This window comes from Actinacidiphila sp. bgisy160, assembly GCF_057707815.1.
Map to the genome: position 1 here is coordinate 1 of NZ_JBYIQW010000014.1, position 57,671 is coordinate 57,671.

42 protein-coding genes and 1 pseudogene (1 of these 43 running past the window's edge) are annotated in these 57,671 nt (G+C 72.2%); 20 read left to right on the forward strand and 23 right to left on the reverse strand.

Translation table 11 applies throughout. The annotated features are described in order from the left end of the window. From AC3EUJ_RS14210 to AC3EUJ_RS14220, 3 genes are all read right to left on the reverse strand, one after another. Positions 1-260 (reverse strand): twin-arginine translocase TatA/TatE family subunit (locus tag AC3EUJ_RS14210; protein WP_488180958.1); only part of this gene is annotated, 260 nt, incomplete at its 3' end. A gap of 58 nt (positions 261-318) precedes the next feature. Next, entirely contained in the window at positions 319-1,434 is a 1,116-nt protein-coding gene (locus AC3EUJ_RS14215) for an alpha/beta fold hydrolase (protein WP_431961663.1), read from the reverse strand. A 106-nt stretch (positions 1,435-1,540) separates the two neighbouring features. Next, the gene (locus AC3EUJ_RS14220; RefSeq protein WP_431961552.1) at positions 1,541-2,014 is read right to left on the reverse strand and encodes a VOC family protein; all 474 of its coding nucleotides are present in this window, start codon (positions 2,012-2,014) and stop codon (positions 1,541-1,543) included. Between the two features lie 320 nt (positions 2,015-2,334). Between AC3EUJ_RS14220 and AC3EUJ_RS14225 the strand changes: the two genes are divergently transcribed. After that, positions 2,335-2,937 carry a CGNR zinc finger domain-containing protein gene (locus tag AC3EUJ_RS14225; RefSeq protein ID WP_431961553.1) on the forward strand — a complete coding sequence of 201 codons (603 nt, stop codon included), beginning with the start codon at positions 2,335-2,337 and terminating at the stop codon, positions 2,935-2,937. Between the two features lie 151 nt (positions 2,938-3,088). Then, positions 3,089-4,444, forward strand: a complete 1,356-nt coding sequence (locus AC3EUJ_RS14230) for a mycothione reductase (RefSeq protein WP_431961554.1) — start codon at positions 3,089-3,091, stop codon at positions 4,442-4,444. A gap of 69 nt (positions 4,445-4,513) precedes the next feature. Here the strand turns inward: AC3EUJ_RS14230 and AC3EUJ_RS14235 are convergent, their stop codons facing one another. Both AC3EUJ_RS14235 and AC3EUJ_RS14240 read right to left on the reverse strand, forming a co-directional pair. Further along, positions 4,514-6,484, reverse strand: coding sequence for a multicopper oxidase family protein (locus AC3EUJ_RS14235; protein WP_431961555.1), 1,971 nt, complete (start codon positions 6,482-6,484; stop codon positions 4,514-4,516). 506 nt (positions 6,485-6,990) lie between these two features. Further along, on the reverse strand, positions 6,991-7,896 hold the full coding sequence (locus AC3EUJ_RS14240; protein ID WP_431961556.1) for an NmrA family NAD(P)-binding protein: 906 nt from the start codon (positions 7,894-7,896) through the stop codon (positions 6,991-6,993). Positions 7,897-8,139: 243 nt separating this feature from the next. Here AC3EUJ_RS14240 and AC3EUJ_RS14245 point away from each other — a divergent pair, with 243 nt between their 5' ends. Further along, positions 8,140-10,386, forward strand: coding sequence for a SpoIIE family protein phosphatase (locus tag AC3EUJ_RS14245; RefSeq protein ID WP_431961557.1), 2,247 nt, complete (start codon positions 8,140-8,142; stop codon positions 10,384-10,386). A 114-nt stretch (positions 10,387-10,500) separates the two neighbouring features. Here AC3EUJ_RS14245 and AC3EUJ_RS14250 read toward each other — a convergent pair. The 3 genes and pseudogenes from AC3EUJ_RS14250 to AC3EUJ_RS14260 all read right to left on the reverse strand — a co-directional run. Further along, positions 10,501-10,770 (reverse strand): annotated as a pseudogene (locus AC3EUJ_RS14250) (nitrile hydratase accessory protein); the annotation flags it as partial. Next, positions 10,767-10,907, reverse strand: coding sequence for a hypothetical protein (locus AC3EUJ_RS14255; RefSeq protein WP_431961558.1), 141 nt, complete (start codon positions 10,905-10,907; stop codon positions 10,767-10,769). The pseudogene AC3EUJ_RS14250 and the gene AC3EUJ_RS14255, both read right to left, overlap by 4 nt. A 120-nt stretch (positions 10,908-11,027) precedes the next feature. Then, positions 11,028-11,855, reverse strand: a complete 828-nt coding sequence (locus AC3EUJ_RS14260; protein WP_431961559.1) for an SDR family oxidoreductase — start codon at positions 11,853-11,855, stop codon at positions 11,028-11,030. Positions 11,856-12,111: 256 nt separating this feature from the next. Between AC3EUJ_RS14260 and helR the strand changes: the two genes are divergently transcribed. Next, positions 12,112-14,262 carry an RNA polymerase recycling motor ATPase HelR gene (helR, locus tag AC3EUJ_RS14265; RefSeq protein WP_431961560.1) on the forward strand — a complete coding sequence of 717 codons (2,151 nt, stop codon included), beginning with the start codon at positions 12,112-12,114 and terminating at the stop codon, positions 14,260-14,262. Here helR and AC3EUJ_RS14270 read toward each other — a convergent pair. The 7 genes from AC3EUJ_RS14270 to AC3EUJ_RS14300 form a co-directional block, all read right to left on the reverse strand. After that, positions 14,249-14,914: a histidine phosphatase family protein gene (locus tag AC3EUJ_RS14270; protein ID WP_431961561.1), complete on the reverse strand. Its 666-nt coding sequence runs from the start codon at positions 14,912-14,914 to the stop codon at positions 14,249-14,251. The genes helR and AC3EUJ_RS14270 overlap by 14 nt on opposite strands. A 137-nt stretch (positions 14,915-15,051) precedes the next feature. After that, positions 15,052-15,939: a phosphogluconate dehydrogenase (NAD(+)-dependent, decarboxylating) gene (gene gnd / locus AC3EUJ_RS14275; protein ID WP_431961562.1), complete on the reverse strand. Its 888-nt coding sequence runs from the start codon at positions 15,937-15,939 to the stop codon at positions 15,052-15,054. 88 nt (positions 15,940-16,027) lie between these two features. Next, positions 16,028-17,677, reverse strand: coding sequence for a glucose-6-phosphate isomerase (gene pgi, locus AC3EUJ_RS14280; RefSeq protein WP_431961563.1), 1,650 nt, complete (start codon positions 17,675-17,677; stop codon positions 16,028-16,030). Beyond that, the gene (gene opcA / locus AC3EUJ_RS14285; RefSeq protein ID WP_431961564.1) at positions 17,670-18,749 is read right to left on the reverse strand and encodes a glucose-6-phosphate dehydrogenase assembly protein OpcA; all 1,080 of its coding nucleotides are present in this window, start codon (positions 18,747-18,749) and stop codon (positions 17,670-17,672) included. Before opcA ends, pgi begins: the two co-directional genes overlap by 8 nt. Then, positions 18,746-20,296, reverse strand: coding sequence for a glucose-6-phosphate dehydrogenase (gene zwf, locus AC3EUJ_RS14290; RefSeq protein ID WP_431961565.1), 1,551 nt, complete (start codon positions 20,294-20,296; stop codon positions 18,746-18,748). The genes opcA and zwf overlap by 4 nt, the downstream gene beginning before the upstream one ends. Further along, positions 20,293-21,441 (reverse strand): transaldolase, encoded by a 1,149-nt coding sequence (tal, locus tag AC3EUJ_RS14295; protein ID WP_431961566.1) that lies wholly within the window; start codon positions 21,439-21,441, stop codon positions 20,293-20,295. Before tal ends, zwf begins: the two co-directional genes overlap by 4 nt. Positions 21,442-21,647: 206 nt before the next feature. Continuing rightward, a complete protein-coding gene (locus tag AC3EUJ_RS14300; RefSeq protein WP_431961567.1) occupies positions 21,648-22,427 on the reverse strand; it encodes an RNA polymerase sigma factor in 780 nt (259 codons plus the stop codon). Between the two features lie 130 nt (positions 22,428-22,557). Here AC3EUJ_RS14300 and AC3EUJ_RS14305 point away from each other — a divergent pair, with 130 nt between their 5' ends. The 7 genes from AC3EUJ_RS14305 to AC3EUJ_RS14335 all read left to right on the forward strand — a co-directional run bounded on the left by AC3EUJ_RS14305 (position 22,558) and on the right by AC3EUJ_RS14335 (position 33,487). Then, on the forward strand, positions 22,558-23,034 hold the full coding sequence (locus tag AC3EUJ_RS14305) for a MarR family winged helix-turn-helix transcriptional regulator (RefSeq protein WP_431961568.1): 477 nt from the start codon (positions 22,558-22,560) through the stop codon (positions 23,032-23,034). A 149-nt stretch (positions 23,035-23,183) separates the two neighbouring features. Then, entirely contained in the window at positions 23,184-24,188 is a 1,005-nt protein-coding gene (locus tag AC3EUJ_RS14310) for a LacI family DNA-binding transcriptional regulator (protein WP_431961569.1), read from the forward strand. 273 nt (positions 24,189-24,461) lie between these two features. After that, complete coding sequence (locus AC3EUJ_RS14315) at positions 24,462-25,799, forward strand: ABC transporter substrate-binding protein (RefSeq protein WP_431961570.1); 1,338 nt, start codon at positions 24,462-24,464, stop codon at positions 25,797-25,799. 7 nt (positions 25,800-25,806) lie between these two features. Beyond that, positions 25,807-26,754, forward strand: coding sequence for a carbohydrate ABC transporter permease (locus AC3EUJ_RS14320; protein WP_431961571.1), 948 nt, complete (start codon positions 25,807-25,809; stop codon positions 26,752-26,754). A gap of 56 nt (positions 26,755-26,810) precedes the next feature. Next, entirely contained in the window at positions 26,811-27,608 is a 798-nt protein-coding gene (locus AC3EUJ_RS14325) for a carbohydrate ABC transporter permease (RefSeq protein WP_431961664.1), read from the forward strand. 76 nt (positions 27,609-27,684) lie between these two features. Continuing rightward, positions 27,685-30,414: a glycoside hydrolase family 38 N-terminal domain-containing protein gene (locus AC3EUJ_RS14330; RefSeq protein ID WP_431961572.1), complete on the forward strand. Its 2,730-nt coding sequence runs from the start codon at positions 27,685-27,687 to the stop codon at positions 30,412-30,414. A gap of 70 nt (positions 30,415-30,484) precedes the next feature. Continuing rightward, entirely contained in the window at positions 30,485-33,487 is a 3,003-nt protein-coding gene (locus AC3EUJ_RS14335; protein WP_431961573.1) for a glycoside hydrolase family 2 TIM barrel-domain containing protein, read from the forward strand. Between the two features lie 135 nt (positions 33,488-33,622). On the opposite strand, the gene AC3EUJ_RS14340 is transcribed toward AC3EUJ_RS14335, so the two are convergent. After that, positions 33,623-34,468 (reverse strand): phosphotransferase, encoded by an 846-nt coding sequence (locus AC3EUJ_RS14340; RefSeq protein WP_431961574.1) that lies wholly within the window; start codon positions 34,466-34,468, stop codon positions 33,623-33,625. A gap of 333 nt (positions 34,469-34,801) precedes the next feature. On the opposite strand from AC3EUJ_RS14340, the gene AC3EUJ_RS14345 reads away from it, so the two are divergent. The 4 genes from AC3EUJ_RS14345 (at position 34,802) to AC3EUJ_RS14360 (ending at position 37,552) form a co-directional block, all read left to right on the forward strand. Continuing rightward, on the forward strand, positions 34,802-35,242 hold the full coding sequence (locus tag AC3EUJ_RS14345; protein ID WP_431961575.1) for a hypothetical protein: 441 nt from the start codon (positions 34,802-34,804) through the stop codon (positions 35,240-35,242). Between the two features lie 24 nt (positions 35,243-35,266). Further along, a complete protein-coding gene (locus AC3EUJ_RS14350; protein WP_431961576.1) occupies positions 35,267-36,088 on the forward strand; it encodes a siderophore-interacting protein in 822 nt (273 codons plus the stop codon). Positions 36,089-36,296: 208 nt separating this feature from the next. After that, complete coding sequence (locus tag AC3EUJ_RS14355; RefSeq protein WP_431961577.1) at positions 36,297-37,016, forward strand: FAD binding domain-containing protein; 720 nt, start codon at positions 36,297-36,299, stop codon at positions 37,014-37,016. 143 nt (positions 37,017-37,159) lie between these two features. Further along, positions 37,160-37,552, forward strand: coding sequence for a hypothetical protein (locus AC3EUJ_RS14360; RefSeq protein WP_431961578.1), 393 nt, complete (start codon positions 37,160-37,162; stop codon positions 37,550-37,552). A gap of 388 nt (positions 37,553-37,940) precedes the next feature. On the opposite strand, the gene AC3EUJ_RS14365 is transcribed toward AC3EUJ_RS14360, so the two are convergent. Then, a complete protein-coding gene (locus tag AC3EUJ_RS14365) occupies positions 37,941-38,825 on the reverse strand; it encodes a hypothetical protein (RefSeq protein ID WP_431961579.1) in 885 nt (294 codons plus the stop codon). A gap of 288 nt (positions 38,826-39,113) precedes the next feature. On the opposite strand from AC3EUJ_RS14365, the gene AC3EUJ_RS14370 reads away from it, so the two are divergent. Further along, a complete protein-coding gene (locus tag AC3EUJ_RS14370; protein WP_431961580.1) occupies positions 39,114-41,150 on the forward strand; it encodes a S9 family peptidase in 2,037 nt (678 codons plus the stop codon). A gap of 300 nt (positions 41,151-41,450) precedes the next feature. After that, the gene (locus AC3EUJ_RS14375) at positions 41,451-45,257 is read left to right on the forward strand and encodes a GH92 family glycosyl hydrolase (RefSeq protein ID WP_431961581.1); all 3,807 of its coding nucleotides are present in this window, start codon (positions 41,451-41,453) and stop codon (positions 45,255-45,257) included. Between the two features lie 56 nt (positions 45,258-45,313). Here AC3EUJ_RS14375 and AC3EUJ_RS14380 read toward each other — a convergent pair whose 3' ends face one another. Together AC3EUJ_RS14380 and AC3EUJ_RS14385 are read right to left on the reverse strand one after the other, a co-directional pair. After that, a complete protein-coding gene (locus tag AC3EUJ_RS14380) occupies positions 45,314-47,539 on the reverse strand; it encodes a TIGR03767 family metallophosphoesterase (RefSeq protein ID WP_431961582.1) in 2,226 nt (741 codons plus the stop codon). 302 nt (positions 47,540-47,841) lie between these two features. Continuing rightward, positions 47,842-48,636, reverse strand: coding sequence for an SGNH/GDSL hydrolase family protein (locus AC3EUJ_RS14385; RefSeq protein ID WP_431961583.1), 795 nt, complete (start codon positions 48,634-48,636; stop codon positions 47,842-47,844). Between the two features lie 219 nt (positions 48,637-48,855). Here AC3EUJ_RS14385 and AC3EUJ_RS14390 point away from each other — a divergent pair, with 219 nt between their 5' ends. Together AC3EUJ_RS14390 and gap are read left to right on the forward strand one after the other, a co-directional pair. After that, a complete protein-coding gene (locus tag AC3EUJ_RS14390; RefSeq protein WP_431961584.1) occupies positions 48,856-49,806 on the forward strand; it encodes a GlxA family transcriptional regulator in 951 nt (316 codons plus the stop codon). A 125-nt stretch (positions 49,807-49,931) separates the two neighbouring features. After that, positions 49,932-50,930 (forward strand): type I glyceraldehyde-3-phosphate dehydrogenase, encoded by a 999-nt coding sequence (gap, locus tag AC3EUJ_RS14395; protein WP_431961585.1) that lies wholly within the window; start codon positions 49,932-49,934, stop codon positions 50,928-50,930. A 254-nt stretch (positions 50,931-51,184) separates the two neighbouring features. On the opposite strand, the gene AC3EUJ_RS14400 is transcribed toward gap, so the two are convergent. Continuing rightward, entirely contained in the window at positions 51,185-52,555 is a 1,371-nt protein-coding gene (locus AC3EUJ_RS14400; protein ID WP_431961586.1) for an alpha/beta fold hydrolase, read from the reverse strand. Between the two features lie 211 nt (positions 52,556-52,766). Between AC3EUJ_RS14400 and AC3EUJ_RS14405 the strand changes: the two genes are divergently transcribed. After that, positions 52,767-53,753 (forward strand): ArsR/SmtB family transcription factor, encoded by a 987-nt coding sequence (locus AC3EUJ_RS14405; protein WP_431961587.1) that lies wholly within the window; start codon positions 52,767-52,769, stop codon positions 53,751-53,753. A 65-nt stretch (positions 53,754-53,818) separates the two neighbouring features. On the opposite strand, the gene AC3EUJ_RS14410 is transcribed toward AC3EUJ_RS14405, so the two are convergent. The 3 genes from AC3EUJ_RS14410 to AC3EUJ_RS14420 all read right to left on the reverse strand — a co-directional run. Continuing rightward, positions 53,819-55,552, reverse strand: coding sequence for an MFS transporter (locus AC3EUJ_RS14410; RefSeq protein WP_431961588.1), 1,734 nt, complete (start codon positions 55,550-55,552; stop codon positions 53,819-53,821). A gap of 484 nt (positions 55,553-56,036) precedes the next feature. Beyond that, positions 56,037-56,894, reverse strand: coding sequence for a hypothetical protein (locus AC3EUJ_RS14415; RefSeq protein ID WP_431961589.1), 858 nt, complete (start codon positions 56,892-56,894; stop codon positions 56,037-56,039). A gap of 48 nt (positions 56,895-56,942) precedes the next feature. Next, on the reverse strand, positions 56,943-57,671 hold the 3' portion of the coding sequence (locus AC3EUJ_RS14420; protein WP_431961590.1) for an SGNH hydrolase domain-containing protein. Its footprint extends 48 nt past the window's final position; only the last 729 of its 777 coding nucleotides appear in the window; the start codon falls outside the window, past its right edge; its stop codon occupies positions 56,943-56,945.

The following is a 57,671-nucleotide window of genomic DNA, read 5'->3' on the forward strand; positions in this document are numbered from 1 at the left end:
GGCGAGCGGCTCTGGAAGGGCCGGCGGCCGCGGCCGCCGGCGGGCGGATCGCGCGGGTCGAGGTCCGCGAGGTCCAGGTCCTGCAGCTCGGGCGGGAGTTGGTCCCGCAGGTCCGCCCGGGCGCCCTGCGCGAGCTCACGGAGCCCGCGCAGGGCACGCACGGTGTCGGAGACCAGCCCGGGGAGCTTGTCGGGTCCGACGAGGACGACCGCCACCACGAGCAGCGTCAGGACTTCCAGCGGGCCGATGTCGGAGAACACCGCGCCTCCCGTCTGTGGGTGGGGTTCGCCCGGGACGGGCCCGGCCGGGGGTTACGGGTTAACGGGCCGGCGCACCGGCGGCACGGCGGTACGGGGCGAGGAAGGTGCCGAGTTCCGCCAGCATCTCCTCCGGCGCCTGCTCGGCGACCCAGTGGCCGGCGCCCTGGATCACCACGCCCCGTACGTCCTCCGCGAGGGGCTCCATCGCGCCCGCGACGGCGCCGCCCCAGCTCTCGGACCCGCCGATCGCCAGGACCGGCATCGTCAGCTTCTTCCGCGCGCGCTCCTCGTTCTGCGCGGAGGTGGCGTCCCACGCGCGGTAGAGCCCGAAGCTGCCGCGCAGCGTGCCGGGGTCGGAGAAGAGGCGGAAGTAGTACTCCCGGGCGTACCGGGGCAGCTTCTCCCCGCCCTGGATGTCGAACTCGTAGCCGTAGAAGTCCGCTTCGCGACCCCTGACCAGCCTTTCGGTCAGCTCGTGGTCGACCCGGTTGAACGGGATGTGCCAGAGCCTGTTGTTGTCCCGCTCGTCCAGGAACAGGATCGGCGAGGCGGACTGGCGCGGGGGTCCGGGGACCTCGGCGAGGGCCACGCGGGCGACCCGCTCCGGGTGGTCGGCCGCCAGCGCGTAGCTGATGATCATTCCGGTGTCGTGGCCGACGACGGCGAACCGCTCGTGGCCCAGGGCGTCCATCAGGGCGACCAGGTCGCCCGCCAGGGTGCGGGTGTCGTAGCCGTCGTGGGGGTTGTCGGTCAGTCCCATGCCGCGCTGGTCGACGGCGACGACGGTGTGGTGCCGGGCCAGTTCCGGCATCAGCATGCGCCAGGCGTACCAGTTCTGCGGCCAGCCGTGCACCAGCAGCAGCGGCGGCCCGTCGCCTCCGACGACGACGTGCTGACGCAGCCCGCCGGCCCGCACGAAGCGGCTGCTGAAGGTGTCGGCGAACCCGGCCGGCAGCCGGGGCGCCGAAGAGACCGAGCCGAAGCCGCGCGGCGTCCGCAGGGGCGGGGTGGCGGAGGCCGACGGCAGTCCGCCCGCCAGCGAGAGACCGGCGACGGTGACGGCGGAGGCGGCCGCACCGCCGACGAAGGCGCGTCGTGACAGTCCGCGCGGGGCACGGTGCGACGTCGGCCTCCGGCCGGGGTCGTCCTGCCCGGACGGCTCCACGGGTGGCATGTTCACGGGAATTCCTTTCGCGTATGTACGAGCATATACTCGTATTGGGGTGCAGGAGGGGCCGTGCCCGCACGGCCCCGTACGCCCTGCGGTGTCGAAGGCGGTGTCAGCGGCCGGGGAAGCGCTGCTGGATCTCCTGGAGCACCCAGCCGTTGCCGTCCGGGTCGCTGAAGGTGGCGAACGAGCCGTACGAGGCACGGTCCGGGTGCAGGCCGGCGAGCCGCGCCTGCCCCTCCAGCCGGTGGGTGACCTCTCCGCCCTCATGGCCGTGGTAGAGCAGCCCGCCGGCGTCGTGGAACACCTCGCTCACCTCGACGCCACGGGCGACCAGCTCCGCACGGGCCCCCTCGATGTCGGGGACGATCAGGTACAGACCCTGGACGGAGCCCGGCTCGGCGGAGGTGAGCCCCCGGCCGAACATCACCGAGCACTCCGAACCCGGCGGGGTGAGGTGCACCGCGCGCCAGCCCTCGCTGACGTCCTTGTCCAGATCCAGGCGGAATCCCGCCGCCTCGTAGAACGCCTTGGCCCGGTCGACGTCGGACACGGGCAGCACGACCAGTTCCAGCTTCATGTTCATGGGGGGTCCTTCTTCATTGACGGCGGTGCGCCGCACACGGGCGGGTCACCGCTTCGGGATGAACGAGGACGGCGGAGCCGCACCGGCGCCACACGCCGTCACCGGCCGGGTCGCCGAAGGCTTCGAGTCGTAGTCCAGAGCGGCTCGGCCTGTCTTCGTGGTGACGACCGTAGGCCATTAGCTCGTAACGTGCAAAGCCGGATGGTCCCTTTTCTCACCATCGTGATGCACCTCACCGCACGGGAAGCGGACGAGGACCTTAGCGATTTCACACCTAACAAGGAGCGATCTAGACTGACCGGGAGAGGAGGCCACGGACGATGCCCGCACCCACGACCGAGCGCAGTCCGCTGAACCAGCCGGCGGCCGCCGACGCACTCCTGCGATTCCTCAACACGCACGCCTCGGGACCCCGGCAGCTCCCCGAGCGCTTCACGGACGCCCGCGCCATGCACGCATGGCTTCTGGAGCACGGCCTGGACGCCGGGATCACCTTCGTCACCGAGGCCGACGCGGCCGGCGCACGCGAACTGCGCGACGCCCTGATCACCGTGCTGCTGGCGCACGCGGGCGACAAGAACACCACGCCCGAGGCACTCGCCCGGGCGGAGGAGCACCTGCGCGGCATCGCGACCCGCTATCCCCTCGCCTCGGTCGTCACCGCCACGGGGGCCGGCCTGGTCAGCACGCAGACCGGCGTCCCCGGGCTGTTCGGGACCGTCCTCGCGAGCGTCACCGAACTCGCCCACGCGGGCCTGTGGGACCGGCTGCGGGCGTGCCGCCACGAGCCGTGCCACTTCTGCTTCTTCGACCGGACGCGCAACAGCTCGGCCGGTTACTGCGGTCCGAGGTGCGCTTCCCGCGCGTCCATGCGGGCCTACCGGCAGCGCAGGAAGGAACAGGCCACCGGGACGGCGGGCTGACCCTCCGGTTGTGTCGCACCGGCGGTGCGACCCCGGTCACCTGTGCTCGTGATATGAACCTTCGAAGGACTGAACAGGCACAAATCGGGCGGCAGTCCCGCGGAAGGGCCATGCGCCGCAGCCCGGACATCCGACCGGAAGGTGGGCAGACATGCCGCATTACGATCTCGTGGTCCTCGGCGCGGGAAGCGGCAACATGCTGTTCGGGGACGAGTTCGCGCACCTGCGCCGCGCCATCGTCGAGCCGGGCCGCTTCGGCGGTACCTGCCTGAACCGGGGCTGCATCCCGAGCAAGATGTTCGTCGTGGCCGCCGACGCGGCGGAGAACGCGCGGGCCGCGGCGCGGCTCGGCGTCCGCGCCACCGTGGAGCCGGTGGACTGGAAGACCGTCCGCGACCGGGTGTTCCACCGGATCGACCCGCTCCACGACAGCGCGCTGGACTACCGCCGGGACAACGGCATCGACGTCTACACCGACGAGGCGCGCTTCGTCGAGCCCAAGGTGCTGCAGGTGGGCGAGGAGCGGATCACCGCCGACACCTTCGTCGTCTCGGTCGGCTCACGGCCCGACGTGCCGGACATCCCCGGACTGGGCACCGTGCCCTTCCACACCTCCGACACCATCATGCGGATCGAGGACGCCCCCGCCTCCCTGGTGGTCATCGGCGGCGGTTTCATCTCGGCCGAGTTCGGCCACGTCTTCAGCGCGTTCGGGACGGACGTGACGATCATCCAGCGGGGTCCGCGCCTGCTGATGGCGGAGGACGAGCAGGTGTCCCAGCGCTTCACCGAACTCGCGTCCCGGCGGCACCACCTGCTCCTCGGCGCCACCGTCGCCTCCGTCGAGCGGCGCTCCGGCGGAGTCGAGGTGAGCCTGACCTGCCCCGACGGCGACCACGTCGTCCAGGCCGAGATGCTGCTGGTGTGCACCGGCCGCCGGCCCAACAGCGACCGGCTGGACGCCGCCGCCGGCGGGCTGGAACTCGACGAGCACGGTCACATCGTGACCGACAGCAGCTACCGCACGTCGGTTCCGGGGGTCTGGGCCCTCGGCGACGTCGTGAACCACTTCCAGCTCAAGCACATGGCCAACGCCGAGTCCCGGGTCGTACGGCACAACCTGCTGCACCCGGACGACCCGCACACCCTGTCCAACAGGATCGCCCCGCACGCGGTCTTCACCAGTCCGCAGATCGCGAGCGTCGGGCTGACCGAGCAGGAGGCGCGTCGCCGCGGCGTCGAGTGCCTGGTCAGCGTCCGCGACTACGCGGGCACCGCCTACGGATGGGCCCTCGAGGACACCACGAGCTTCGTGAAGGTCCTGGCGAACCCCCACGACCGCACGATCCTGGGCGCGCACATCATCGGTCCCCAGGCCGCGACGCTCATCCAGCCTCTGATCCAGGCCATGGCGCTGGGGCAGACCGCCGACCAGGTCGGCCGGGACGTGCTGTACATCCACCCCGCGCTCACCGAGGCCGTCGAGCAGGCCCTGCTGGAGCTGTAGCCCCGGTCCGCCCGGAGCGGTCCCGCCCGAGACGGGACCGCTCCGGGTCATCCAGAGGCAGCGGTGGGGTTACATCTTCATGCCGCTCCTCAGGTGCTTCATGTCGTGCGCGTCCATGCCCCGGCCCATGTCCATCAGCATCCGGTGGATGTCGTGGACCGGCGACGGCATGACGACGAAGGGCCGCATCATGCCCTCGTCCTCGTGGTCGAGCAGGTGGCAGTGGTACATCACCTTGCCGGTCTGGTCGGCGAGGCGGCCGGCGACGGTGACGAGGGTGTTGGCGTTGACGGTGATGGTGTCCTTCCAGCCGGACTCCTCGGGGGCGACCGGAACCGGCGCTCCGAGGGTGATGGGCTTCCTGGTCTGCGCCGTGGCGAAGTCCAGGCCGGAGGCGTCGACGGTCCGCCGGTCGACGACCTGGAAGTTCATCAGGTGGATGTGCATGGGGTGGTAGATGGGCACGCCCTCGGGGGCGGCGCTGATGAAGTGCCACTTCTCCCAGGTGCCGGCGGCGGCGAAGAAGGTGGTGGTGTCCTCGAACATGGTGCCCGTGCGGCGCAGCGTGACGGTACCGCCCGGCATGTCGACGGTGACGACGCCGGTGCCCGGTGCCGTGCCGGCCGGGACCTGCTCCATCTCCCAGATCTGGGGCATGGCGCCGGTCGTGTCGAAGCTCAGCAGGACGAAGCGCTCGGTGGCGTCCTTGGGCACATCGGCGAGGCTGAGCCTGCGGAACGACGTCGACAACGTTGTCGGAAGTGGGTGCGGCGCGCGGCGCCGCTTCTCGACGCAAAACTGCATGACCTCGGCGAAGGGGATCAGGAAGTCCGGCAGGGCCGCTCCGGGGGTCTGGCCCGGGATCGCGTTGACGAGCTTGAGCTTCCTGCCGGGGAAGGCCGCGAAGTCGATGACGACGTCGGCGCGTTCCGCGGGTGACAGCGAGAGCGCCTCGTCGATGGTCTGCGGCTTGCCGAGCAGGCCCATGTCGGTGCCGATGAGCTTCATGGCGCCGTGTACGACCTTGCCGGTCTCCTCGTCCACGACGACCAGGCGGTAGACGCGGGCGCCGGAGACGTTCAGCAGCCGGAAGCGGTAGGCGCGGGCCTGGACGTCCAGGTACGGCCACACCACGCCGTTGACCATGGTGAACGGGGCCAGGCTCGCCAGGGCGGGCGGGATGGTGCCCGGCATCGGCATCGAGCCGGGGCCCACGATCCGCTTCGCGAGGACCTGGCCGGTGAGCCGTCCCTGGGCGTCGGTGTCGAAGTTCACGTCCTGGATCGTCAGCGGGATCTCGTGCTCGCCGCGGGGCAGGCCGAGCCGGTCCTCCTCCGCGTCGCGCACCAGGTAGTTGCCGACCAGGCCGGACTGCACGTTGAGCGAGGTCACCGACATGGCGTGGTCGTGGTAGAAGAGGTGCGTGGCCGCCTGGTCGTTGGCGTACTCGCCCAACTGGCCGTTCCCGGCGGTGACTCCGAACTCCGCGGCGCCGTCGCTCAGGGCGTTCTGGTGGCCGCCGTGGACGTGAACGGTGGTCCAGGCGGTGAGCCGCTCGACCTCGGGGCGGGCGGGTGCGCCCTCGGCGCCGGGCCGGTTGTAGGGCAGCAGGCCGGGGCCGGGGCCCTCGGCGTTCACCCACACGGCCTTGAGCGGCGTCGTGCCCTTGAGCCTGTTGTTCCAGGCGATGCGGACGCGCTCCCCGCTGCGGACCTCGATGGTCGGGCCGGGGAAGTGGCCGGCGTAGGTCCACATCCGGCTCGGCGGCATCTGGGAGTGCAGCCGGACCCGGGACTCCACCATGTCGATCTCGGTGATCCCGTGGCTCTTGGGGCGCAGCTTCGGCGGGACGCGCAGCGGGTCGCGGAACGGCTTCAGCGTCGTGAACGTGGGCTCGTTCACGCCGTTGAGCGCGTCGGCCGCCTCCGCGGTGCCCTGGAAGACGCCGGTGGAGCCGAGGACCCCGGTACCGGCCACGGCGACGGCCGCGGCGGTGACCCCGGCCATGCCGAGAACGGTCCGCCTGCTGGTGGTTGGCATGTAAGTGTTCATCCTGTTCTGGGTGGTACGAGTGCGGGAGGTGGAGCCTCGGAGGGACGCGCCCGCGCTCCCCTGGGTCCGGGGAGCGTCGTTCCGCACGCCTCAGGACGGCGACGCCGAGCGGACGACCGGCGGCCTGAGGGGGGGTTTCCGGCGCGGACGGACGCCGTCGGAGCTGTCGGCCACCTGGCATCCCGCGTCAGGGCAGACACGACGGCCTGCCGGCCGGCCCCGACATGGGTCCTGTCGGTCCGGCGTTCCCGGAGCGCGCATCCTCATGGTGGGTTCGCCACCTCGGTGCGGCACTCGTACCCGGGCAATCCCCCCAGCCTGCGCTGAGCCCCCGCGCACTACTTGCTCGGTCAAACAAGTAGAAGATTCGACTACTTGTACGCGCAAGTAGCTTGATTCGTCATCAAACGGAACCCGGAACGAGGGGCCCGGCAGGCGCGCCGAGCCCCTCCGTCCGGCGCCCCCCGTGGGACGCCGAAGCCGCCTGCGAGGGCTCAGCCCAAGTAGAAGTCCCGGCGGGCGGCGACGAACTGCTCGACGGTCCGGGCGGGCACGCCCGTCACGCGCTCGACGTCGTCCGACGCCCGGTCGTAACGGTTCTCCCGGTGCAGCCGGCCCATCGTGGCGATGTGGGCCTCGATGTGCTGCGGCAGACCGACCTGACCGAGCACCTCGGCCTGCCACCGTTCCGGGGGCACGTCGACGTACGTCACCTGACGTCCCAGCGCCCGCGAGAACTCCTCGGCCATCTCCGTCATGTCGACCGTGCGCGGGCCGGTCAGTTCGTAGACCCGGCCGACGTGCGGGGCCGGATCGCGCAGGACCGTGGCGACCGCCCGGGCGACGTCCTCCACGGCCACCGGCGAGGTGCGCCCGGCGCCGAACGGCAGCGCGATCGTCCCGCTCTCCCGGATCGACCGTGCCGCCAGCGCGGTGAACAGCGGATTGTCCAGGAAGGACGTCGGGCGGATGTGCACCACCGGCAGACCCGACCAGTTCAGCACCTGCTCCGCCAGCCAGTGCAGCCGCTGCTGGTGGGACTCCCCCGTGCTGGTCCCGGTCATCTGCGACACCGTCATCTGCGACATGCCCACCAGCGCGTCCAGCCGTCCGTACTCGCGGGCGACGCTCGCCACCACGGTCGCCGCGAGCAGGTGGTCGGGCGAGACGGGCATGGCGAAGTACATCCGCCGCGCCCCCTCAAGCGCCGCCGCGACGGTCTCGGGCCGGGTGAGATCGCCGGTGACGACCTCCGCGCCGAGCGCGCGCAGCGCGTCCGCCCGTTCGTCGTCGCGGCGGACCATCGCGCGCACCGGTACGCCCTGCTCACGCAGGAGTTCGAGGACGGCACGGCCCACGCCGCCGACCCCGGTGACGAGGACAAGATTGCCGGCAGCCATCGGTCGGTCTCCTTCTGGGTTGGCTGAGTTTCCGGTGACAGGTGTGGCCACGGACGCCCTCGGCGTACGAGGTGCCGACGGGACCGCGCCCACCCCTGAACCATTACGAGCATATGCTCCTATCTCGCGGGCGGCAACCGCGCCCGCCCCGCACGGCCCGGGGCCCGCGCCCGCAGGGGCGGCGTCCCGCCCATGAGCGAGCGGTCACCCGCGCACCTATACTCGCCAAGAGGGAGTCGTTCGATGACGAGCAACAGCGCGGTCGGAGAACACCGCCGCGACGGCGGGCCCGCACGGATCCAGGCCACGGATCTCGAGGAGGTCCTGCACGGCGCCGTCCGTGAGGCCCTGTTCCGGATGGACGCCGTGTCCGCGGCGGTCTACCTGCTGCACGGGGACGATGCCGAACTGCACGCGGCGATGATCGCCGGCAGCCCGCCCTCCTGCTTCACGATGCCCTGCACGATCGATATCGACATGCCCCGCGCCTCGTCCCGTGCCGTCGCCACGGGAAGGACGGCGGTCCTCCCCGATCCCGATCCGGCCGGCGCGGACCAGACGTACGCCCTGCCCTATCCCTACGCGGCCCTGGCGGCCCCGGTCACCGCGGACGGGCACCGCTTCGGCGCGCTCACCGTCCTGCGCCTGGAGAGCCACGGCGACTACGGCCCCGCGGACCACAAGGTGCTGCGGGAGATCGCGGACACACTGGCCGCGGCTCTCGCCGGGCTCGCACGCCACGGCACCACCGTCAGGGCCGGCCCCACACCCGCCGTCGTGCCGGTGCTCCACTCGAGCGTCCACACCCCGGGCTGGGGAGTGCGCGGCGTCCCCGGCTCGGCCGGCGCCAGCCTGATGTACCCCCTACGGCATCTCGCCGAACGGCTGAACCAGGCCACCACCATGGACCACGTCATCGCGGCGGCACGTGACTCCATCATGACCCCCCTCGGTGCCCGCGTCCTGGTGCTCGCCTCGGTGAGTGCGGGCCGGCTGTGGGTCCTTGGGCACAGCGGGCCCTCCTCCGCCATGGTCCGCACCCTCCACGGCGCCCGACTCGGTGCGCGAACCCCGGCGGCGGAGGCGGTCGGCGGGCACGCGCTGTTCCTGTCCGGCGGGCCACCGCGGGACGAGGGCTCCGAATGGGAGGATGCCGGGCCGCGGGCCGCGGCCTATCTGCCGCTCGCCATCGGGAGCAGGCTCGTCGCTGAGGCACCCGCGCGGAACACACACGTCGTCGGCGTGTGCTGCCTGGAGTTCGCCGGGCCCCGCGAGTTCCCGCCCGAGGAGCGGACGGTGCTCGGCATGATGGCCGGGATGCTGGGGGCGACGGTCGAACGCGTCGAACTGGATGCCAGACAACGCGAGGTCGCCGAACACCTGCAGCGCAGGCTCCTGCCGTCCGCCCTCGCCGAGGTACCGGGGCTGGCGACCACCGCGCGCTACCGGCCCGCCGTGACCACGGTGCAGGTGGGCGGCGACTGGTACGACGTGATCAAAGTGGCGGACGACAGGATGGTGCTGGTCGTCGGTGACGTGGAGGGCCACGACCTGGACAGCGCCGCCGTCATGGGCCAGGCGCGCACCGCGCTGATCTCGTACGCCACCGAGGGTCACTGCCCGGCCGTGGTGATCGACCGGACGGACCGGCTGCTCGCCGAACTCGGCACCGAGCAGCTCGTGACGTGCTGCGTGGTCGCCCTGGACACCGGCGACGGAACGGCCGAGGTGGCCCTGGCCGGGCACCCGGCGCCGATCGTACGGCGGCCCGACGGGAGCGTCGACGTCCTCGAAGCCCCACCGAACCTCCCGCTGGGCGTCACCGCCGGGCACCCCTACCGGAGTTGGGAGCACACGCTGTCGCCGGGGTCCGTGCTGATGCTGTACTCCAACGGTCTGACGGACTCCGCCACCCGCGATCCCGGCACGTGCGCTCAGGACCTGCTCCACAAGGGCGGCCGGCAGGCCGGGACCGACCTGGAGCGACTCGCCGACCGCCTGGTCGCCCAGGTCTCCGGCCCCAGGTGGCGCCGCGACGACGCGGTGCTGCTCCTGGCCAGGTACGAGGGCGCCGTGGGCAAGGGGGCGCCACGGACGGCGAGCCTGCACGTGCAGCGCCGCGATCTGCACGGGGTCAAGGCGACCCGGGCGTTCGTCGACGAGCAACTGCGCTCGTGGTCGCTGGCGGGCATGTCGGACGCCCTGCAGCTGATCGCGTCCGAGGTCGTGACGAACGCCCTCATCCACGCGGGCAGCGATGTCGACGTCCGGCTGCGGGCCTTCGACGACCGCGTGCGGCTGGAGGTACGGGACTCCTGCGGCAATCCGCCCGTCCCCTCGCCGCTCGCCCTGGACGAGGAGGAGAACGCCGAGGCCGAGCACGGCCGGGGCCTGCTCATCGTGGAGGCCCTGGCCGGGCAGTGGAACACCTCGCCCAACGGCCGCGGCAAGACCGTCTCGCTGGATCTGCCCATCCCCACGGAGGCCTGACGGCGCCTGCCTGGACCGGTGGCCCCGCGGTCGGTGTGGATGTGTGTGTTCGTGGTCGTGGGGCCCACGGGGCGTCCGGCCAGGGTCCGGGGCGCGCGCGGTGACCTCGTCCGCACCCAGCACGTCCCGTTCGGTGAGCACGTCCTCCAGGGCGGCCGGCCAGAGCCGGTGGTGGTCCCAGGGGTCGTCCGCCGCGGGACCCTTCTCCCAGGCCCGGATCCGGGCGATGAGCGCGGACTGGAACCGCGGCCGGCCGAAGGCACCGGACTCGTGGAGGCCGGCGGCCAAGCCGAAGGCGCGGCTCTCCCACGGCTCGGCGAAGACCAGCTCGCCGTTGGAGCGGGGCGGGGCGGCCGGCCCGTCGACGTCCAGGGGAGCGGTCACGGCGCCGCCACCTTCGCCACGCCGACCCCTGCGTCCCGGGTCACCAGCGGCACGAGTTCCTCCTCGGTCAAGTGCTCGGTGCCGGCGGGTCGTTCGCCCCATCCTGGCGTGCCCCCCAAGTCGGCGATGCCCTCCATGGCGCGCTCTTTCCTGTGCCGGGATCACCGCACACCAGCTTGGCCCCCGGGCGGCCGGTGTCCCCGCGACACGGCCCGCCCGCCTCCCGGTTCCCTCCGACGGGCCGTCAGGCCGCCGCCCTACCGGGAGGCGAGGAACTCCCGGGCCCCGCGCAGGCGGGTCCGTATGAGCCTTTGGGTGGCACTGCTGTCGAGGCGGACGTCGAGGGCCCCGGGTACGGGGCCGCCGGCACGGCGCCCGGCGGGCAGCGCGGTGGCGTCGAGGCCGTCGCGGCGGGCGATGAGCGCGCCGAGTCGGTGGCGGCTGAGGGCGTCCGTCCCGGCGAGGTGGAACATCCCGGACGCGTCGGACACCGCGAGTTCCCACAGGGCGGAGGCGAGGTCCCCGACGTGCACCGGGCAGCGGACTTCGCCGGTGAACAGGACGCCGTCGCGCACTCCGGCCGCCAGGTCGTGGACCAGGCGCTCGTGCACGGACCCGCCGTCGCCGATGATCAAGGAGGTGCGCGCGACCACGGCGGCGGGCACCAGGAGCCGCACCGCGGTCTCGGCGGCGGCCTTCGCCGCGCCGTACGGGGTGACGGGGTCGGGACGGCAGGACTCGTCGTAGCGGACCCGGGCCCCGGAGAAGACGGCGTCGCTGGAGACGTGGACCAGGCGGCAGCCGTGTTCCGCCGCGGCCATCGCCACGCGGACCGAGCCGTCGGCGGTGACCTCCCAGTCGCTGTAGCCGCTGGTGACGTTGACGACGGCGTCGGGGGCGGCCTCGGCCAGCACCGTGCCGAGGTGCCCGGGGGCACGGAGGTCGAGGTGGTGCCACGGGATACCGGGAACCCCGCCGGGATGGCGGGAGCGGTACGTCGCCGCCGTCCAGAGACCCGCGGCCACGGCCTGTCGTACGAGTTCCCTGCCCAGGAAACCGCTGCCGCCGACGATGAGGACCTTCACGGACTTCACCGTAGGGCAGCCGCAAGGGCGGTGGGCTCGTCCGCCGCGGAAAACGACGAAGGCAAGGGAGGAAACCCTTCCCTTGCCACTCTCAACATATAGCGCACAGGGGGCCTTGCGGCAAGGCCCCCCTCGTACCGCAGAATCGCTGACCTGAGCCGGAACCTGGGGAATTGGAAGTTCTGATACGTGTGTTGTCATTTGTTCGTCGACGGGTCGAGCAGCGCGGGAGCGGCCGCGGATCGGAGCCGCTGACGTGGAGCCCCTGACCACCGGCGCGTTCGCCCTTCCCGCCCGGCTCGCCGCCAAGGCCGCCCCGGCGCTCGTCGCAGGCGACGAGCGGCACTTCGCCGCCATCGCGGAGAGCCTCGACCGGGCCATCGCCGAGCTGTCAGAACGCCTCGCCGCCGAGCGCAGGGCGCCCGGCGGCGTGGGCCGTCAGGCGATGGACCGGGACGCGGAGATCCACCGGCTGACCGCCCGGCTGCGCGCGCTGCGCCGCTTCGGCCTGGACCTGTGCCTCGGGCACATCGTGCGCGCCGACGACCCCGAGCCGGTGTACATCGGGCGGCTCGGCCTCACCGACAGCGCGGGGCGCCGGCTGCTGATCGACTGGCGCTCCCCCGCCGCCGAGCCGTTCTTCGCGGCGACCCACGCCGACCCGATGGGGCTGGTGAGCCGCCGCAGGTACCGCTGGAGCGGCGGCCGGGTCAGCGACTACTGGGACGAGGTGTTCACCGCCGACGGACTCGAGGGGCGCGCCGCGCTCGACGACCAGTCGGCGTTCATCGCGAGCCTGGGCGGTAGCCGGTCGCCCCGGATGCGGGACGTGCTCGCCACCATCCAGGCCGACCAGGACGCCGTGATCCGGGCGGGGTCACGGGGCGCCCTCGTCGTCGACGGGGGTCCGGGGACGGGGAAGACCGTCGTCGCCCTGCACCGCTCCGCCTACCTCCTCTACTCCGACCCGCGCCTCGGTCGTCGCCGGGGCGGCGTGCTGTTCGTCGGCCCGCACCAGCCCTACCTGGCCTATGTCGCCGATGTCCTCCCGAGCCTCGGCGAGGAGGGTGTGCGGACCTGCACCCTGCGGGACCTGGTCGCCGAGGGGGCCACGGCGACGGCCGAGACCGACCCGGACGTGGCCCGCCTGAAGTCGTCGGCGGACATGGTGCGGGCCGTGGAGAAGGCCGTCAGGTTCTACGAGGAGCCGCCGTCGGCGGGGATGACGGTGTCGACCGACTGGGGCGACGTCCGGCTGACCGCCGACGACTGGGCCGAGGCCTTCGACGCGCCGGGGCCGGCCACCCCGCACAACGAGGCGCGCGACCTGATCTGGGAGGAGCTGACCGCCGTCCTCCTGGACAGGCTCGGTGACGAGGACGTCCCGCCGGAGATGTTCCGCAGGTCGTTGCTGCACGACGGGGAACTGGTCACGACCCTCAACCGCGCATGGCCGTTGATCGACGCGGCCGACCTCGTCGGGGACCTGTGGTCGGTCCCCGCCTACCTGCGGCTGTGTGCTCCGTGGCTCGCCCCCGAGGACGTCCGCAGGCTGCAGCGGGCGGACCCGCAGGCATGGACGGTGTCCGACCTGCCGATCCTGGACGCGGCACGGCAGCGGCTCGGCGATCCGCTCGCGGCGCGCCGCGAGCACCGGCGTGAGGCCGCCGTCGCGGCCGAGCGCGCACGCATGGCCGACGTCATCGACAACGTGCTGGCGGCCGACGACGACGGCGAGGGCGCGGTGACGATGCTGCTCGGACAGGACCTGCGGGACAGCCTGGTCGACGACACCGCTCTGCCCGGCGACGACCCGGAACCCCTGGCGGGACCGTTCGCCCACATCGTGGTGGACGAGGCCCAGGAACTGACCGACGCGCAGTGGCAGATGCTGCTGCTGCGCTGCCCGTCCCGCAGCTTCACCGTCGTCGGGGACCGGGCACAGGCACGGCACGGGTTCGCGGAGTCGTGGCAGGAGCGGCTGCGGCGGGTGGGCCTCGACCGGGTGACCGTGGCCTCGCTGGGCATCAACTACCGGACGCCGCGGGAGGTCATGGCGGAAGCCGAGCCGGTCATCCGGGCCGTGCTGCCGGACGCCAATGTGCCCGCCTCCGTCCGCAGCGGCGGTGTGCCCGTCGTGCACGGACGGGTCACGGATCTCGACACGGTCCTCGGCACCTGGCTCGCGTCGCACGACGACGGCGTCGCCTGTGTCATCGGCCATCCGTCGTTCCGCGCGACGCCCCGCGTGCGGTCCCTGACCCCGGAGCTGTCCAAGGGGCTGGAGTTCGACCTGGTCGTCCTCGTCGACCCGGAGGCGTTCGGCGAGGGTGTGGAGGGAGCGGTCGACCGCTACGTCGCGATGACCCGCGCGACCCGGCAACTCGTCGTGCTCAGGAGTTCCTGACGGGGCGCCTTGGCCGGGGAACGGCGCCGGACAGGGAGACGGCGCCGGACGCCGGGGCACCCGTGGTGTTCCAGGCCTTGATGACGGGGCGGCCGTGCTCGGTGCCGAGGCGGCTGACGGTGCCGGTGTCCAGGGCGAACAGCGAACCGGCGGAGGGCGGCAGACCGAGACGGCGGGCGGTGAGGACGCGCAGGATGTGGCCGTGGGCGACAAGCAGGACGTCGCCCACGGCCGGGTCGCGCAGCAGCGGCTCGACGCGCGCGAGCACGCGGTCGGCCCGGCGGCCGACGTCCTCGGGGCTCTCGCCGGGATGGTCCGCCGGGCCGGTGGCCACGCCGTCGGTCCACAGGTTCCACGTCGGGCGGGTGCGGTGGATCTCCGCGGTGGTGACGCCCTCGTAGCCCCCGTAGTCCCATTCGCTCAGGTCCGGGTCGATCTCGGGGCCGCTCACCCCGGCCAGCTCGGCCGTGCGCACGGCGCGGCGCAGCGGGCTGCTCAGGGCGAGGGCGATGTCGTGGCCGCGCAGCACGGCGGCGACGCGGGCGGCCTCGTCCTCGCCGTGCGGGGTCAGGGGGAGGTCGGTGTGGCTGGTGTGCTGCCGGGACAGGGTCCACGCGGTTTCGCCGTGGCGGAGCAGGAGCAGGTCACCCATGATCGTTCATCCACTTTCGGCAATGGAGGAGGGGGTGGTGTGTGCGGTGCGGTGGTGAGGTGTCTTTGCGGTGGTGGTGGGGGCAGTGCGGTGGTGCCCGCGCCGGCCGGACCGGCCGGCGCGGGTCACTGCGGTGGCTAGCGGGCGGTGTCCGCGGAGGTGACGGCGTGGCCGCCGAACTGGTTGCGGAGGGCGGCGATCATCTTCATCTGCGGGGAGTCGTCCTGGCGGGACGCGAAGCGGGCGAAGAGCGACGCGGTGATCGCGGGGAGCGGCACGGCGTTGTCGATGGCCGCCTCGACCGTCCAGCGGCCCTCGCCGGAGTCCTCCGCGAAGCCCTTGAGCTGCTCGAGGTGCTCGTCCTCGTCGAGGGCGTTCACGGCCAGGTCCAGCAGCCAGGAGCGGATGACGGTGCCCTCCTGCCAGGAGCGGAACACCTCGCGCACGTCGGTGACCGAGTGCACCTTCTCCAGCAGCTCCCAGCCCTCGGCGTAGGCCTGCATCATGGCGTACTCGATGCCGTTGTGGACCATCTTGGCGAAGTGGCCGGCGCCGACCTTGCCCGCGTGGACGAAACCGAAGTCGCCCTCGGGCTTGAGGGCGTCGAAGACCGGCCGCACCCGCTCGACGTGCTCGGCCTGCCCGCCGACCATGAGGGCGTAGCCGTTCTCCAGGCCCCAGACACCGCCGGAGACGCCGGCGTCGACGAAGCCGATCCCCTTGGCGGCCAGCTCCTGGGCGTGCTTCTCGTCGTCCGTCCAGCGGGAGTTGCCGCCGTCAACAACGATGTCGCCCGGCTCGAGGAGGCCGCCGAGCTCATCGACCACGGACTGGGTCGCGGCGCCGGCCGGCACCATGACCCAGACCACGCGCGGTGCGTCGAGCTTGTCGACCAGTTCGGTGAGGCTGCCGACGTCGGCCAGTTCGGGGTCCCGGTCGTAGCCGACGACGGTGTGGCCCGCGCGGCGGATCCGCTCGCGCATGTTGCCGCCCATCTTGCCGAGGCCGACGAGTCCGAGTTGCATGTCAGGTGCTCCTTCTGTGTGTCGTGGGTGTGGTCGGCGGGCGGCGCCCGCCCGGGGCCGGGTGGCGCCGCCGTGGGGGTTCCCGGGGTCAGTTCCCCCGCAGGGAGCGGTACGCGGCCACGAGGGCGGCGGTGGAGGGGTCGAGGCCGGGGACGTCTGCGTCGCCGGTCAGGGCGGGTTCGACGCGCTTGGCGAGGACCTTGCCGAGTTCGACACCCCACTGGTCGAAGGAGTCGATGTTCCACAGCGCGCCCTGGACGAAGACCTTGTGCTCGTAGAGCGCGATGAGCTGGCCGAGGACCGAGGGCGTCAGTTCGGTCGCCAGGACGGTGGTCGTCGGGTGGTCGCCGCGGAAGGTCCGGTGCGGGACCTGCTCCTCGGGCACGCCCTCGGCGCGGACTTCCTCGGCCGTCTTGCCGAAGGCGAGCGCCTGTCCCTGGGCGAAGAGATTGGCCATCAGCAGGTCGTGCTGGGCGGTGAGTTCGGCGCTCAGTTCGCCGGCCGGCCGGGCGAAGCCGATGAGGTCCGCCGGGATCAGCTTCGTGCCCTGGTGGATCAGCTGGTAGTAGGCGTGCTGCCCGTTGGTGCCGGGCGTGCCCCACACGACCGGGCCGGTCTCCCACTCCACCCGCTGCCCCTCGCGGTCCACGGACTTGCCGTTGGACTCCATGTCCAGTTGCTGCAGGTAGGCGGTGAACTTGGACAGGTAGTGGGAGTACGGGAGGACGGCGTGCGACTGGGCGCCGAAGAAGTTGCCGTACCAGACGCCGAGCAGGCCGAGGATGAGCGGGGCGTTGGCCTCGGCGGGCGCGGTGCGGAAGTGCTCGTCGACGGTGCGGAACCCGTCGAGCATCTCGCGGAACCGCCGCGGGCCGATGGCGATCATCAGGGAGAGGCCGATCGCCGAGTCGTATGAGTAGCGGCCGCCCACCCAGTCCCAGAACTCGAACATGTTGTCCGGGTCGATGCCGAACTCCGCGACCTTGCCGGTGTTGGTGGACAGGGCGACGAAGTGCCGGGCGACGGCCTTCTCGTCCCCGTCGAGCCCGGCCAGCAGCCAGCTGCGCGCCGACGTTGCGTTGGTGATGGTCTCGATGGTGGTGAAGGTCTTGGACGCGACGACGAACAGCGTCTCGGCGGGGTCGAGGCCCTGCAGGGCCTCGTGGAGGTCCGCGCCGTCGACGTTGGAGACGAAGCGGAACGTCAGCGAGCGGTCGGTGTAGGGGCGCAGCGCCTCGTAGGCCATGGCGGGTCCGAGGTCGGAGCCGCCGATGCCGATGTTGACGACGTTCCTGATCCGCTTGCCGGTGTGGCCGGTCCACTCCCCGGAGCGCACCCGGTCGGCGAAGGCGGACATCTTGTCGAGCACGGCGTGGATCCGAGGCACGACGTTCTCGCCGTCCACCTCGATGACCGCGTCCCGGGGCGCGCGCAGGGCGGTGTGGAGGACGGCCCTGCGCTCGGTCACGTTGATCTTCTCGCCGCGGAACATGGCGTCGCGCAGCTCGAACACGCCGGTGGCGGCCGCCAGTTCGCGCAGCAGAGCGAGGGTCTCGTCCGTGACCAGGTTCTTGGAGTAGTCGATGCGCAGGTCGCCGACCTCCACCGTGTAGCGCCGCGCGCGTGCGGGGTCCGCGGCGAACAGTTCGCGCAGGTGCGGCCCCGGCCGGTTGACGGCACGGTGCTCCGCCAGTGCGGCCCACTGCGGGCGGTGGCTCGGCTTGGGTGTGTCAGACATCGTCCTTCTCCTGGTTCTCGTGCTGGTGCGCGCGCTGCGGCGGCACCGGGCCGGCCTTCGCGGAGCGGGCCTTCGCGGCGGCGGCCTTCGCGGTGGGGGCCTTCGCGGTGGGGGCCTTCGCGGTGGGGGCCTTCGCCGGGACGGCCTTGGCGCGGGGCGCCTTGACCTCGGCCCGGAGCGCGGCGGCATAGGCCTCGTCGGGGTCGAGACGGCGGAGCTCCTCCGCGATGAGCTCCGCGGTGGTGCGGACCTTCAGTGCGAGGACACGGGTGGGCTGTCCGGGGATGGACAGCCGGGCCACGGCACCCTCGGGGCGGTCGATGAGGATGTCGCCTTCCGGGGTGCGCAGCCGGACCGCGGTCACGACGGGTCCGTCGGTGACGACCCGTTCGACGGGCACGCGCAGCCGGTCGGCGAACCAGCGGGCCAGCAGCTCCGCACTGGGGTTGTCGGCCTCGCTCTCCACGACCGCGGAGGTGACCCTGGCCCGGGCCTGGTCGAGCGCGGCGGCGAGCATGGACCGCCACGGCGTCAGCCGGGTCCACGCGAGGTCGGTGTCGCCCGGCGCGTACGAGCCGGCCCGGGTCGCCAGTCGCTCCAGCGGGCGGTCGACGGCGTACGCGTCGGTGATGCGGCGCTGGGCGAGCGCGCCCAGCGGGTCCTTCGCCGGCACGTCGGGCGCGTCCGCGGGCCACCACACCACGACGGGGGCGTCGGGGAGCAGCAGCGGCAGGACCACGGAGTCGGCGTGCTCGGCCGCTTCGCCGAACAGCCGCAGCAGCACCGCCTCTCCGGATCCGGCGTCCGAGCCGACGCGGACCTCGGCGTCGACGCGGGAGGTAGTGCGCCGGCGGGTGGTGCGCGACGGCCGCTTGATGACGACGAGCGTGCGCGAGGGGTGCTCCTGCGCCGCCTGCTCCGCCGCCTTCAGGGCGTCGTGGGCGTTCTCCTCGTCGGTCACGATGACCATGGTCAGGACCATGCCGACGGCGGGGGAGCCGATGGCGCGGCGGCCCTGCACCAGGGCCTTGTTGATGTGGCTTGCCGTGGTGTCTGTCAGGTCGATCCTCATGGCCTGCGCCAGCTCCGTCCGTCTCGTGCGAGCATCTCGTCGGCCTCCGCGGGGCCCCAACTGCCCGCGGTGTACTGCGCGGGCCGTGCGTGCGTGTCCCAGTACCGCTCGATCGGGTCGAGGATCTTCCAGGACTCCTCGACCTCCTGGTGGCGGGGGAAGAGGTTGGCGTCGCCGAGCAGCACGTCGAGGATGAGCCGCTCGTACGCCTCCGGGCTGGACTCGGTGAAGGACTCGCCGTAGGCGAAGTCCATCGTCACGTCCCGGATCTCCATCGACGTCCCCGGCACCTTCGAGCCGAAGCGCACCGTGATGCCCTCGTCGGGCTGGACGCGGATGACGATCGCGTTCTGGCCGAGTTCCTGCGTGGCCTCCGGGTCGAACGGGGAGTGCGGGGCGCGCTGGAAGACGACCGCGATCTCGGTGACGCGGCGGCCCAGGCGCTTGCCGGCCCGGAGGTAGAAGGGGACGCCCGCCCAGCGGCGGTTGTCTATCTCCAGCTTGATCGCTGCGTAGGTGTCGGTCCTGGACTCGGGGTCGATGCCGTCCTCCTCCAGGTAGCCGGACACCTCCTGGCCGCCCTGCCAGCCGTGCGCGTACTGGCCGCGCACCGTGTGGGCGCCGAGGTCGCGGGGGAGCCGTACCGCGCGCAGCACGTTCAGCTTCTCGGTGAGGAGGGATTCGGCGTCGAAGGAGGCGGGCTCCTCCATCGCGGTCAGCGCGAGCAGCTGCAGCAGGTGGTTCTGGATGACGTCGCGTGCGGCGCCGATCCCGTCGTAGTAGCCCGCGCGGCCGCCGATGCCGATGTCCTCGGCCATCGTGATCTGCACGTGGTCCACGTAGGAGCGGTTCCACAGCGGCTCGAACATCGTGTTCGCGAAGCGCAGCGCCAGGATGTTCTGGACCGTCTCCTTGCCCAGGTAGTGGTCGATCCGGAAGACCTGCTCCGGGGCGAACACCTCGTGGACGAGCGCGTTCAGTTCACGGGCGCTGGCCAGGTCGTGGCCGAAGGGCTTCTCGATGACGGCCCGCCGCCAGGAGCCCTCGGGGGCGTCGGCGAGCCCGTGCTTCTTCAGCTGCCGGACGACCTTGGGGAAGAACTTGGGCGGCACCGACAGGTAGAACGCGTAGTTGCCGCTGGTTCCCCGGGCGGCGTCCAGCTCGTCGACGGTGACGGCCAGTTGCTTGAACGCGACGTCGTCGTCGAAGTCGCCGGGGATGAAGCGCATGCCCTCGGCGAGCTGCTGCCAGACCTCCTCGCGGAACGGCGTGCGGGCGTACTCGCGCACCGAGTCGTGGACGACCTGGGCGAAGTCCTGGTCGGCCCAGTCGCGGCGGGCGAAGCCGACGAGCGAGAAGCCCGGCGGGAGCAGTCCGCGGTTGGCCAGGTCGTACACGGCGGGCATCAGCTTCTTGCGGGACAGGTCGCCCGTGACACCGAAGATCACCAGGCCGGACGGGCCCGCGATGCGCGGCAGCCGCCGGTCGGACGGGTCGCGCAGGGGGTTGGACCACGGGGTGTCGGATGTGGTCAGGTCCTTGCTCATCGCGCGTCGGCTCCCTTGCCGTTCAGTGCGGTTCCGATGGCCTGCAGCAACTCGGCCCAGGCCGCCTCGAACTTCGCCACGCCCTCGTCCTCCAGCCGCCGGACGACCTCGTCGTAGGAGATCCCCAGCCGTTCCAGGGCCGTCAGGTCGGCGCGGGACCGGTCGTGGCGGCCGGTGACGGTGTCACCGTCGAGGCGGCCGTGGTCGGCGACGGCGTCGAGCGTCGCCTCGGGCACGGTGGTGACCGTCCCCGGCGCGACGAGTTCCTCGACGTATCGGGTGTCCCGGTACGCCGGGTCCTTCACCCCGGTGGAGGCCCACAGAGGCCGCTGCTCGTGAGCGCCCGCCGCGGCGAGCGCGGCCCAGCGGTCGCCGGTGAAGAACTCCCGCTGCGCCCGGTACGCCAGCCGGGCGTTGGCGAGCGCCGCCCGGCCCTTCAGGGCCGCCGCCTCGTCCGTGCCCAGTTCCGTCAGCCGCCGGTCGACCTCCGTGTCGACGCGGGAGACGAAGAACGAGGCGACGGAGTGCACGGTGGACAGGTCGATCCCCGCCGCGCGGGCCCTCTCCAGGCCGGACACGTAGGCCTCCATGACCTCGCGGTAGCGGTCCAGGGAGAAGATCAGCGTCACGTTCACGCTGATCCCGAGGCCGGTGACCTCCGTGATGGCCGGCAGGCCCTCCGAGGTCGCCGGAATCTTGATCATCACGTTGGGGCGGTCGACGAGCCAGGCGAGCTGACGGGCCTCGGCGACGGTCGCCTCCGTGCGGTGGGCGAGGCGGGGGTCGACCTCGATCGACACCCGGCCGTCGCGGCCACCGGTCGCCTCGTACACCGGCCGCAGGACGTCGGCCGCGGCTCGGACGTCGGCGGCGGTCATCATGCGGACGGCCTCGTCCGGGGTGACATCACGCGCGGCCAGGTCCGCGAGTTGTTCCCGGTAGTCCTCCCCCGAGCCGATGGCGGCCCGGAAGATGGACGGATTCGTGGTGACGCCCACCACACGCCCCGCGGCGACCAGTTCGGTCAGGTCACCGGAGGCGATGCGTCTGCGTGACAGGTCGTCGAGCCAGACCGAGACTCCCTCGGCGGCCAGTCGCCGCAATGGTTCCGCGCTTGCGGTTGCTTCTTCGTTCACTGTGATCATCTTCCTTCTGCGATCGCGTCAACCGTGGCGGACCCCAAAGGATTCCCGGCCGCCGGGGGCGGCGTTTTTGCAGGTGACGGAGGTATCCCACCCCGCGGGCATGACAGTGTGGACCCCTTGGATGTGACGAGGCGACGAAGATCACACCTTGCGGATGACGCACCGGCCCCTCGGCCCTCCCCGCGACCGCCCCCGACGACGCGGCGTCAGCCGGGTACGGCCTGCCCGGCACCGACGAGGCCGCCGGAAAGGTCCGCCTCCTCGGACGCCGCCACGCGCGAACCCTCGGCCGCCCACAGCCGCAGCCGTGCGTCGTGCAGCCAATACGCGGCGATTACTGGCGAGACATCCATGATGTCCGCTATCTCCTGAGAGCCGAGGCCCTCGACAGCCGCGAGGTACACGGCGAACCGCTGCTCCTTCGGCAGCGCGAGGAGCGCGGCCCGCGCCTCCGGCTCAGGCAGCAGCACGAACTCGTCCAGCGCGGACACCCGCAGCCCCTCCGGGAACCGCGACTCCGGCGGCAGCACGCACACGTCGGGGTGCGGGCCGATGAACGCGCCGGCCAGGAGGTCGTAGAGCCAGACCCGGTGGTCGATGCCGTCGAGGAGGCGCGGGAACGCGGCGTACGCCCGGGTGAACACCTCCAGGACGAGCTCCTCCGCCTCGGCCGGGTCACCCGTGACGCCCGAGGCGGCCCGGTACACGACGTCGAGGTGGGTCAGCACGTCACGCTCGAAACGGGCCTCGTGCCCGATCGGGCCGCTCGCGGAGCCAGCGGCCGGGGGCACCGGGCCGCCGGCGGCCGACCGGGTCTGCGGCGCGCGGGCGGTCCTGCGATGACGGCCGCCCCCGAGGACCGCGCCGCTCCCCCGCCCGTACGCGTCACCGTCGGCGCGCCCGCCCCGGTGCCGGCCACTGCCCGGGCCGGACACCGCGTACCGGGCCGCGGTGGAGGACTGGGCGTTCGTCAGCGACTGATGCATGTGCGTCTCTTTCCGTGAGGGCTTGCGGGTCGGTCCGTCGTGCGGGCGGGGTCGCCACACCGCATCGCGGCCCTGCTATTTGCTTCGCGCAGCAAATATATATCCTTCGCGAAGCAAGTAAACTGGGGGCATGCAAGATGCCGCACACCGCCCGGAAACCGCCTCGGAGCTGCCCCCTCCCCTCAATGCGGACGAGGAAGTCCTCATGCGGTCCCTCAGCCGCGTCATCTACGCCCTGCCCCGCGCGCTGGACGCCGACATGGCCCGCGAGCAACGGCTCCCGCTCATCGAGTACCAGGCGCTGATGAACCTCTCGGAGGCTCCGGGCCGGCAGTCACGGATGAGCGACCTCGCCACCGCCTGCGAGATGTCGCTCAGCGGCATGACGAGCGTGGTGCAGCGGCTGGAAGGCCAGGGATTCGTACGGCGGGTCAAGTGCCCGCGGGACGGCCGGGCCTGGAACGCCGTCCTCACCGACGCCGGGCTGGCCCGCCTGGAGGAGGCCTGGCCGACCCACCTGGCCTCCATCCGCCGCCACTTCCTGGACCACCTCGCGGGTCTCGACCTCCATGCGCTCGGCGTCGCGCTGCGCGACGTCGCCACCTGACCCCGCCTCTTTCCCGTGGTCAGGGCCGCCCCGACGGGCCCGTGCCACCGCGATCGCACGGCGGGCCCGATCTCGCGCCGTCCCGTCGCGGACGTGCATACTCTGGCCCTGCGGGCGCGCCGGCACCCGCGAGGACCGGGAGGTACGCGATGGTGTCGACGTCGGGGACGGAATCCCGGAGGGTCACGATCCATGACGTCGCCCGGTCCGCCGGAGTGTCCCGGCAGACCGTGTCGCGGGCGCTCAACGACAAGGACGAGATCGACGGCGCCACCAAGCAGCGGGTGCTCGACGCCGCCCGCGAGCTCGGTTACCGGCCGAGCCGCTTCGCCCGCGGCCTGGTCCGGCAGGACACCACGACGATCGGGTTGGTCATCCCCGACCTGCTCAACCCGTTCTTCACCGAGGTCGCCGCGGCCGCGCTCGAGGCGGCGCGGGCGCGCGGCTGGCACGTCGTCGTCTACGACACCGCGGACAGGGCCGAGGAGGAGTTCGGCACACTACAGGTGATCGCCTCGCAAGTGGACGCGGTCGTCGGCTACTTCAGCTGCTCCGAGCACGACCTCGAACGCTTCACCCGCGGACTGCCCGTGGTGCTCATCGGCCGCGAGCACCACACGGGGCGGTTCAGCTCGATCCGCATCGACGGCGAGCAGGGCGTGCGCGCCGCGGTGGCACACCTGGTCGCCGTCGGCCACCGGCACATCGGCATGCTCGACCACGACCGCCGCGCCGAGCCGAGCGTCCGGCGCGAGTGGTTCGCGGCGGCCGCGGCGGCCCACGGCGTCGACGCGGGCCAGGTGGTGGGGGCCGCCCAGTCGGCCGACGGCGGCGGGACGGCGCTCAGGAAGTTGCTCGCCGCCCATCCCGACGTCACCGCGGTCTTCACCTTCAACGACATCATCGCGATCGGCGCCCTGCGCGAGGCCCGCCGGCTGGGCAGGAGCGTCCCCGAGGACCTCGCCGTGGTCGGCTTCGACGGACTGCAGCTCGGCACGCTCCTGGAGCCCCCGCTGTCCAGTGTCGCGCTCGACACGCGCCGGCTCGGCGCGCTCGCCATCGACCAGGTCGCACGGCTGCTGACCGGTCTCGAACCGCTGGGTGCCGACGACCTGGTCGTGCGGGCCGAGCTGCGGCTGAGCGGCTCCGCTTAGCCTGCCGGACTCGTGTGCCCGCGAAGTCTTGACACTTGAAGGCACCGGAGCGCACACTTCCGAACAATTCCCAATGCCCCGTGAGCGTTCACGTGAACGCTCACGTGAACGCTCACGGGGGCGGAACAAGTGGGTTTGCCCTCCCTTGCGACGGCGTTCGGCGCACCCGCCGGGACCGTCAACTCCCCGTCCCTTCTCACCAGCACGTCCCGCCTGAGGTGTCAACGTCGACCCGCCTAGCGACCTCGCTAGTCGTCCTCCGGAACGGAAACCATGAGCAGCACAGTCACGCGCATCCGCCTCGCCGCCGTCGCCGCGGCAGCCAGCATCGCCGTACTCGCCGGATGCTCATCGCCGGCTCCTTCGGGTAACAGCGCGTCAGCGGACTCCTGCGCGCCCGCGAAGGGCAAAGTCACCCTCCAGTACTGGAACACCGTTCCCGGCATGGACGAAGTCGTCGCGCTGTGGAACAAGAAGAACCCGAACATCCAGGTCGAGACGAAGAACATCTCCAACGACCAGTACGGCACCATCGGCAACGCCCTCAAGGCGGGCAAGGCGCCGGACCTCGCCCAGGTCGGCTACGACGAGCTGCCCAACCTGCGCAGCCAGGACGCCTTCGCGGACGCCTCGGCCTGCAAGGCGGCCACCGGCGCCAAGTCGGCCTTCGTGCCGTGGACCTGGTCGCAGGCCAGCTTCGGCGGCACCGGGGTGTTCGCCATCCCGCAGGACACCGGCCCGATGGCCCTGTACGTGCGCAGCGACATCTTCCGGAAGCACGGCCTGGAGGTCCCCAGGACCTGGGACGAGTACGCGACCGAGGCGCAGAAGCTGCACGACGCGGACCCCAAGCTCAGCATGACCTTCTTCGACCCGAACAACGCCGAGTGGTTCAACGGGCTCCTCTGGCAGAACAACGCCCAGATGTACTCCTACTCCGGTGACAAGTGGCACGTCACCGTCGAGTCCGAGCAGAGCAAGCAGGTCGCCCAGTACTGGCAGAAGCTGATCGACGCCAAGCTGGTGCGGACCGACCTCGCCCACGGCTCGACCCAGATGTACACGGCCTACCAGAAGGACCAGATCGCCACGTACGTCGGCGCCGCCTGGGGCTACAGCATGTTCCGCGACAACCTGCCCAAGCAGGCCGGCAAGTGGTCGATCGTGCCGATGCCGACCTGGGGTTCGAGCGCCGCGTCCGGTGACTGGGGCGGCTCCACCGTCGCCTTCATGAAGGGCGGCAAGCACCTGTACGAGTCGGTGAAGTTCAACACCTGGCTGAACACCGACCCGGAGGCCCTCGCGCTGGAGAACAAGCTGGGCGGCCTGTACCCGGCGGCCACCGCCGGTCTGGCGCTCCCCGCGCTCTCGCAGGGTGTGCCGTACTACGACAACGAGAAGATCTTCGACGTCTTCGCGGACTCGTCCAAGAACATCGACACCGGTTTCACCTGGGGCCCGACCCAGAAGACGGTGAACCTGGCGCTCCAGGACGCGATGGCCAAGGCGACCGCCGGTGACGGAACCGTCGCCGGCGCGCTGACCGCCGCCCAGGACGCCGCGCTGAAGTCCATGAGGGACCAGGCGATCCCGGCCACGGCGGGCAAGTGACCGCGGCATGACCGACCTCGCGACCCGCGCGCCGCGCGTGGTGGCGACCACCGGGGGCCGCCGTCGCCATAACGGCGGCGGCCCCCGGGCGGGCACCATCGCCGCGTTCGTGACCCCGTTCTTCCTGCCGTTCGTCCTCTTCTACCTCGTGCCGATCGGCTACGCCCTCTGGCAGAGCCTGCTCGTCGTGCGCCGCACCGGCGGCCAGTACGGCACGTCGTACACGACCTTCGGCGGTCTGGAGCAGTACACACAGGTCTTCCAGAACGCCGAGTTCTGGGGCAGCATCGGGCGCATCGGGCTGTTCGGCATCGTGCAGGTGCCGGTGATGCTCTTCGTCGCGCTCGTCATGGCACTGCTGCTCGACACCCCCCTGCTGAGGCTCAAGTCGTTCTTCCGCATCGCGGCGTTCATGCCGTACGCCGTGCCCGGGGTCATCGCCGCGATCATGTGGTCGTACCTCTACTCGCCGCAGCTCAGCCCGGTCGTCGACCTGCTCAAGGGCGTCGGCCTCCAGCCCGACTTCCTCGGCCCGGGCGCCGTGCTGTGGTCGACGGCGAACGTGTCGACCTGGCTCTGGACCGGCTACAACATGCTGATCATGTTCTCGGCACTGCAGTCGATCCCCCAGGAGCTCTACGAGGCGGCCAAGCTCGACGGCGCAGGCAACTGGACCATCGCCTGGCGGATCAAGGTGCCGATCATCGCCCCGTCGGTCGTCCTGACCACGGTCTTCTCCATCATCGGCACCCTGCAGCTGTACGCCGAGCCGGCGGTGCTGCGGCAGATCTCCTCGAACATCTCGAGCACCTTCACCCCGAACATGCTCGCGTACACGGTGGCCTCCGGGAACAACTACCAGCAGGCGGCGGCGATCTCCGTGGTCATCGCCGTCATCACCTTCGTCTTGAGCTTCGGGTTCATGCGACTGACCTCGAAGAAGGCGGGACTGTGAGCGACCGAGCCCCCGTCCGCGAGAGCCGGATCAGCCGCACCGCCGCCACGGCCCTGATGTTCCTGCTGGCGGTCTACTTCCTGCTGCCGGTCTACTTCCTGGTCGTCGCGGCGACCAAGCCGCAGGGCGACCTCGCCTCCACCAACGGCCTGGCGTTCTCGCACTTCGACCTGTTCGGCAACCTCGGCACCCTCTTCACGCGCAGCGACGGCATCTTCGGGCGCTGGGCGCTGAACAGCGTGCTGTACGCCGTCCTGGGCGCGGCCGTCGGCACCCTGATCTCGGCGCTGTGCGGCTACGCGCTCGCCAAGTTCGCCTTCCGGGGACGGGAGTTCCTCTTCTCCGTCATCCTCGGCGGCATCCTCGTACCCACCACCGCGCTCGCGCTGCCGCTGTTCCTGCTGTTCTCGGCGACCGGGCTCGTCAACACCTACCTCGCGGTGTTCCTGCCCAGCATCGTCAGCCCGTTCGGCGTCTACCTGGCCCGGATCTTCGCCGCGTCCGCCGTCCCCCAGGAGATCCTGGAGTCGGCGCGGCTGGACGGGGCCGGGGAGTTCCGGACGTTCTTCTCGGTGGCGTTCAAGCTGATGACGCCGTCGCTGGTGACGATCTTCCTGTTCCAGTTCGTCGCCATCTGGAACAACTTCTTCCTGCCGATGGTGATGCTGCAGAAGGAGTCGCTCTTCCCGATCACCCTCGGCCTGTACCAGTGGAACGGCCAGACCGCCCGCGCCCCACTCCTCCAGGAGTCGGTGGTCACCGGTTCGCTGGTCTCGATCGTGCCCGTGATCATCGTGTTCATCCTCCTGCAGCGGTTCTGGCGCACCGGACTGGCCGCCGGCTCGCTGCGCTAGCCCCGCCCACCGCGCCCCGCTTCCCCCTTCTCCCTCCCCCCCCGCCGCCCCGTCCCGCACAGAAGGTCCCGTTCCCATGCCCGATTCCGCTGTCTTCGTGCCCCACTTCCACTGGGACCGGGAATGGTACGAGCCCTTCCAGGTGTTCCGGCACCGGCTCGTCACCGCCCTGGACACCGTGCTGGAGACGGCCGAGACGAACCCGGACTTCCGTTTCACCGTCGACGGGCAGATGGCCGCGGTCGAGGACTACCTGCAGATGCGGCCGGAGAACCGCGAGCGCGTCACGACACTGGTCGCCGAGGGCCGGCTCGCGATCGGGCCGTGGCTGATCCTGCTCGACGAGTTCCTCTGCTCGGGCGAGACCATCGTCCGCAACCTGCGGATGGGGTGGGCGGCCGCGGCGGAACTGGGCGGCTCGATGCCCATCGGCTACCTCCCGGACATGTTCGGCCACGTCGCCCAGATGCCGCAGATCCTGGCCCGCGCCGGCATCGAGCACGCGGCGCTGTGGCGCGGGGTGCCCGGCTCCGTCGAGGGCCACGCCTTCCGCTGGCGCGCCCCGGACGGCTCCGAGGTGCGCACCGAGTTCCTCTTCGACGGCTACGACAACGGCCTGGACGTGCTGCTGGTGCCCGACCAGATCGAGCGCGCGCTGGGCGAGTACGCGCAGATGACGGCCGGGCGCTGGGGCGACGACCCGGTGCTCGCGATGGCGGGCACCGACCACAGCGCGCCCGACCCGCGGCTCGCCGAGTGGCTGCGGCAGGCCTCGGGCGAGCAGCGCCCCATCACCATCGCCACGCTCGACGAGTACATCAGGAAACACGTGCGCGACGAGGTCCAGGCGGTCGTCACCGGCGAACTGCGCAGCCATGTGCGCGGCAACATCCTCCCTGGCGTGCTCTCGGTACGGCGCGGGCTCAAGCGCCGGATGGCCGTCGCCGAGCGCACCGTCGACCACGCCGAGCGGATGAACGCGCTGTGGTCGGGACGGGACGAGTCGCCGTTCCTCTCGCTCGCGTGGCACAAGATCATCGAGTCGAGCGCCCACGACTCGGTCGTCGGCTCCGGTACGGACGAGACCGCCGACCAGGTCGAGGCGCGGCTCGCCGAGGCCGCGCACGCCGCGCGCGCGGTGCGGGACGCGGCCCTGGCCGGACCCGCCGCCCGCGTGCCGAGCGACGGCCATCTGGTCGCCAACCCGCTGGCGGTCCCTCGCACGACGCTGGTGGAGGTCGACGTCGTCGCCCCGCCCGCGGGGACCGTCCTGGTCGCCACCGCGGCCGACGGCTCGGCGCACCCCGTACAGCTGGTCGCGCAGGCGCCGACCGTGCTCAGCGACGAGCGCATGGACGCCTCGCAGCTCGAGCGTGTGCTGCGCCGCATCCACCGGCGCGAGCTGTTCGGCCGTCAGATCGACCACTACGAGCTCACGGCGGGGTCGCTCGTCTTCCACCTCGCCGAGGTGCCCTCCAGCGGGCCGTTCGACCTGCTGATCCTGCGCCGCGAGGTGGCCGCCGCGGCCGCCGCGCACCCGGGTGAGTGGCGGGTCCTGACCCTGGAGGAGGCCCGGGCCACCGCGCTGGTGCCCGTCGCCGTCCCCGCCTCCGGTCTCGCGAGCTTCAAGGTGGCGCCTGCCGGGCGGGCGGCCGCGCCGGGGACCGCCTTCACTCCGGCGACGGCGACGGCCGGGACGCTGTCGAACGGACTGGTCGAGGTCGTGGTCGGCGCCGACGGCACCCTGGAGCTGACCGGGGCGGACGGCACCGTGCTGCGCGGGGTCGGCCGTCTCGTCGACGGCGGTGACCGCGGCGACAGTTACAACTACGGCCCTCCGGCCCGCGATCTGCTCGTCTCGGAGCCGGTCGAGGTCACCGTCGAGCTCCTCGAGAACGGCCCGCTGCGGTCGAGGGTGCGCATCACCCGTGTGTACGCGTGGCCGGCCGCGCTCTCCCCCGACCGCGACGTGCGCGACGGCCGGACCGTGCCGACGCCGGTGGAGACCCTGGTGGAACTGCGCGCGGGCGAGCCGTTCGCGCGCGTCACGACGTCGTTCCTGAACCAGGCCGCCGACCACCGGCTGCGCTTCCACGTCCCGCTCCCCCGGCCGGCGGCCGTTTCGGCGTCGGCCGGGCAGTTCGCCGTCACCGAGCGCGGGCTGACCGCCGAGGGCGGCTGGGGCGAGTACCCGATCCCGACCTTCCCCGCGAGCACCTTCGTGTCGGCCGGCGCGGCCACCGTGCTGCTCGACCACGCCACCGAATACGAACTCACCGGCGAGGGCGCCGAACTCGCCGTGACCCTCCTGCGCGCGATCGGCTCGATCAGCGTCAACATCCACCCGCTCCGCGACGAGCCGGCGGCGAGCGAGATCCCGGCGCCGGGGGCGCAGGACCTCGGGGTGCGCGTCGAGAACCGGTTCGCGATCGTGCCCTCGGCGACCGGCTGGCAGGCCGCGGACGCGGTCGCCCTCGCCGAGGAGTTCCGCAACGACGTGCTGGTCATCCGGGGTACCGCGCCCGCCGGCGGTCAGCTGCCCCCCGACACCGCCGGCGTGCGGGTCGACGGCACGGACGTCTTCGTCTCGGCCGTCCGCCGCGTCACCGGTGACGACCTCGCGGGCGGCACCGAGGTGCGGCTGGTGGCGATGAGCGACACCGGCGTGACCGCCCGCGTCACCGGCGCGTTCACCCAGGTGACCACGGTCGACCTGCTCGGCCGGCCGCTGGCCGCCGAACCCTCGGAGGGCGGACTCGAACTCGCCCTCGGCCCCTGGGAGATCCGGACGATCGTGCTCCGCTAGCCGCGATCGCGGCCGCGAGCGTGACCGCATCCCGGATCCCCCTTCGCTACCAAGAAAGAGTCGTGACCTCTTGCCCTCCGAGCTCTCCGCGTATGTTTCGGACACCATCCCAGGGCGTGGCGCGCTGCGCCCGGCGCGCTCGTGGCTGCACTCCGACGCCCCTTCCCGCACGCTCGACGGACAGTGGCGGTTCCGTCTGTCGCCGACCGCGACGGCGGCGGAGGACTTCGCGGCCGAAGAATTCGACGACGGCGGCTGGGACAGCATCCCCGTGCCCTCCCACTGGGTGCTCCAGGGGGACGGGGTCTACGGCCGCCCGATCTACACCAACATCCAGTACCCCTTCCCCATCGACCCGCCTCATGTGCCGGACGAGAACCCGACCGGCGACTACCGACGCCACTTCGAGCTGCCCGCCGGGTGGACGGAGGCCGAGCGCGTCGTGCTGCGGTTCGACGGGGTCGAGTCGCTCTTCAAGGTCTGGGTGAACGGCGACGAGATCGGCAGCGCCTCCGGCAGCAGGCTCGCCCACGAGTTCGACGTGACCACTTCCGTGCGCCCGGGCGACAACGTGGTCGCCGTACGGGTGCACCAGTGGTCGGCTGCGAGCTACCTCGAGGACCAGGACCAGTGGTGGCTGCCGGGCATCTTCCGCGACGTCACCCTGATCGCGCGGCCGGCCGGCGGCATCGACGACGTCTGGCTGCGCAGCGGGTTCGAGAACGGGCGCGGGCGGATCGACCCGGAGATCACCGCGGAGCCGGCGGCCTTCCCTGTCACCCTCCGCATGCCCGAACTCGGCGTCGAACGGGTCTGGGCCTCCCCCGCCGAGGTGGCCCCGTTCGAGGTCGACGGCGTGCAGCCCTGGTCGGCCGAGGTCCCGCGGCTGTACGAGGTCACGGTGGCGTCGGCCGCGGAGACCGTCACGGTGCGGACCGGCTTCCGCACCGTCGAGATCCGCGGCGACCGCTTCCTGGTCAACGGCCGCCGTGTCGTCTTCCACGGGATGAACCGCCACGAGACCCATCCCGAGCGCGGCCGTGTCTTCGACGAGGCGCACGCGCGCGAGGACCTGGCCCTGATGAAGCGGTTCAACGTCAACGCGATCCGCACCAGCCACTACCCGCCGCACCCGCGGCTGCTCGACCTCGCCGACGAACTCGGTTTCTGGGTCGTGCTCGAGTGCGACCTGGAGACGCACGGCTTCGACAAGGACGGCAGCTGGGCCGGCAACCCCAGCGACGACCCGGCGTGGCGCGATGCGTACCTGGACCGTGTCCGCCGCACCGTCGAACGGGACAAGAACCACCCCAGCGTCGTGCTCTGGTCGCTCGGCAACGAGGCGGGCACCGGCGCCAACCTCGCCGCGATGTCCGCCTGGGTCCACGCCCGCGACGCGGGACGCCCCGTGCACTACGAGGGCGACCACACCGGCGAGTACACGGACGTCTACTCGCGCATGTACGCGTCGGTGCCGGAGACCGAGCAGATCGGAACCGACGGCTCGCGCGCTCCCCTGATGAACTGCACCCCCGCGCAGGGCGCACGGCAGCGCACCAAACCGTTCCTGCTGTGCGAGTACGCCCACGCGATGGGCAACGGGCCCGGCGCCCTCGACCAGTACGAGGAGCTGGTGCACCGGCACCCGCGGCTGCACGGCGGCTTCGTCTGGGAATGGCGCGACCACGGCATCCGGGCGACGGCCCCGGACGGCACCCCCTACTACGCCTACGGCGGCGACTTCGGGGAGACCGTGCACGACGGCAATTTCGTGATGGACGGCATGGTGCTCAGCGACGGCGTCCCGACCCCCGGCCTCCACGAGTTCAAGGCGGTCGTACAACCGCTCCGCTTCACCTTCGACGAAGCCGGCGGCGGGAGCGGCGCCGGCGGCACCGTGGAGATCACCAATCTGCGGCACTCGGCGGACACCTCCGACCTGCGCTTCCGCTGGCGCGTCGAGCACGACGGGTCTCCGGTGGACTCCGGGGACCTGGAGGTGCCCGTCGTCGCGGCCGGCGGCTCGGCGCGTGTGCCGCTGCCGCGGATCACGGTGTCGCCGGAGTCGGAGACGTGGCTGACCCTGGACGCGGTCCTGGCGTCCGGCACCGCGTGGGCGGGCGAGGGCCATGTGGTCGCGACCGCCCAGCTGGACCGTTCCAGCCGACGTGCCGTGCCCGCCGTACGGCTTCCCGCCGACTGGCGGCGGAGCGACGGGACGCTGACGCTCGGCATCGCCGAGTTCGCCGGCGGGGCGCTGGTGCGTCTCGCCGGGCGCGCCGTGGCGGGACCACGGCTGGAGCTCTTCCGTGCCCCGACCGACAACGACGAGGGCACCTCGGGGGTGGCCGAGGAGAGCGACGCGCACGTCCCCGGGGTCTCCAACGCCGAGCTGTGGCGGCGCGACGGCCTGGACCGGCTGACCTCACGGCTGCTGTCGGTGGAGACCGCCGCGGACGCCCTGCGGACCGTCGCCAGGGTCTCCGCCGCCGACTCCGCTTCCTCGGTGACCATGGAGACGGTCTGGTCCCTGCAGGGGGGCGAACTCGAACTGCGGGTGGAGATCCAGCCGTCGGGCGGCTGGACGACGGTGTGGCCGCGGATCGGCATCCGTTTCGACCTGCCCGACGGCGGCGCCCCCGTCGACGGCGCGAAGTGGTTCGGCCTCGGCCCGCACGAGTCCTACCCCGACAGCCTGCGCGCGGCGCGCACGGGCCGCTTCTCCGCGAGCGTCGACGACCTCTGCGTCGACTACGCGCGCCCCCAGGAGACCGGGCACCGCTCCGGACTGCGACGGCTGGAACTGACCAGTGGCAAAGCCGGTGTGCTGCGTTTCGTGACCGTCCCGGACGGGCGGGGCCGCCTCCCCGGCTTCACGCTCAGCCGTCACACACCGCAGCAGGTCGCCCGGGCGGCGCACCCCTTCGAGCTCCCGGAGTCGGCGACGAGTCACCTCTTCGTCGACGCGGCCCAGCACGGCCTCGGCTCCCGGGCGTGCGGACCCGACGTGTGGCCCGACTTCGCGCTGCGCCCGCAGGCCCGGACGATCAGGCTCCGCATCTCGGCGGGCTGAAGTGCCCCGGCAGAAGACCGCGGTGAGCGGTAGGTGCGACCCGTCCATGGCTCGTTCGGCATGGACGGAAGCCGCCCGGACGGCGCCCTGGGCGCGGCAGGCGTGAGGCGGGGTTCGCCTCCGTCTCGGGCAGGTTCAGGCCGGTCCGCAGCGATCAAGTGCGGCGCGAAGCTGCCGGAGCCCTTCCGCTCTCCAGTGGTCCCGGTCCGGCATCAGGTCGTCCCGGCGCCAGCGCCAGGCCGAGAACATCGCCCAGTTCAGGGCGCGACACCGGTGGATCAGTTCGTGGTCCGCCCCCGCGTAGCGCTCTCCCACTCCTTCGGGGGCATGGGCGAGATCGAACTCGACCGGCCCGCGGCAGCACGTGGCGAGGTCCACGAACAGCGGACCTCTCCGCGTGCCGAGGACATTGCCCGGATGCGGCTCGCCATGCAGCAGCTGCTCGCCCGCCCTGCCGGCGCCGACCGCGGCGCCCAGACCGGCCAGTGTGTCGCGCAGGAGTACCCGGTCGGCACCGGGCAGCTCAGGGGATCGCTCCCGGTCGTTCACTTCTCCCAGCGCCACGACCACTCGATCGGTGACGTGCGGTGCGTCCAGGTCGATCCGGCGCAGGGCAGCATGGAGCCGCATGAACGCGTCCGTGTAGTCGGCCGGCGCGATCTGCGATCCCACTGGCTCGTAGTACGTCCAGAGCGAGATGGCGAAGCCATCACGCACACGGACGCGGGGGTCGACGACCCTGGGGTCCAGCTCGGCCACCGGAGCGTCGACGTCGGCGAGGAGTCGGGCGACCGTCACTTCGAACTCCGAGTCGGCCAGATGCCCCGGGGGCGCGACCCTGGCCAGAACACCGCAAGGGACGAGGTGCAGCGCGACCCGGTCCGAGTCGTGGATGACGACCACGTCCTCGACCCGCAGGCCCAGTTCCGAAGCGGTCGCCCGCGCCGCCTCCACTGCGCGGCGGAGTTGCGATGGCTCCATGACGTCCTTTCTCGTTGCCGGGCACACATACGCCCGGGAGCCGTCGAGCGGTCCGGAGAAGGGCCCCTCGCGTCTCGACAGGAGATCCTTCTCCACTTCGGCAAGCCCGGGCAACGTCTTTGTACCGGCCTTGAGCGTGGGGCGCCGGGTGCAGGCGGCCGGCCGACGGCGAGGAGGTCGACCTGCCGAGGGCGGAACTCGCGACGCAGCCGGCCTTCCGGGACAGCACGGCGCGCGGCTTGTCCGTACGGTGGCTCCGGCAGCCTGCCCAATCGGCTCAGCGCCTCCCGCAGCGCCGGGCCGGAACGCGCGCCCTCACCTACCTCCTCGGGAGTGAGTTCCCGGGCCGGCACCTTCGCGGCACGCTCGCCCGGCCCCTCCGCCAGGCTCCGGGCCAGCACCAGCGGGCTCGTCGCCGTCCCGCTGCCGACGAGGAACCGCTCGCCCGCGGCGGCCGGTTCGGTCATGGCCCGCAGATGGGCCTGCGCCACGTCCCGCACGTCGGCCACGTCGAAGGACTGCGGCAGGTATTGCTGCGGCGCGCCCCTCGGCGACCACCCCATCGGGTTCGCCGACGCGGTCGAGGCCCTCACCGGCGCGGGTGACCCCGGAACGCTGCTGGTCGTACGGGAGTTGCGGCTGCCGCGCGTCGGGTGCGAGCAGCAGGTGCAGGAAGTACGGCGTGCCGATGACGGCGCTCATGAGGCCCGCGCCGAGGCTGGGCGGGGGGCGATGGCGGTACGCCACAGGAGGTCCGCGGCGCCCTCACCTTAGGCAAGGTTAGGCTAACCTTCCTTAATGGCCAAGACTCCGCGGCTCATGCCGCAGAACCCCAGGATGTTCCGCGCCGAGGTCGTCAGGACCGATCGGGTCACCCGCTCCCTGCACCGAGTGACCGTCACGGGCCCGGACCTCGCCGATTTCCCATGGATGGGCTACGACCACTGGTTCCGCCTCTTCATGCAGCTCCCCCACCAGGACACCCTGCGGCTGCCGGAGTTCTCCGGGGGGCGGTGGTGGCAGGCCTACCTCGCCATCCCCACGGCCGAGCGCCCGCACTGCTCGAACTACACCGTCGCCGCGTTCCGCCCCGAACCGGCCGAAATGGACATCGAGTTCGTCGTGCACCGCTCCCCGGACGGCGAACTCGAGGGCCGCGCCGCGCGATGGGCCTGCGGCGCCCGGCCCGGCGAGGCGCTGGCGCTCCTCGACCAGGGCGTGATGTTCGACTGCCCGGAGGACGCCTCCGAGGTCCTCGTCGTGGCCGACGAGAGCGGGATGCCCGCCGCCACGGGCATCCTGCGGTCCCTCCCCCGCGACACCGTGGGCCGGCTGATCCAGGAGATCCCCACCCCCGACGACCGGCGCGAGCTCGCCGCCCCCGCCGGGATGGCCGTCACCTGGGTCGTGCGCGACGATCCGCACGCCGTCCCCGGCTCCGCCGCGCTCGCCGAACTGCGCGGCCACACCCCGGCGGACGCCTCCGGATACGCCTTCGTCGTCGGCGAGCAGAGCCTCGCCACCAAGGGGCGCCGGCACCTGCACCGCGCCGGCCTCCCCAAGGACCGCATCACCTTCTCCGGCTTCTGGCGGCACGAGGCACGCCACGACGACGCCTGACCGCCGGCGCGGTACGGGCGGCGCGGCACGGGCGGCACCGCCTCGGACCCACCAGCGAGGGGCAGTTCACGCACGGACGGCGCACAAAGCCGGCCATTGAGCCCTGTACGCGCTCCCGGCCCTACGGGGAGAATTCCCAGCACAAGCGATCATGCGACCGGCACGCTCGCCGTCCGGCCGCCCACTCCCGGAAGGCGGGTCGACTGCCGTGCTGCTGCATCTGCCCACGTCCGTGCCCGAAGCACAGGGGTTCATGGCCCAGGGAGCGGTGCCCGTCGGAGGGGCGACGCTCGTGTGGGCCACCTGGCAGCGCGACGGGTTCCCCGCCCTGGCCATGTCGCTGCGCCACCTGCCGGAGGCCAACGCGATCGAACGCGAGGCGCTGGGCGCCGCGGTGGTGCTGAACCGGATCGACGACCGGGTCCCGGAGGTGCTGCGACGGGCGGCGGCCGGCGTGGGCACCGGCGCCGTGCGGCGGACGGCCACCGTCGGCGGCAACCTCGTCGGCAGCACCCTGCGCTGCCTGCTGCCCGCCGCGCTCGTCCTCGATTCCCGCGCGATCACGCTGGCGCCGGACCGGACCCACGAGACCGATCTGGCCGAGGCCGTGGCCAAGCAGCACCTCCTGCTCGGCATCCGCTGGCGGGTGCCGCTGGTGAGCGCGTACGAGAAGCTGCCCGGCGAGGCGGGCGGGCCGCCACCCCTCGTCGTCGCCGCCGCGGTGCACGCCGCCGACGGCGGACGCCGCCTGCGCGTGGCCGTCCGCGACGGCTACGAAGTGCTGCGCGGGACCGTTTCGTTCGACGAAGGCACCGGGGCGGTCCTACGCGCGCTGGAGGAGACGGACCTCGCCGCGCTCGCCCCCACGGCCTGGGACGTGGTGCGCAGGCACGTCACCGGACTCGCCGGACGCCTCCCCGGTTCCTGAGCCAGCTCGGCCGACGCGAACTGCCCCGCCGCATCGGGTATGCCCGGGCGTCCCCGGTTGTTGATGTGTGCGAGGGCTCGTGCCGCACCCCCCGGCGCGAGGTCTCGCCCATCCCCACAGGATCGGAAGAGGCGAGAGAAGAGATGGCTGACACGCCGGAAGAGCAGCGGCGCGGGACCCCGTTCGGCCAGGTCCGGAGCGGTCCGGAACCGGCGCGGATGTGCCTGATCACGCCCGACGGCGTCACCACGGTCGAGTTCGCCCTGGAGCCCTCGATCGGCCTCCGGTGCGCCCGCGCGGAAGGCGCCGCGGCGCTGGCGCTGAACCGGTGGCTCCATGACTCGGATCACGCACGGTACTGCGAACTCCAGGTCGCGTTCCTGCAGTTCGAGTACAACCCCGGTCACGAGTCCTTCGCCGCCGACGAGGTCCGGGCGCTGCGCGCCCTGCTCGGGGAACAGCGGGGCACCGCACGGTGGAACGACGCCCTGGCGAGCCTGCTCGCCAGGCTGGAGGCCTGCGAGGCGGAGCTTTGACCGCCGGAGGGTGAGGCCGGCCGGCAGGCACGGTCACCCGGCGGCCGCCACGACCGCCTCGCGGTGCCGCTCCCGCCGGCCGCTTCGTCGCCCCTCCCCGGATTGCGGATGCTCGCGGGCGTGATGACCCACGCCTGCCTCGGGGCGTTCGAAGGGCTTCCACCGGGTCAGCTTGATGAGGTCCCGGGTCGTCCATGAGAACGTCGCACAGCGCGTCGCGTATCGCCGCTGCCCGGCGCGCGGGGTCAGGGCCGGATCAGGTCCATGCGTCCCTGGATCGAGAGGGCCGGCCTCACCCGCCCGCTGACGAAGTCGCTTTCCGGCGTGTCCCGGCCCCGCGATACCGGTCGGTCGATGCGGAAGAGCTCGAGTGGCCGTGCGTGGGTTGTCATGTGTGCCTCGTGGGTGCGTCACGCCGGTGGAGAGCGAGGGTCCAGGTGTGGACGGTGTACGTGGTGGGGCGGCCCGGCCCGGGTTCGGCGACGACCGCGGTGAGACGGTCGCCGTCGAGGCGCAGCTCGCTGATGAGGCCCGACGTGTTGTCGGCGGCGACCGGCAGCAGTTCGGCGAGGACGGTGCCGGCCAGGCTGCGGTCGACGGCGCGGAGCACCCCGGCGTCGAGCACCAGGATCGTGCCGTCCTCCAGCACCACCGGACGCGGCACCACCGGGTGGGTGAGCCGCGGACCCCGCTCGATCACGCCCCCGGGCAGCAGCCGGACGACGCGGCTCCCGGTGGGGTGCCTCCGGTCGGCCTCGACGACACGGACGCCGGTGCCGACCACGTAGTGGCCGTAGCTGCGCCAGGAGTCCACGGTGGCGCCGTCGCGGTCGTACTCCCAGGTGTCGAAGAAGTCGTAGCCCTCCAGGCCGAGCAGGAAGCGTCCGCCGCGCAGCGCGGCGCCGCGCTCCCCGCGCAGTTCCGCGATCAGGGTGCCGTCCGCCAGGTCGAGCAGGAGGGCCGGGCCGAGGAACCCCCAGGGCGTGTACTGCAGGGAGTCCGTGGTGACCAGCACCCTGCCCCCGGAGACGTGGGCGGCGTTGGGACGGCCGTCGAAGGCGTGGGTCCAGCGCGTCCGGCCCGAGGCGTCGGCGCAGCTGATCTCCCCGGTCGCCCCCTGGATGCGCAGGTCGTCCCGGCGCGCCAGCGGCCGCCCATCGGGCCGCTGCGGGTACGGCGGCCGGCCCACCGCACTGTGACGGTCCACCACGGCGACGCGCCACGGGCCGGGGTCCGCCCCCTCGGCGCGCCCGTTTCCCTCGGGTATCGGCATGGGCGTGATGCTAGCCGCTGCGCGGCGCCCGCCGGCCGACGGGATCACCCGCGTCCTCCGGGAGCCTCGCGCGCCTCACGTGCGGGACCGGCAACGCACGGTGTTCGTCATCCGCAGGACACGTGACGCCGGTCCAGGGTTGCAGGGGCCCTACGGGCCGCATCCCGGCGCAGGGCGGCCACGGTGCGGCGCACCCGGCCGGCGGGCAGCCGCTGCCTGCGTCTTTGACCGCGATTTGCCGCCGGGGGCACTGGTGCGGGACCACTCCGGGGATTCAGGATGATCCTCATGCCCGACTCCACTGCATTCCACGACCTGGCGGCGTTCCTCGCGCTGCCCCGCGTCTCCTCGCTCGCGCTGTCGCCCGACGGGACCCGCCTGGTGACGGCGATTCAGGAACTGTCCGCCGACCGCACCCGGTTCATCGGTGCCCTGTGGGAGGTGGACCCGGCCGGGGAGCGCCCGGCCCGGCGGCTCACCCGCTCGGGGCGCGGCGAGTCCGCACCCCGGTTCCTGCCCGACGGCACCTTGCTCTTCCTGTCCTCGCGTCCGGTGGCCGACCCCGCTGAGGGCGAGGACGACCGGCAGGAGGCGGCGCTGTGGAGCCTGCCGGCGGGCGGCGGGGAGGCCGCGCGACTGCTGGCCAGGGCCGGCGGGATCGACGAGTACACCACGGCCACCGGATCCTCCCGGATCGCCTTCGGAGCCTCCCTGCTGCCCGGCGCGGCGGACGCGGAGCAGGACGAGCGGCTGCGCGAGGCCCGCCGGAAGGCCAAGGTCTCGGCGATCCTGCACGAGTCGGTGCCGGTGCGGTACTGGGACCACGACCTGGGCCCAGGGGTCCCGCACATGTTCACCGTCGCGGACGCCGCCGCGCAGGAGCCCGCTGCCGTGGACTGCGGCGCGCGCCGCGCCGCCTTCGCCGAGGGTGTCGCCCTCTCCCCCGACGGCTCGCTGGTCGCGTACGCGACAGCCGTGGGCACGCTCCCCGACGAGCTCCGCGGCGTGGTCGTCGTCGCGGACGCCGAGACGGGCAAACCGCTGCGGATGCTGGAGGACCCCGACGCGGAGTTCGGCGCCCCGGCGTTCACCCCGGACGGCCGGGACGTGGTGTGCGCCCGCCGGCGGCGGGTCACCTGGGACGCCCCCGGTGACGTCACTTTGTGGCTGGCGAGCGCAACGGACGACCGGGACGCGGGGCGCGACCTGCTGCCCGGTTTCGACCAGTGGCCGGGCGCACCGGTCGTCTCCCCGGTACCCGGTCAGGACGGGGCCCCGGTGGTGTACTTCGCCGCCGACGAGGGCGGCCACGGACCGGTCTTCCGGCTCTCCACCGGCAGCGGTGAGCTGGTCGCGCTGACCGCGTCCGGTACGTACTCGGACGTGGTGGTGAGCCCGGACGGCGGCACCGTGTACGCGTTGCGCTCCGCGGTGGACAGCCCTCCGCTCCCGGTGCGCCTCGACGCCGCGACGGCCGGGCAGCAGCCCGTTTCCCTGCCCTGTCCCGGGCAGGACACGGCTCTGCCGGGCAGCCTCACCGAGGTGCACACCACCGCTGAGGACGGGACGGCGCTGCGGGCGTGGCTGGTGCTGCCGGACGGCGCGGGCGCCGACACCCCGGCGCCCCTGCTGCTGTGGGTCCACGGCGGCCCACAGACCAGCTGGAACGCCTGGCACTGGCGCTGGAGCCCGTGGGTCGCGGCCGCCGCCGGTTACGCGGTCCTGCTTCCGGACCCGGCGCTGTCCACCGGCTACGGCCGGCACATGCACGAGCGCGGCTGGGCGCACTGGGGCGGCGCGCCGTACGACGATGTGATGGCGCTGACCGACGCCGCGCTGCTGCGGGACGACCTGGACGGCGATCGCACCGCGATGATGGGCGGCTCCTACGGCGGCTACATGGCCAACTGGATCGCCACCCGCACGGACCGCTTCAAGGCGATCGTCACCCACGCGAGCCTGTGGAACATGTACAGCTTCGCGCAGGTCACCGACTTCCCGGCCTACTGGATGCGGCGGCAGGGCGACCCGCTGGTCAGCACCGAGCGGTACGAGCGCGAGTCCCCGCACCTGCGGGCCGCCAAGATCACCACGCCGATGCTGGTGATCCACGGCGACAAGGACTACCGGGTGCCGATCGGCGAGGGCCTCGCGCTCTGGAACGACCTGGTGCGGTTCGAGGTCCCGGCGAAGTTCCTGTACTTCCCCGACGAGGGGCACTGGATCCTCAAGCCCAACAACGTCCGCCTGTGGTACGCCACGGTGCTGGGCTTCCTGGCGCACCATGTGCGGGGCGAGGAGTGGCGGCGTCCCGACCTGGTCTGACGCCGCCTGATCCCACCCGCGCCGCCGGGGCCGGTCCGGACCGTGCCCCGGCGGCGCGGGTGGGACCGCCGGCTCGGGCCGCCGCGTCCCCGCGCGACCGCCCCTGACGTGACGGCCTCTCCGCCGCGGGTTTGACGTGCCTTCACGCCCGCCGCACCGGGTTGCGGCGGGCATCCGCGAACCCAGCCGGCCCGAAAGTCACACCAACACCCTTGACACCAACAGTGCTTTGACCCCCTACTAGCCCTTGCAAAGCGAACTTGACAACGTTGTCCAGGCGCAGAAGGGGTGCTCGCGCATATGCAGCAGAGAGCTGCCCGGCACAGATGGAGTTCCTCGGCGGTCGTGTTGGCGACCGCCTTCGCTCTGGCCGCGGCCACACAGCAAGCGGCGGTCGCCGTGCCCGAACCCGAGCCGCGCGTCGACGCCTTCGCGTCGTCGTTCGAGTCGGGTGATCCCGCGCCCGACTGGCGCAACACGGTGGACACCGCGGCGGACGGTTCCAAGCGGGCGTCGGATGTGGACGGTGGCTACAGCACCGGCATACCCGGCAACCTCAACGACCACGTCACGGACATCCGCGCCAACGGCGAGTACACGGACTCGGGCGAGGTGAAGGAGAACCTCGTCGACGCCGAGCCCGGGACCAAGTGGCTGGTCTTCCAGCCCACCGGCTGGGTGGAGTTCGACCTCGACGCCCCCGCGAAGGTCGTCACCTACGCGCTGACCTCCGCCAACGACGCCGCGGAACGCGACCCGCGGGACTGGACCCTGCAGGGCTCCACCGACGGCAAGGACTGGAAGACCCTGGACACCCGCTCCGGCGAGTCCTTCCCCGAACGGTTCCAGACGAAGTCGTACGACCTCGCGGAGCCCGCCGAGTACCAGCACTTCCGGATCGACATCACGAAGAACAACGGCGCCTCGGGCATCACCCAGCTCGCCGACCTGCAGTTGTCGACGGGCAGCACCGGCGACCCCGTACCGCAGGACATGCTCTCGCTCGTCGACCGCGGCCCGAGCGGCTCGCCGACGGCGAAGTCGGGCGCCGGCTTCACCGGCACGCGGGCGCTGCGCTACGCGGGCCGGCACACCGGCGACGGCCGGGCGTACTCGTACAACAAGATCTTCGACGTCGACGTGCCCGTCCGCCAGGACACCGCGCTGTCGTACCGGATCTACCCGTCGATGGCGGACGGCGACCGCGACTACGACGCCACCAACGTCTCGCTGGACCTGGTCTTCACCGACGGCACCTCCCTCAGCCGCCTGGGCGCCACCGACCAGCACGGCTTCGCCCTCACCCCGCAGGGGCAGGGCGCGGCCAAGGTGCTCTACGTCAACCAGTGGAACGATGTCGTGTCGCGGATCGGGTCGGTCGCGGCCGGCAAGACCGTCGACCGCATCGTGGTGGCGTACGACTCCCCCAAGGGCCCGGCGAAGTTCCGCGGCTGGCTGGACGACGTGGCGCTGAGGCCCCTCGCGCCGCAGAAGCCGAAGAAGCACCTGTCGGACTACGCGCTGACGACCCGCGGCACCAACTCCAGCGGCAGCTTCTCGCGCGGCAACACCTTCCCGGCGACGGCCGTGCCGCACGGCTTCAACTTCTGGACGCCGGTGACCAACGCGGGCACCCTCAACTGGCTGTACGACTACGCCAAGGCCAACAACTCCGACAACCTGCCCACGATCCAGGCGTTCAGCGCGAGCCACGAGCCCAGCCCCTGGATGGGTGACCGGCAGACCTTCCAGGTGATGCCGTCCACCGCCTCCGGCACCCCGGACACGGCGCGCCGCGCGCGGGCGCTGCCCTTCCGGCACGAGAACGAGACCGCCCGCCCGTACTACTACGGGGTGAGGTTCGAGAACGGCCTGAAGACGGAGATGGCACCGACCGACCACGCGGCGGTGCTGCGCTTCACCTACCCCGGCGACGACGCGAGCGTGCTCTTCGACAACGTCACCGAGCAGGCGGGCCTGACGCTCGACAAGGAGACCGGCACCTTCACCGGGTACTCCGACGTGAAGTCCGGGCTGTCCACCGGCGCCACCCGGCTGTTCCTGTACGGCGAGTTCGACGCGCCCGTCACGGAGGGCACGTCGAGCGGCGTGAAGGGTTACCTGCGCTTCGACGCGGGCGAGGACCGCACCGTCTCGCTGCGCCTGGCCACCTCGCTGATCAGCATCGACCAGGCGAAGGACAACCTGCGCCAGGAGATACCGGACGGCACCTCCTTCGAGACGGTGAAGTCGCGCGCGCAGAAGCAGTGGGACAAGCTTCTGGGCCGCGTCGAGGTCGAGGGCGCCACGCCGGACCAGCTGACGACGCTCTACTCCAGCCTGTACCGGCTCTACCTGTACCCCAACTCGGGTTTTGAGAAGGTGGGTTCGAAGTACCAGTACGCGTCCCCGTTCGCGGCGATGCCCGGTCCCGACACCCCGACCCACACCGGCGCGAAGATCGTGGACGGGAAGGTCTACGTCAACAACGGCTTCTGGGACACCTACCGGACGACGTGGCCGGCGTACTCCTTCCTGACACCGGGGCAGGCCGGTGAAATGGTCGACGGGTTCGTACAGCAGTACAAGGACGGCGGCTGGACCTCGCGCTGGTCGTCCCCCGGCTACGCGGACCTGATGACGGGCACGTCCTCGGACGTGGCTTTCGCCGACGCCTACGTCAAGGGTGTGAACTTCGACGCCGAGGCGGCGTACGACGCGGCCGTGAAGAACGCGACGGTCGTCCCGCCGCAGTCGGGCGTCGGCCGCAAGGGCATGACCACCTCCCCCTTCCTCGGCTACACCAGCACGGACACCCACGAGGGTCTGTCATGGGCACTGGAGGGCTACCTCAACGACTACGGCATCGCCGAGATGGGCAAGGCCCTCTACGAGAAGACCGGCAAGAAGCGCTACAAGGAGGAGTCCGCCTACTTCCTCAACCGCGCCCGGGACTACGTCAGCCTCTTCGACTCCAAGGCCGGGTTCTTCCAGGGCCGAGACTCCCAGGGGAACTGGCGGGTGGACTCGGCGAAGTACGACCCGCGGGTGTGGGGCTACGACTACACCGAGACCAACGGCTGGGGCTACGCCTTCACCGCCCCGCAGGACAGCCGCGGCCTGGCCAACCTGTACGGCGGCCGTGACGGCCTGGCGAAGAAGCTCGACGAGTACTTCGCCACCCCGGAGACCGCCTCGCCGGAGTTCGTCGGCTCCTACGGGGGCGTCATCCACGAGATGACGGAGGCGCGGGACGTGCGGATGGGCATGTACGGCCACTCCAACCAGGTGGCCCACCACGTGACGTACATGTACGACGCGGCCGGGCGCCCCTGGGAGACGCAGAAGAACGTCCGCGAGGTGCTCTCCCGCCTCTACACCGGCAGCGACATCGGCCAGGGCTACCACGGCGACGAGGACAACGGCGAGCAGTCGGCCTGGTTCCTGTTCTCCTCGCTCGGCTTCTACCCGCTGGTGATGGGCAGCGGCGAGTACGCCATCGGCTCCCCGCTGTTCACCAAGGCGACGGTCCACCTGGAGAACGGCGAGGACCTGGTCGTCCAGGCGCCGAGGAACAGCACGCGCAACGTGTACGTGCAGGGGCTCAAGGTCAACGGCCGCTCCTGGACGTCCACCTCGCTGCCGCACTCGCTGCTCGCCAAGGGCGGCGTGCTGGAGTTCGACATGGGCCCGAAGCCCTCGTCCTGGGGCACCGGCAAGAACGCCGCGCCGGTGTCGATCACCCAGGACGACGAGGTGCCCACGCCCCGTGCGGACGCCGTCAAGGGCGACGGCGCGCTGTTCGACAACACCTCGGCGACGGACGCGGCCGTCACCACCGTGGACCTCCCGGTGAAGGGACGCACCAAGGCCGTCCAGTACACGCTGACCTCGTCGTCGGACCGCGCCAAGGCCCCGGCCGGCTGGACGCTCCAGGGCTCCCCGGACGGCACGCACTGGAAGACCCTCGACAAGCGCTCCGGTAAATCCTTCACCTGGGACCGCCAGACCCGGGCCTTCTCGGTCGTCTCTCCGGGCGGCTACACCCAGTACCGCCTGGTCCTGGACGCCGAGTCGACCCTGGCGGAGGTGGAGTTGCTCGCCTGATCCGCGCATGGCGAGAGGGCGGGCGCGCAGTGGACTCCGCGCCCGCCCTCCTCGCGTCAGGGGGCCAGCAGGTTCAGCCAGGTCCCCATCCGTACGGTGCCGTCCGCGGGCAGTGCGCGGGAGGACTGGAAGGAGCGCACCGCGGCGTCCGTCGCCGGGCCGAAGGTGCCGTCGACGGTCAGTCCCGCGCCGCGGGTGTTCAGCAGGTACTGCACGGCGGAGACCGCGGGACCCGAGTCGCCCTGCTTCAACGTCGCGACGACCAGGGCCTGCCAGGTCGCGGGGCCGACCACGCCGTTCGAGGGCAGACCGCGGGCGGTCTGGAATGAGCGGACCCCGGCGGCGGTGGTGATGCCGAAGACCCCGTCCACGGCGAGTCCCACCCCGCGGGCGTTCAGCAGGTACTGCAGGGCCCTGACCCGGGTGCCGCTCTGCCCCTGCTGCAGCAGGGGCCAGTCGGGCGCGGGCGTCCCGGCGCCGGTGGGCAGCGGGAACGGGAGCGGGAGCAGCAGTTGGGTGTTGCGGGCCGTCGGCGCGCCGCGCCGCAGGTCGATACCGCGGCCGACGGACTGGATGTCGTTGGCGGCCAGTTCGCGCGCCAGTGCGGCAAGCGTGGCGGGGGTTCCGGTGTCCCCGCCGTACGACAGCGGCGCGTCGGCGTCGACCATGGTGGTGAAGATCGACAGGTAGCCGCCGCCCTCGGCGATCTCGACGATCCGGGACTGCACGGGCCAGTCGATGTGCGAGGCCGTGTTCACCTCCCAGAAGCCGGCGCTGAGCGCGGAGGTCCACGCCGGCTTGTGCGCGGTGATGTTGTTGGTGTGCGTGTGGCCGTCCACCATCAGCACGACGTTCGGGAAGCGCAGCAGCTTGTCGCGCAGGTCGGCACCGTTGTAGGGGGCGTCGTCGTCGGTGTTGTCCATCGAGTCGAGCGTGTGGTGGCAGCAGACGACGATCAGCTTGTCCTTGACCCCGGGCTGCGTGACGACGGTGCCGGGACCGGTGCCGTTGGCTCGGTCCGTCTCGTAGCGGGAGCTGTTCGCCTTCAGCTGTGCGTCCAGCCACTCCCACTGCGCCTCGTCGAGGGCGCCGTTCGCGCCGCCGCTCGCGTTGGTGGTGTCGAGCACGAGGACCTGGACGAGGTCGGAGGGGCCGGAGGGTATGGCGTAGTAGGCCCGGTCGCTGCCGGAGGTGAAGCCGTGTCCCGCGGGGGTGCCGGTGGTGCGGAAGTGCTCGGCGACGAACTCGCGGCGCTCCAGCAGGCGTCGTGCGGGGTCGGCGGTGACCTTCTCGGTGTCGAGGGTGAAGTCTCCGGTGATGATGTCGGTCAGCAGCTCGATGTAGTAGGCGGGCCCGTTGTCGAAGACGTCGGGGACGCCCTCGATCTGCGTGATCTTCGTCGAGCCGGTGGCGATGCTCTTGAGCGGGTCGAACGGCAGCACGTCCGGGGCGACGTTGCCCTGGACGAGCCCGTCGTGGTTGCCGTAGGCGGCGTACCAGGGCATGCGCAGCCCGCCGGCGGTGAAGGGCCTGCGGGCGGCGGTGAGCAGCCCGGTCACCAGGGGGAAGCCGGCCAGCTCGTTGTTGTCGGCCGGGCTCTGCCGGGCCTGCGGGTGCCAGTAGTGGACGTCGCTGCCGAACCGTCCGCTGCTCACGCTCTCGTCGAGGGCGAGGTTGCCCGAGTCCGGGGTGACCGTGTTGCCGTCCAGCAGGTCGATGTACCAACGGGTCTCGTTGTACTGGCAGTTGTCGACCGCGTCCCCGGTGACGACGGTGAAGGCCAGCGGCGCGCCGGTCCGCGGCCCGCGGCCGATCTGCCGGACGGCGCGGCACATGGCGTCGGTCGTCTGGGTCGACAGGAACTCGTGCGCCCGGTAGGCGGACTCGGTGGGATAGGAGTTGTAGTGCGGCGGGCCGTAGTCGGCGAGCCGGTCGAGGCACTCGACGCGCAGCGGTGACTGGTCGTCGACGATGTGCAGGTCGGACATCTGGGCGAAGGCGATCAGCGACCGGGTCACCGTGGGCGCGGTGACGTTGGCCAAATCCTTGCGGACGAGGTGGGGTTCGCCGGGCCCCGCGACGATGCCGCGGTAGCCGGACCCGAGGTCCGGGCCGCGCAGCAGCGTACGATCCAGGGTCGACAGGCCCGGGGGTACGGAACCGTCGTCGGCGGTGGTCAGTGGGGCGGCGGCCGCCAGGCCGGCGAGGCCACCCGGGGCGACGGTGGCGGTCACCACGCTCATGGCGGTCGCCATCAGCATTCTTCGGCGCGTCAGAGACATTCCGCATCCTGTTCGGTCGTCAGCCGCCGTGCGCGGGCAGCACGGCATGGCGAGGGGGAGACGAGGGAGGCGCGCGAACCACCCGGTCGTGGAGCTGAGGACCGGGCCGCGCCAAGCGTGGCAAAGGGAGGGCCCGGACCGCAAGGAGTGGTTCAGCCACTCATCCACTTTGTCACTGACTCACCTTGTGGTAGCGGCCGGTGACGGCACGCCACGACCCCGCACGGGCCTTTCGGCACGGCCGTACGGGGTCGGCGGAGGGGGCCGGCCGGGCCGGCCCCCTGGTGCGGGGAGGCGGGTGGTCAGCTGTTGGCGTTCAGGACGGGGTAGTAGCCGCTCGAGTGGCCCTTGGCGGTGGGGTGGTAGGACTCCCAGCTCGGCGAGACCACCAGGGAGTGCAACCAGTCGTCGCCGGAGCACAGTTCGTGGCCGTTGAAGGTCCCCCGGACGTCGCCGAAGACGAAGCCGTGGGCGGCGGCCCGGGCGGCGATGACGCCGTCGAGGACGTCCGCGGCCTCGTCGATCTTGCGGTGCTTGGTGTCGGACAGCCCGACGCACAGGACGTTCAGGGTGTACACGCGGGGATAGCCGAGGACGACGACCTTGGCGTTGGGGGCCTTGGCGCGGATCGCGTCGTAGGTGGCGTCCAGACGGGCGGGCAGGGTGTTGCGGGCGTAGTTCTCCGCCTGGTTGACCCGGTTGACGCAGTCGGTGTCGGAGCCGATCACACAGGTCGTCATGACGTCCGAGAAGCCCGCGTCGTTGCCCCCGATGGTGAGGGAGACCAGACCGGTGGAGGCGTTCAGCGGACCGAGCTGGTTGTTGGTCACGTCCGTGGTCACCGCACCCGAGCAGGAGGTGTCGGCGAAGGATGAGGGAGCGTGGGCGTTCTTCCAGAGGTACGGGTACGCGCTGAAACTCCGGTGGCAACTGCCGCTGGCGCTGTCGTAGTTGCCCGCGCCGTTGCCGGCGGAGTACGAGTCCCCCAGCGCGACGTAGGCGGGCCCGGCGGCGTGCGCCGGGGTGGACCAGAGCAGGCCGAAGGCCAGGGTGACGAGCAGGGTGGTCAGGGCCGACAACGACGTGGTGCGTCTCACGGAACCTCCCTGGGCGGAGAGTTGACTACCACTTGGTAGCCCCTGACCCGGACGATTGGGAAGTGTCCATGACAATAAAATGTTAAAATTTCTCCGCGCGTAGATCTCGCGTTCGGCCGACCGTGGCCTCCGGGCCGCCGGGGCGCCGGGCGGCTGATGGCAGGATGCTTGCGGTAGAGGCCGGTCACGCCACCGGGCGGGAGAGCAGGAGGAGGCCCGTTGAGCCGCGGGAAGAATCATCACGTCGTCGTGCTCGTGCTGGAGGGCGCCAAGCCGCTCGACGTCGGGATCCCGGCGCAGGTGTTCGCCAACCGCCCGAGCATGCCCTACGAGGTGCGGGTGTGCGGCGCCGCGCCCGGGCTGGTGACCGGCGGGGACGGACTGTCGTACCACGTGGCGGAGGGGCTCGAGGCCTTCGAGGACGCCGACACCGTCTTCATCCCCGGCTACCGGGAGCCGGCGGGCGCCGAACCGCCCGCGACGGTCGTCGGCGCGCTGATGGCTGCCCACGAACGCGGTACCCGGCTCGCGGCCATCTCGACCGGGGCGTTCGCGCTGGCGGCGACGGGCCTGCTCGACGGCAAGCGGGCCACCACCCACTGGCACTACACGAAGGCCCTCGCCGAACGGCATCCACTGGTGCGGGTGGACGAGAACGTGCTGTTCGTGGACGAGGGCGACGTGCTCACCTCGGCCGGAGCGGCCTCCGGCATCGACCTGTGCCTGCACCTGGTGCGGCGCGACCACGGCGTCGGCCTGTCCAACCACGTGGCGCGGCGCCTGGTGGCGGCGCCGTACCGCAGCGGGGGCCAGGCCCAGTACGTCCCCCGGAGCGTGCCCGAGCCGCTCGGCGACCTGTTCGCGAGCACCCGCGAGTGGGCACTGGCGCACCTCGCCGAACCGCTGACGCTCGAGACGCTCGCCCGCAACGCCCGGGTGTCGGCGCGCACCTTCTCACGGCGGTTCGTGGAGGACACCGGCTACACACCGATGCAGTGGGTGCTGCGCGCCCGGGTCGACCTGGCGCGCGAACTGCTGGAACGCACCGACCTGGGTGTGGAGCAGATCGCCGACCGCGTCGGCCTCGGCACGGGCGCGAACCTGCGCCTGCACTTCCACCGCATCCTCGGCACCTCCCCCACGGAGTACCGGCACACCTTCTCGGCCTGAGTGGCGAGATCCTTGCGACCGGTGGCGAAAGGTATGGCGCGATACTTGCGCATGCTGTCGTTCTGGCCACTGCCGGGGCGGCGCCCCAATGCCGACCATGGAGGCGGCAACGAAAGGAAACCTCCATGACCCGCATCGCCGTCAACGGATTCGGCCGCATCGGGCGCAACACCCTGCGCGCCCTCGTCGAGCGCGGCAGCGACCTCGAGGTGGTCGCCGTCAACGACCTCACCGCACCGGAGTCCCTCGCGCACCTGCTCAAGTTCGACAGCTCGCTCGGCCGGCTCGGCCGCACCGTCGAGGCGGACGGCTCCGATCTGGTCGTCGACGGCCGCCGGATCAAGGTGCTCGCCGAGCGCGAGCCGGCCAAACTGCCCTGGGCAGAGCTCGGAGTCGACATCGTGCTGGAGTCCACCGGGCGCTTCACCTCGGCCGACGCCGCCCGCGCGCACCTGACCGCCGGTGCCGAGCGGGTCCTGGTGAGCGCCCCCTCCGACGGCGCCGACGTCACCCTCGCCTACGGCGTCAACACCGAGGAGTACGACCCGGCCCGGCACGTCATCGTGTCGAACGCCTCGTGCACCACGAACGCCCTGGCCCCGCTCGCGTCGGTGCTGGACGACCTGGCCGGCATCGAGCACGGGTTCATGACCACGGTGCACGCCTACACCCAGGAGCAGAACCTCCAGGACGGCCCGCACCGCGACATGCGCCGCGCCCGCGCCGCCGGCGTGAACATCGTGCCCACCACCACCGGTGCCGCCAAGGCCATCGGCAAGGTGCTGCCGAAGCTCGACGGCAAGCTCTCGGGCGACTCCATCAGGGTCCCCGTGCCGGTGGGCTCGATCGTGGAGCTCAACACCACGGTCTCCCGCGACGTCACCCGCGAGCAGGTGCTGGACGCCTACCGGGCCGCCGCCGACGGCAAGCTGAAGGGCATCCTCGACTACGCCACCGAGCCGCTGGTCTCCAGCGACATCACCGGTCACCCGGCCTCGTCCATCTTCGACGCCGCCCTCACCCGGGTCGACGGCCGCCACATCAAGGTGGTGGCCTGGTACGACAACGAGTGGGGCTTCTCCAACCGCGTCGTCGACACCCTCGAACTCCTCGCCCGCGGCTGACCACCGGGCGGGGCCGGCAGCACGTGCCGGCCCCGTCGCCGCCGGCCCCGCGGTGGTCGGGGGCTCTTGGTGCCGGTCTGTGCCTGGTGGTGTTCGGAGTCGTCGGCGAAGTCCCCGCCGAGGCCACGCGGCAGTCCTCCGTGAGCGTCGCCTCACCCGTCGTCTCCGGCGATGAAGCCGCTCGGAGGTTGAGCTGCCACCGTGGGACGCCCCGGGGCTCCTCTCCCCGGAGCGTCCCACGGGCCACCTCGGGCTCAGCGTCCGAGGAGGAAGTCGTGGACCGCCTGGCGGCCCTCGTCGCTCGTCGCGCGGCTCTGGACGGAGTGGGCGGCGCCGTGGACCACGACGACCTCGGCATGCGGGGTCAGCTTCTTCTGGTCGTAGAGCCATTCCAGGGGCGTCGACAGGTCCCGGTCGCCGCCGAGCAGCAGCACCGGGACGCCGGGGAGGCGGCGGTGGGCGGCGGGCAGCGGCGGGGCCGGGGTGCGGGGCCAGTCGAGGCAGCTGAGCATGGAGCCGAGGCCCGTCGCCGTGGCGGCGTCGAAGGGGCCGTGGTCGGCCGGGGTGAGTTCGCCGGCCGCCTTCTCCAGCGCGTCCCGGCGGCCGGCGACCGGGGCGTCGGACCGGCCCCAGGGGTAATGGCCGTCGAGGCACAGCGTCGCCGCGTGGAGTCCCTGGCTGAGTTCCTCAGCGGACGCCGCGTTTCCCTGCCGTGTGCCCTGGATGAGGCCGTTCAGCAGTCCGGGGGCGCCCTCGGCGGCCTGGTGGAGGGCGTCGATCATGTCCGCGTAGTCCGGGTCGACGAACTCCCATGTGGTGATCGCGTCCAGGACGTCGACCCCGTTGCCGTAGGTTGCCACGACCTCGGCCAGGTCCGCCGCCGGGTCCGTGGTGCAGCCGATGCTCTCGCAGGCCTGCCTCAGCACGCGCGGCGCGGCCCGCATGGCGGCGAGGTCCATCGGATCGTAACCGGTCTGCGGCACCACCGAGTCCAGCACCATCCGGGCCACGCGCCCGGGGTGGGCGAGGGCGTACCGTTCGGCGGTGTACGTGCCGTACGAGACCCCGTCGAGGGTCATCTTCCGTACGCCCAGCGCACGCCGCAGCAGTTCCAGGTCGGCGACCGTGTCGCCGGTGGCGTAGAAGCGGCGGTTCGGGCCGATGGCCGCGGCGCAGTCCCGCACCGCGTCCGCGGTGGGCGGTGTGAGGTCGGACGCCCCCATCTGCTCCTGCAGCCCGGGGCATTGCAGCGCGGTCCCACCGGTGCCGCGCTGGTCGATCATGACGAGTCGGTAGTCCTTCAGCACCGGCGCCATGGCCTTGCCGATCCCTTCCACGAAGGGGACGCCGGGCTGCCCGGGGCCACCGGTCAGGAACAGCAGGACGCCCTTGGGGGCGTCCACGTTGTCCCCCATGGCGACCTTCAGGCCCAGCCGGCCGCGCACCGCACCGCTGTGGTCGAGCGGGACCGTCAGCGTGGCGCAGCTGAAGCCGTCCAGGCCGGGGCAGGCCGCGGTGCCGGAGAGCCCCCCGCTCTCCCCGGCCGGCCCCGCGGTGCCCCGGCCCTGCGCGGACGACGTACAGGTGCCCGACACCATCAGCAGGCCGGCGGCGGCCAGTGCCACCGCCGCCCGTGCTCCGGACCTCCGCGTCCCCCGTGCCTTCCCGGCCCCGCGCTTCGCCCGCATCGCACGCACCCCCGCCCTCCGGCGTCGTCTGTGACCCTGCCGTCCGTCGGCCATCAGACTGCGCCAAGGGGGCTCGCCACGGCGAGAGTCCGTGCCACGATTCGAGCACGTTCGAAGGAATCCGGGTTACCGGACGGCAGGGAGCAGGATGATAGAACTCACCGTGGACGCGGCCGGGTTGGCCCGTTCCCACTTCGCCGTCTCACCGCTGCACGAGGTCGCGGCGACGTTGCTGCCGTGGGGCCTGCGCCCCGGTCCGGAGGCCGATCCTTGGGTGACGCGGGCCCGTCGCGTACTGCGCCGTGCGCGGCTGCCGCTGCTGTCGGAGCTCGCGCTCGACGGGAGCGGCTACTTACCGGACTTCCTCAGCCCGCATCCGTCCGGGCCCTCCCCCACCGTCGAGGAGGAGCTGGAGCGCGTGCGGGCCACACCGCCCGGGCGTGTCCTGGGCGAGTTGGAGGCGCTGCGCGACGGCCGGCCCCGCAACGGGCTGGCCGGATCGGAGCTGCCGCCCGGGGTCCGGCGGGCGATGGCGCGGGGCGGCGGGCACGTCGCCCGGCAGGTCGCGGAGGAGCTGCGGCGGTACTGGGAGCTCGCGTTCGCCCCGCACTGGCCCGACGCCAAGGCCGCGCTCGACGCGGAGGTCGACCGGTGCGCCGGCGTGCTGGCCCGGCAAGGAGCCGCCGGGATGTTCAACTCGCTGCACCCCGGGATCCGGTGGACCGGCGGCACGCTGCGCGTCGAGAGCCGGTTCTCGGTGGGGATCGCCGCGCCCCTGGTGATCGTGGTGCCGTCGCTGGTGGCGGGGGCACCGGGCGTGGCCGTGGATCCGGTGCGGGGCGGACGGCGGCCGCCGATGGTCGCCTACCCGGTACGGAACAGGCCGGCCGCGCCGGTACCCCCTTCCGCCGAGCTGGCGGGCCTGCTGGGCCCCACCCGCGCGGGGCTGCTCGGCGCGCTGGCGCGGCCGGCGTCCACCACGCAGCTCGCGGCGCGTCACTTCCTCAGTGCCGCCACGGTCTCGTACCACCTGGGCGTGCTGCACCGGGCCGGTCTCGTGTCCCGCTCGCGGTCGGGCCGGACGGTGCTGTACCGGCGTACGCCCGCCGGATCGCGGCTGACGGGCAGGGGCTGACCCCGGCGCCCCCCGGCGGTCCCGGAAACCCCCCGCCCGCCGCGGGGCGGACCAGGGGCCGGCGATCAGGCTGTGACGGTCTCGGCGGGCAGGGCCAGGTCGAGATCGACCAGCCGCTCGTCGCCGGCGTGCGTGGCCGCCGAGGCGAGGGGGCCGTGCCCCGCCGCGCGCGCGGCCAGCACGTACGCGCCCCCGGCCGGGACGGCGAGCGCGTAGCTGCCGTCCTCCGCGGAGAGCGCCGCGCCGGCCTGCCGGCCGCGGCGGTCGATCAGGGTGACCTTGGCACGGGCGACCGGGGCGCCCCCGGCGCCCACGACCCGGCCCCGGAAGCCGCGCAGGACCTGCTCCGCACGCGCCAGGCCGGCTTCCTCCTCGCCGCCCGCGCGCACCCGCAGGCCGGTCCGCCGGCCGGGCAGGCCGACGGCGAGCAGCAGGCCGACGAGGACGGCGCCCGTGGCGATGAGGAACGAGAGGCGGAACCCGTGCATGGTCGGGAGGGCGACGCCGTTCACGTGCTGCGCGCTGTTGGCGAGGACCATGCCGATCACGGCGCTGGACACCGAGGTGCCGACGGAGCGCATCAGGGTGTTGAGGCCGTTGGCGGCGCCCGTCTCGGAGGGCGGCACCGCGCTGACGATGAGCGCCGGCAGCGAGGAGTACGCCAGGCCGATGCCGGCGCCGAGGATCACCGAGGTGAGGACCGTCTGCCAGACGGCGTCCATCAGGCCGATGCCGCCGCCGTAGCCGGCGCCGATCACCAGCAGGCCGGTGATCAGCGTGATCTTCGGGCCGAAGCGGGCGGACAGGCGGGCGTAGACGGGGGCGGTGAACATCATCGTCAGGCCGAGCGGGGCCACCGCCAGACCGGCGACGAGCATGGACTGGCCGAGGCCGTAGCCGGTGGCGGCGGGCAACTGGAGCAGCTGGGGCAGGACCAGCGAGACGACGTAGAAGCTGACCCCGACCATGATCGAGGCCAGGTTGGTGAGCAGCACTTCACGGCGGGCGGTCGTGCGCAGGTCGACCAGCGGGGCCTTCACCCGCAGTTCCATCACGCCCCACAGCAGCAGGACGACGGCGGAGGCGCCGAACAGTCCGAGCGTGGTGCCGGAGGACCAGCCCCAGTCGCTGCCCTTGGTGATCGGCAGGAGGAACAGGACCAGGCCGGCGGACAGGCCGAGCGCGCCGAGCAGGTCGAAGGAGCCCTTCGCACGCATCGGGGACTCGGGCACGACGGCCAGGGCGAGGACGATGGCGAGCACGCCGAGAGCGGCCGCGGCGTAGAAGAGCGCGTGCCAGTTCGCGTGCTGGGCGATCAGCGCCGCGCCGGGCAGCGCGAGACCGCCGCCGACGCCGATGGAGGAGCTCATCAGGGCCATCGCCGAGCCCAGCCGCTCACGCGGCAGCATGTCGCGCATCAGCCCGATGCCGAGCGGGATGGCGCCCATGGCGAAGCCCTGCAGCGTACGGCCCACGATCATGGTGAGCAGCTGGCTGGTGGCGGCGCTGATCACGGCTCCCACCACCATGACCGAGAGGCTGCCGATCAGCATGCGGCGCTTGCCGTAGAGGTCGCCGAGGCGGCCCATGATCGGGGTGGCCACGGCGCCCGAGAGCAGGGTGGAGGTCAGCACCCAGGTCGCGTTGCTCGGGGCCGTGTGCAGCAGCTGCGGCAGGTCCTTGATGACCGGCACGAGCAGGGTTTGCATGACCGCGACAACGATGCCCGCGAAGGCGAGTACCGGGACGACCGCCCCACTGGCTCTCCGGGCGGGCAGGTCGGTCGTCGTGAGCGTCATGGGGCGGGGCCTCCGGGCAGAGGTCGGGACCGTGGTGGTGGTCGTGCGTGCGGCGTACCTGACGTGCAACCCCGTATGCCAAGGCAACTATTCCGTCACCCGGAAGTCACAAAACACGCTTTTGACTGGATTGTTCGACTTTAGCACCAACGTGATCGGGCCCCTTGGGTCTCAGCAGCCCATTCTGTGATCTCTCTGAGATCTTCCTGTGCGGGGCGGTGCGGGTGCCCGGGTTGCCGGTAGGGGTGCGCCCAGGGCGGCGCACCCCTACAGACACCCGACACCGACACCCGACACCCGACAAGGAAACGTTGCTGAGACGTCCCGTCAGCAGATCCGTCTCCCGGGCAGCGATCGGTCTCGTGGCGGCCGCCGCTCTTGCCGCCGGGTTCGGCTCCGCGGCAGCCGCCCTCGCCGGCGACGGCGCCCCGCTGCCGGGCACGATCACTTCATACGGGAGGGCCAGGAGGGCCGGAACCGGGAGCTACCGCCTGCCGCCGACGAGCGCCACGGGCCCGCCGGTGAAGGCGTCGAGCAGGATCCGCCCGCCCAGCGGCCGGTCCAGGTGGACGGTGACCGGGTCGGAGAGCAGTTGCGCGGTGCACGGGCTGTCGCTCCCGCCACGGACCGTCGCGTGGAGCACCACGCTGTCGCGGGTCTCCAGCACTTCCACGGCCGGACCGTCGTCACAGGCACCGTGCCCGGCCAGGACGGTGACATTCCGGCCGTCCTCGGCGACCTTGCGCAGTCCTTGCAACGGCATCCCGGCATCGGTGGCCTGGGACAGGGCGGCGATCGGCGCGCGCGGCAGCCTCGCGGGGTCGATCGCGGCGCGCACCAGCGGGGTGTCGTAGCCGTCGAGCGTGAAGTGCCAGGCGGGAACGCGCGCCTCGCCGCGGCTGGTGAGCAGGGTCATCTCGCCGAATGCGGCCTTCGTGACGGTGAGCAGGGCCGCGCGGTCTTCCGGCCCCTCGTTGAACTGGTCGTAGGCCTGCTGCGCGGTCATCGGTGTGACGCGGCGCGACGTCCCGTCCGCCCAGCGGATGCGGCCCTCACGCCCGGTTCGGGGAAACGCTCCGCGGTGCTCGAAGTTCCGCGTGAGGTAGGCCCGCTTGTCGGCTTCGGTGCGGAACGCGTTGTCCGGGAGGCGGACCATGTCCTCCAGCGGGTAGAAGCCCTCCCGCCACGATCGCGCCGCCGCCGAACCCTCCCAGGCCTTGGCGACCTCCCGCATGCGTGCGGCGGCCGCACCGCTGTCGTCCGTCGCGGACACCGTCCGCGCTCCGCATCCGACGGATCCCAGGAACAGGCAGATGACTCCCACCAGCACGATCGGTCTCATGACGCCTCCCCCTGCAGCGGCCCCCTCGGGCCCTGCAGGTGTGACGTGTCACCCGGGCAGCCGGTTCCGTGCGGACCGGATCGCAGTAGGGCGGTGCGCGGCCTGGATCGGACGACGATGAGGTCCCAGGCTGTCATCGCGTCGCCGTGCCGCCAGGTGGGCGGCGGCCTCCGAGTCGCGTCCCAGCCGCTCGAGCGCACGGCCGAGCAGGTGGTAATAGGCGCGAGCCAGAAGGATGCGGATGGCCGGATGGTGGCGACATGGGTCGACGATGCCACTCAGGAAACGTGCCGCCGCTGTGTGGTGCCGGCTGTTGAAATAGTGCCTGGCCTGCCGTCCGGAATGGGAGAGAAGTGGTGTGAGCCGAGGGGCCAGGACAGGGGCGAGGGCTTCGGCATAGGCGTCGGCGATGTGGCTGTCGTCGCGGTACACGAAGACGTTGCCGACCGCGACGCGGCAGGTGCCGTCCGGGGCGCAAAGCCAGGGCTCGGGGTCGATGACGGTTACGCCGCCCGCGCGGGCGGCCTGGCGCACGGCGGTCCGGCGGACCGGGTCCTTTGTCGCCTCGGGGAGACGCTGGGTGCAGCGCGACAGGCGCAAGGGCGACACGCTCGGCCAGGCACCAGCCGCTGCGACCGTCCCGGCACGTCCCGCCGAGGTGCGGCAGGGCAAGGTCCGCCCGGCCGTGCGCAGCGCATCGAGGCCCTCGGCGACGAACTCCTGCCCGTGCCGCCCGTCATCGCCCCGGTCGAGGTGCTCGCCGCGAAGCTGCCCGGC

Excerpts from the sequence above, each read along its gene's own strand:
- AC3EUJ_RS14380 (WP_431961582.1), bottom strand. The coding sequence starts at position 47,539 with ATGTCTCTGACGCGCCGAAGAATGCTGATGGCGACCGCCATGAGCGTG.
- AC3EUJ_RS14360 (WP_431961578.1), top strand. The coding sequence starts at position 37,160 with ATGGCTGACACGCCGGAAGAGCAGCGGCGCGGGACCCCGTTCGGCCAG.
- AC3EUJ_RS14225 (WP_431961553.1), top strand. The coding sequence starts at position 2,335 with ATGCCCGCACCCACGACCGAGCGCAGTCCGCTGAACCAGCCGGCGGCC.
- AC3EUJ_RS14255 (WP_431961558.1), bottom strand. The coding sequence starts at position 10,907 with ATGGAGGGCATCGCCGACTTGGGGGGCACGCCAGGATGGGGCGAACGA.
- AC3EUJ_RS14215 (WP_431961663.1), bottom strand. The coding sequence starts at position 1,434 with ATGCCACCCGTGGAGCCGTCCGGGCAGGACGACCCCGGCCGGAGGCCG.
- AC3EUJ_RS14415 (WP_431961589.1), bottom strand. The coding sequence starts at position 56,894 with ATGAGACCGATCGTGCTGGTGGGAGTCATCTGCCTGTTCCTGGGATCC.
- AC3EUJ_RS14230 (WP_431961554.1), top strand. The coding sequence starts at position 3,089 with ATGCCGCATTACGATCTCGTGGTCCTCGGCGCGGGAAGCGGCAACATG.
- AC3EUJ_RS14305 (WP_431961568.1), top strand. The coding sequence starts at position 22,558 with ATGCAAGATGCCGCACACCGCCCGGAAACCGCCTCGGAGCTGCCCCCT.
- AC3EUJ_RS14320 (WP_431961571.1), top strand. The coding sequence starts at position 25,807 with ATGACCGACCTCGCGACCCGCGCGCCGCGCGTGGTGGCGACCACCGGG.
- AC3EUJ_RS14375 (WP_431961581.1), top strand. The coding sequence starts at position 41,451 with ATGCAGCAGAGAGCTGCCCGGCACAGATGGAGTTCCTCGGCGGTCGTG.
- gnd (WP_431961562.1), bottom strand. The coding sequence starts at position 15,939 with ATGCAACTCGGACTCGTCGGCCTCGGCAAGATGGGCGGCAACATGCGC.
- AC3EUJ_RS14270 (WP_431961561.1), bottom strand. The coding sequence starts at position 14,914 with ATGGGTGACCTGCTCCTGCTCCGCCACGGCGAAACCGCGTGGACCCTG.
- AC3EUJ_RS14240 (WP_431961556.1), bottom strand. The coding sequence starts at position 7,896 with ATGGCTGCCGGCAATCTTGTCCTCGTCACCGGGGTCGGCGGCGTGGGC.
- AC3EUJ_RS14300 (WP_431961567.1), bottom strand. The coding sequence starts at position 22,427 with ATGCATCAGTCGCTGACGAACGCCCAGTCCTCCACCGCGGCCCGGTAC.
- AC3EUJ_RS14310 (WP_431961569.1), top strand. The coding sequence starts at position 23,184 with ATGGTGTCGACGTCGGGGACGGAATCCCGGAGGGTCACGATCCATGAC.
- AC3EUJ_RS14220 (WP_431961552.1), bottom strand. The coding sequence starts at position 2,014 with ATGAACATGAAGCTGGAACTGGTCGTGCTGCCCGTGTCCGACGTCGAC.
- AC3EUJ_RS14350 (WP_431961576.1), top strand. The coding sequence starts at position 35,267 with ATGGCCAAGACTCCGCGGCTCATGCCGCAGAACCCCAGGATGTTCCGC.
- AC3EUJ_RS14340 (WP_431961574.1), bottom strand. The coding sequence starts at position 34,468 with ATGGAGCCATCGCAACTCCGCCGCGCAGTGGAGGCGGCGCGGGCGACC.
- gap (WP_431961585.1), top strand. The coding sequence starts at position 49,932 with ATGACCCGCATCGCCGTCAACGGATTCGGCCGCATCGGGCGCAACACC.
- AC3EUJ_RS14245 (WP_431961557.1), top strand. The coding sequence starts at position 8,140 with ATGACGAGCAACAGCGCGGTCGGAGAACACCGCCGCGACGGCGGGCCC.
- AC3EUJ_RS14410 (WP_431961588.1), bottom strand. The coding sequence starts at position 55,552 with ATGACGCTCACGACGACCGACCTGCCCGCCCGGAGAGCCAGTGGGGCG.
- AC3EUJ_RS14315 (WP_431961570.1), top strand. The coding sequence starts at position 24,462 with ATGAGCAGCACAGTCACGCGCATCCGCCTCGCCGCCGTCGCCGCGGCA.
- opcA (WP_431961564.1), bottom strand. The coding sequence starts at position 18,749 with ATGAGGATCGACCTGACAGACACCACGGCAAGCCACATCAACAAGGCC.
- AC3EUJ_RS14370 (WP_431961580.1), top strand. The coding sequence starts at position 39,114 with ATGCCCGACTCCACTGCATTCCACGACCTGGCGGCGTTCCTCGCGCTG.
- AC3EUJ_RS14330 (WP_431961572.1), top strand. The coding sequence starts at position 27,685 with ATGCCCGATTCCGCTGTCTTCGTGCCCCACTTCCACTGGGACCGGGAA.
- AC3EUJ_RS14405 (WP_431961587.1), top strand. The coding sequence starts at position 52,767 with ATGATAGAACTCACCGTGGACGCGGCCGGGTTGGCCCGTTCCCACTTC.
- AC3EUJ_RS14365 (WP_431961579.1), bottom strand. The coding sequence starts at position 38,825 with ATGCCGATACCCGAGGGAAACGGGCGCGCCGAGGGGGCGGACCCCGGC.
- zwf (WP_431961565.1), bottom strand. The coding sequence starts at position 20,296 with ATGAGCAAGGACCTGACCACATCCGACACCCCGTGGTCCAACCCCCTG.
- pgi (WP_431961563.1), bottom strand. The coding sequence starts at position 17,677 with ATGTCTGACACACCCAAGCCGAGCCACCGCCCGCAGTGGGCCGCACTG.
- AC3EUJ_RS14235 (WP_431961555.1), bottom strand. The coding sequence starts at position 6,484 with ATGCCAACCACCAGCAGGCGGACCGTTCTCGGCATGGCCGGGGTCACC.
- AC3EUJ_RS14325 (WP_431961664.1), top strand. The coding sequence starts at position 26,811 with ATGTTCCTGCTGGCGGTCTACTTCCTGCTGCCGGTCTACTTCCTGGTC.
- tal (WP_431961566.1), bottom strand. The coding sequence starts at position 21,441 with ATGATCACAGTGAACGAAGAAGCAACCGCAAGCGCGGAACCATTGCGG.